The organism is Paenibacillus sp. Paensp111, from assembly GCF_059492195.1.
Window position 1 is genome coordinate 222672 of sequence record NZ_CP168527.1, and the last position, 57671, is coordinate 280342.

Here is a 57671-nt window from a genome sequence, read left to right on the forward strand (position 1 = left end):
ATGTACCTCTTGGCAGAAGGCCAACCCGTCCGATTCAATGATTTGAAGAGACAGATCGGCGCGATTACATACAAGACTTTGAGTTCCCAGCTTAAAGAGCTGGAAGCGGACGGTATGGTGATCCGGACAGAGTATCCTCAGATTCCACCTAAAGTCGAGTACAGTCTTACAGACAAAGCGATGAGTCTTTTACCTGTACTGGAGGGGCTTTGCGAATGGGGAGAGAAAAATCGTAATATAACGAACTTTATTTAATCCCTTGAACAGCTAGCCATCCTTTAGCCGACTGCTCATAGACCTTAACCGTCGGGAACCCTGTTTCCATAAGCAACTGTTCCAATTCCTCTTTGGATTTATGAGATTTCATATGGTAGTTGATCTTGTAGAGTTCAGCAATAATACAAAAGGTGCCGCCGGGCTTGGTAACCCGGTAGACTTCTTGCACACTCCTCCCCAAGTCCTCCCAGAAATAATGGGTCTGGAAAGCGGTAATAAGCTCAAAATAGTGATCGGGAAAAGGAATATTCGTAACTGCCGCATGCCTCAATTGAACCTTACCGCTGTTCACATCCTTTTTATTTGAGTTTGCTGAATTTGATATGGCCTGTGCGGAGGAGTCTATGCCATATATTTTGCCTAGAGAGTTCATTTTGGATAGCAGCTGTAGGGTCTTTCCACCGCCGCACCCGATATCAAGCATAGTTGCAGCATCCTTAATGGCTAACTTCTCCAAAGCCCACATGTTCATTCCGTGATGAGCATAATTCATAATACCCAACATCCGTGCCCCAACCCATCCTTTCGGATTCTTGGCTTGTTCAATTAATCGATTGAGCATATTCAAACTCTAGACACCTCCGTAAAATGATTGCTCATTTTGCATGTGAGAACTCTTTAGGTAGTTACGATCTAGTTTATGACCGGTTCCCGCCAATACAGGTTCGCCGAATAATGAGCAAAAAACCGTAGTCTTCTGACTTACGGTTTCTTGAACAAGGTTCTATATTTATTAGCTTTATTGGTTGAATAAAGACACTAACGAGTAGTCGATGGGAGTAGGTGCCTTGACCTTGTTAATGACCAGGATCCCGTCGTACTGCTCCTTCGGAATGAACTTCATGGCGCCAGGTCTCACAATCTCGGAGGTCATTCCATCCTCTGCAGCCAGGATCGGTCTGAACATCCAGGAATTGTACTTATTTCTCTTCTTCTGAAGGGACAGATCCACGAACGCGTTCTTGTACCCGCTGCTCATGATGAGATTCTCCAGGCTCCCTTTTGGCATGGGATTAATGGTAAAAGGCTTGTTCGTTGTAATGGTACTGGCTGCACCCTGATTCATATAGAGTCCGACTACGTAAAGCCGGTCCTTCAGCTTCTGATGAAGCAGCTCTCCAATACTGGTGAAGCTGTTCACCCATTTACCATCCTCTTTCGCGAGGATCTGTGAGGTATTCTTGGCCAAATGATCATTGTGGGCCCACAGAATGACTTTTTTGCCGGGATAGACATTCTTCATCTGCCATTCCAGGTTATCCAGCATAAGCTTATCCCTGAATGAATAGCTGCCGGCGGTTCCTTCCTGCAGGGGCATGTTCAGGAAATTTATGCGATCTTTCAACGATCTGATCATGTAATCCACTTTGTGCGGGCTGTCCGGGTACAGCGAAGTTAGCGCCTGTCTATTCTTCTGAACAAAGGTCAAGAATACCTTATACTGCGGCTCATACTGCTCAACGACCTTCTTGATATCGCGGGTAAATGCCGGGCTACCGTCACTAACATCCCCATAGCTGTTCAGTACCTTGTAGAGGTCAGTGATCGCGGTCTGATCCAGCTTGGCAAAAGCTGCTGCTTTGTCCGTATCCAGTCTGCCGAGCGCTTCCGCCATCGTTTGCGTCAGATAGAAGCTGTTGAACTGCATATCAAACCCGGCAAGATAGAGAGGATGAGGTCCGTGTCCCTGCTCCTTAATGTATCTGAAGAGCTCAAGGGTCTCCTGGGAATGCCATATGGGAAAAAGGGAAGCCGCCATCATCGACTCCGGATTCAGCTTGTCGCGATTCTCATAGACGGCGGCGGCATCGCCCATCCCCGATTCAAATGCAATCACATCGTACCCGAGTTCTTCGTGAAGATACTTGATCAGCCGGGTCTTGGCACTGCTGTATTCGGCTACGCGGTGGAAATTCTCGCCTAGGCTGACAACAGTCTTGCCCTTAAGCAGCGGCTTTAAGAAGGCTAAATCCCGGTAATCCTCAGAAGTAAGCGACTTGAGCTCATAGGTATTTTGCTGGAACCACTGAGTCTGGCTCTTGGGCTGCGCAGCAAAGGTACTGCCGGGTGTGAGGAGCATCGCTCCCATAATGATAAGAGTAATAAGCTGTATTCGATATTTGCGCGGTAAAAAGTTCATGTAGACCTAACCTCCTAAATTTCCTGCCGATTGAAATAGACGAGTCCTGCCGCCAGGAACAGAATAAAGCTGCCCACCACGGTAATCATCAGGCTTTCAAAGGGAAGATTCATTCCCAGCGGGCCGGAAGCTGCCGTATTTGGGGGCATCATGGCCTGGATGGGCTGTGCCCAAGGGTAGTAGGGACGGATTTTGTCCGAATTCACAACCAGGATGTTAGGCACGGTAAAAATCACATTGACCACCAGCGGTGCCGCAAAGCTGACCCAGCGCAGCGACACGCCGAGCTGAAGCGCAGCCAGCGGCAGGCAGGCCACCCATCCGCCGATGATGCTCCGGGTGATCAGTGCCCAAGGGAAGGGCTCGGTTACACCGTGATATAGGGCGGCGCCTACGAAGCTGCCGAGGAACAGCAGCTGGGTTAAGATCAGCATGACCGCCACGATCAGGAACTTGGCGAAGAATACAGAGGTGCGTGATACCGGCAGGGCCAGTAGCGCTTTCCAGCCGCCGCCCACATGCTCATACCGGCATATGAACGAAGAGAATACACCGGTCAGAATCGGCAGGAACAGCAGAGAGTGGAACAGGCACATGGTGGACAGGAGCAGGGGATAGGCCGGCATATCCGGTTCAATCCGGGTCATAATTCCAACGAGCAGGGCCAGTGCGGGGCTGATCAGGGCCAGCAGCCACAGGTGAGACTTCGACATTTTGAGCCGTTCGGACGAGAGGACTCTAAGAAAGGTGTTCAATTAATTCACGTCCTTTCGGTTGAAATGAAGCAGGGCAAAGATCAGAATTAACAGCCCAAGCGCGAAGCCTGCGCCTAGGAAGGGCAGCTGATTGTCCGCTCGGTAGGCGAGCGCTGGCCAATTCAGCGGGAACCACTCAGATAGACTCCCTGTAAATAAGGAGCAGATCGCAAGCGCTAACCCGAGCGTAACCGGCAGAGCCTGATTCCTGTAAGTCAAGGATAGGTAGAGCTGCAGCGCAAGCAGCGGCAGGGAGCCGATGAATGGATAGAAACCGATCTTCGCAAGGTCTAACCCTGGCAGCGGGAAGCCAAATCCAAGGCATAAGCCGAGCACAGCAGTGAAGGCCGACAGCAGCAGGCAGGCGACCGCCATAAGAATAATGCTCAGCACGAATTTGGATATGAACACAGCTGTACGCGAGATAGGCAGGGCCAGCAGCTGCTTCCAGGAGCTGAGCTGGTGCTCGACTCCGGCCAGCATGGAGCTGACGAGGGTGCTTCCCATGAACAAAGCCAAAGGCACAAAAGCCATCATATTGGTGATCAGCCCTTCCCACAGATGTCCATGGTACTGCTTGATCAGGTAGTCATAACGCAGCCCGAAGTTCAGCGCCTGCATCACCACAAGCCCGATGGGAGCAATGAAGACCAGGAACCAGATTCCCTTGCCGCGAATCTTGAGGAAGTCCGACGATAAGGCGCGGCCGATCATAAGGACTTCACCTCCCCGATAACCTCCATGAAGATGTCCTCCAGCGACTTATTCTTCTCTTCCACCCGGTAGATCAGATGTCCATTCTCCACAAGCCGCTTGACGAGCCCGGCGACCTGATTATCGTTAATTCCGTCAAAATACAGCTTCCCGTCCTGCACCATCCCGGCAAGTCCGTTATCCTTGGCGAGCCAAAGCGCCGATTCCGGCTCGGACAGCGAGATGTTAATGCCCCCCGCGGCCTTCTGCCTCAGATTGGAGATGGTGTCCTGGAACACCATCCGCCCTTCGCGGATGATACCAACCGTACCCGCCATCTGCTCCACCTCGCCAAGTAGGTGGCTGGAGACGAGGACGGTGATGCCGTGCTCCTGGGGCATCCGCTTGATCAGCTCCCGGATTTCATGGATCCCGGACGGGTCCAGCCCGTTGGTAGGCTCATCCAGGATAAGCAGCTCCGGTGAACCCAGCAGAGCGGAGGCAATGCCGAGGCGCTGCTTCATGCCCAGGGAGTATCCTTTTACCGCACGCTTCGCTTCTTTGGTCAGAGAGACAATCTCGAGAACCTCATCAATACGGGATTTGGGTACATTCAGAATACGGCGGATCGCCTCCAGATTCTCCATAGCGGTCAGATGACCGTAGTAGGACGGATATTCCACAAGAGAGCCAACCCGGCGCAAAATATTAATTTTGTCCTTCTGGAGATCCTTCCCGAGAATTTCAACCGTTCCTTTCGTAGGACGGATAAGCCCAAGCAGCATGCGGATGGTTGTCGTCTTGCCGGCTCCGTTGGGGCCGAGGAACCCGTAAATTTCACCTTTTTTAATTTCAAGATTCAGACCGTCTACGGCGGCGCGCCCACGGTAGCTTTTCGTTAACCCATTCGTTCTAATCACATAATTATTCATCTCTAACTTCACCTCGTTAACCAGCATAGTCCTGCCAGTTTAAATGCCGGTCCTGCCGAAGTTTAAAATTAGGTTAAAAATAACAAAACCAGAACGCGATTCCCACGTCCTGGTTGCAGATCAGCCTATATATTACGGATTCAATGGCCTTATTCTCATAAGGGTGCCTTGGCCATTGCTCTCAATCTCGAGCCCTAGCGCCATTTCCTTGAGCAGCAGCTGAACGATGGACAGCCCAAGCCCCGCGCCTTTGCCACTGCTGTCAGCCTGCATGCCGGGACCCCGATCCGTGATGACCAGAGTCGGACATCCGCGGTACAGCTCGGTATCCAGGCCGATGTAACCGCCTGCACCCGCATGGCGGACGATGTTCTGGAAGAGGTTATCCAGCACCCGGCGGAAAGCCTGCTCATCCACATTCCAGATCAGCGGGTCCCCCTCCAGATTGATGTCCGGGGAAAGCCCTTCCTTCTCCCATAGCGGATACCAGGCTGCCGCACTCTCCCTGACAATCCGAAGCACATCCTGCGGCTTCCGGTGAATGGCGTATTTGCCGCTGGTCAGAAGGTTATAGGAGAGCAGATGGTCGATCAGGTGGTCCAGGTCGCTCATCTTGTCCTGCATTAAGGACAGGGATTGCTTCCCTTGATCGGTAAGCTGCTCCTTCTTCAGCGAGAACAGATGGCTGCCGATGACGGTGAGCGGGGTCCTCAGGTCGTGGGACAAGTTGCTGATCAGACGCTTGCGCAGCCGTTCCTCTTCCTGCTCTCTCCGCCGGCTCTCGCCAAGCTGGTCGATCATGTGATTGAACGACTGCTCGAGCAGACCAATCTCATCGGCCCGGCCAGTATGGATCTTCCTCGGCAGCCCGTCTTCACCCGGCGCATGCATAGCCGATTCGAGGGTAAGCAGCCGCCGCCGGATTCCCCGGAAGAACAGGTACGACACTCCTGCGAAGAAGGCGAACAGAAGGAGCAGCGTGATGGCGAACAGGCTGAGATTGGAAGTTGTTATCTGATTCTGGACAAAATATTTCTCGGGGATCTCAATGACCATGAAGCCCTGCTTCATCCCCGGCCTGTCGCCGATAAAAGCCACAACGGCGAACAGATCCCTGCTGCCTGTGTTTGCCTTCATGTACTGGACGGCGTCTTCACTGGACCATTTGGCAGGCTGGTGTCCCGGGGGCAGCTGAAGGCGCGTCAGCCCGCTATGGTCGACCCAGAAGACGGAGGCGAAGGGGTACTTCTGCTTGAACTTCTTCAGCTTCTGATCAATCTGTTCCGGGGAGGCATTTGCCAGCTGCTTGGCAGCGGTATGCCAGTTGTCGGTTAGATAGCCCCTATGTAAAAGCTGGTCGCCCCCATGGGCCTCCTTCTCTTGGGTTACAGCCAGATTGACCAGCCAGGAGGTAAGGAAGCTGATCGGGATCACAACCGGCACGAACAGGAGGGCCGCCAGGACAATGATCAAATACCGGGACAGCAGGGAACTCCGGAATTTGGGGAACCTTTGGAACCTCATGCCTTCACCCGGTAGCCGATCCCGCGGATCGTCTCGATGATCTGCGGAGCCGCGGGGTCCAGCTCGATCTTCTCCCTGAGATAACGGATATGCACCATCAGCGTCTTATCCCCATCCAGATAGGACTCTCCCCATACGGCTTCGTAGATTTGCTCTTTGGTCATCACCTGGCCCAGATGCCGAATCAAGTACATGAAGATCTGGAACTGCTTGCCGGTAAGGATAATCTCGCTGCCCGTCTCCTTGCTCTCCAGCCGATTCTCCCGCTCGAATACCCGCAGATGTCCAATTTCGAGAGGCTTCCCGCTCAGGGAGCCGCTTCGGCGCACCAAGACTTCAATTCGCGCCGCAAGCTCATCCGGGTGAAAGGGCTTGGTCAGATAGTCATCGGCGAACTGCAGACCCTGCAGCTTGTCATCGATGGAAGAACGAGCCGACAGCATAAGGATCGGCAGGTCGGGGTTGCTTTTCTTCACACGCTGTCCAACGGTGAACCCGTCGAGACCCGGCAGCATGACGTCTAGAATAACCAGATGGCAGTCAGCTGCCGCTTCGACTGCACCTTCGCCGCTCTTAAGCCACAGCACTTCGTACCCCCTGTCCTTCAAATCCTTGCTTACCCAGCTTCCAATCTCCGTATCATCTTCTATATAAAGTATATGAATTGCCACGTTCAGTTTCCTTTCCGGCCGTGCCCTAATTTTGAGTGCATTATACCATGAACTACCAAACTGCAAGAAATAGAACGGTCACGTGAGTTGAGATCATCCTAGATGGGGGCGGTAAAATGACATTTTGGAGTGCGGTAGGGAACTATGTGGGTGGTGATGGACTTCCGGCAGCAATGTAACAATTTTCTCTTCGCTTGTGACTTTAATCACAATAGGCACCCTCCGGGCGTGGTACTTTTAACTTGAGAAAAGTTCTCACCCACGGAACACCAAGAGGCGGTGACGATCGCCCCTGGTTTTCCCCCATCATGGAGGTTATTGCTATGAACAGCAAATCTGTTAACTTTCAATCGACTTTATATGATCTGTGCACAGCAGATCCCGAGATTATAGACATCATGGTTGCCTTGGGCTTCGGTCATATCGCCAAGCCTGGGATGCTGCAAAGTGCAGGAAGGTTCATGACCATCCCCAAAGGAGCAGCAATGCGCAAGATCCCGCTTGAGGAGATCGTGAAGGCTTTCGAGGATAGAGGATACGAAGTTATAGCTTAGATAAATGAACTTTAAGAATTACCTAGAGGCAAGAGTGTGAAATGATTCTGAAGAAGCGAAGCGTTCGCCTTTGTTACCGGATTTCTACCTTATAAATTTGATCAAGAAAACTGGGAACAACAGCGATCGTAAGAACATTTCATACGGCTGCCTAACATGTAAATCAAATAGTCCAACTTTTATAGATATGAACGAGGAGGAGAATCATCATGAGCGAGCTGATCAACAATCGGGAGACACAAATTGCAGGTCAATCCGAACGCCAGAATATGCTTAAAGAGATTATCAAGGAGCTGCACCAAGGGAAGAGCGTAGATGAGGTTAAGGCCCGGTTCGCTGAGGCCGTAGGGGACGTAACCGTGGAGGAAATCTCGGCCATGGAGCACTCTCTGATGGAAGAGGAGGGCATTCCTGTAACCGAGGTTCAGCGGCTGTGCTCGGTGCATACCGCTATTTTCAAAGGCTCTATAGAAGAGATCCACCGCTCCTCTAAGCCGGAGGAACAGCCGGGACATCCAGTGCACACCTTCAAATTGGAGAACCGGGAGATTGAACGACTGGTGAACTTCAAGCTTCAGCTGCACACGGATCGTTACCGCAAAGAAGCGAGTCCTGAAATCACGCTCAAGCTACTCGAAGACCTCAGCCTGCTGCTAGACCTCGATAAGCATTACAGCCGGAAGGAGAATCTGCTCTTCCCTTACTTAGAGAAATACGGGATCTTTGGACCGACCAAAGTGATGTGGGGTGTAGATGACGGCATCCGCCTTATGATCAAAGAGACAAAGGCGATGCTGAGTGCAAATAGAGAGGAACCTGTGAATGTCCAGATTGTGGAGAGTCTGGAGCGGATTATTTCGGAAGTAAATGAAATGATTTTTAAAGAAGAGAATATCCTGCTGCCGATGGCTCTGGAGAAGCTGACCGAGGACGAGTGGGTGAAGATCGCCCGCGAGAGTGAGCAGATCGGATTCTGCCTGACGGCTCCCGACCAGGAATGGAAGCCGGAGCGTGCAGCCGAGCCTGGTGAGGCCGTGGAGGAGGAAGGAGCTGGTACGCGGGACGGATTCGTCCGCTTTGAGACAGGAATCCTGTCGGTGGAACAGCTGGAGGCTGTGATGAACCATCTCCCTGTGGATCTTACCTTTATCGATGAGAATGATGTGGTTCGTTATTTCTCCCACGGCAAGGAGCGGATCTTCGCCCGGACCAAGGCCGTCATCGGCCGTACCGTTCAGAACTGTCACCCGCCGCAAAGCGTACATGTGGTTAACGAGCTGCTGGCCGACTTCAAGGCCGGACGCAAGGACGCGGAGGATTTCTGGATTCCGGTCAAAGACAAGTTTGTCTACATCCGCTATTTTGCCGTAAGAAGTGAGAGCGGGCAGTATCTGGGCACACTTGAATTCACACAGAATATTGCACCGATTCGGGCGCTTGAAGGACAGAAACGGATTCTGTCATAAACTTGTAAGATATCTGGATGAATTGAACTTTTGAGTTCAGTCCATCTAACTGCATAATGGCGAACGAGCGCTCTGTGTATCCCCCGGGAGAAGGAGCGCTTTTGTCATACTCTTGACGGGGGAAAAAAGGGCCGCCCTACCTTGCAGCATTTACCGTAAAAGCCTTGCTGACAAGGGGTTTGGGAAACTCCCCCTTCTCTTGACCGATGGGAAGGGTTCGCTTATAGTGGGTACGTAGGAGCAAACTATTTTAAAGAGAAAAAGGTGGCTTGTAAAATGTCTGAACAAATCTACATTGGTGTCGATCTGGGCGGAACAGCAATTAAAGTCGGCATCTGTAATGAGGAAGGCCAGCTTCTTCATACCTATGAAGGACCGACAGAAGTTGAGAAAGGCGCGGACGCCGTAGTTAACAATATTGAACGGTATGTACGTCTTATTCTCGAACAGTCGCCGTACGACTGGGACCAGCTGGCGGGTGTTGGCGCAGGGGTTGCCGGCTTTACGAATGTCCGTGACGGGATCATTATTCTGGCACCAAATATAGGTTTGAAGGATGTTCATATCCGCAGCATTCTGGAGCAGCGGCTAGGCAAGCCTGTCCGTATAGATAACGATGCCAACGTGGCTGCGCTTGGGGAAGCCTGGGCCGGCGCTGGCAAAGGGGTAGGGAACTGTGTCTGCTACACGCTCGGTACAGGCGTTGGCGGCGGTATTATCATTAATGGAGCGATATATCAAGGCTTCTCAGGCATGGCTGGTGAGCTGGGCCATATGGCTGTAGTGCCTGACTTGGAAGCGATTCAGTGCGGCTGCGGCAAGATCGGCTGCCTGGAGACCGTATCCTCGGCTACCGGTGTCATCCGCATGGCGAAGGATGCTGTAGAGCGCGGTGACCGCACATCTCTAGCTCAAGTGGAGAACATTATGGCTAAGGATGTCTTCGATGCAGCCAAGGCCGGCGACGAAGCGGCCATTCGCATCGTAAGCCGTGCCGCCTTCTACCTGGGCAAGTCCTTGGCTCAAGTGAGCGCGGTGCTTAACCCGCAGCGCTTTATCATTGGCGGAGGCGTGTCCAAGGCAGGCGATATTCTGTTCAACGAAGTGCGCAGCGTATACGCCAAGTTAACACCGGAGCCTCTTCAAGAGGGTGTCGACATCGTACCGGCTATTCTTGGCAATGATGCGGGCATGATTGGAGCGGCAGGTCTGTTCTTGCACTAGATCCTTTGTTTAAAGACTTAATATATGGATTGAACTAAAGGCTGCGTGAATGATTGCCAGGCACAACAAGCGGCCTGTCTGGATTCAACGTTCACTTCTTTAGCTCATTCCACACATATAGAGAAGATTGTGAGGGAGGGAAATCAGATGACGGACAAGGAACAAACCTCGGTTGCGAATTTGATCATTATTACAGGCATGTCGGGTGCGGGGAAGTCGCTCGCTGTACGCAGCTTGGAGGACCTCGGTTTTTTCTGTGTAGATAACTTACCTCCGGTGCTTATTCCTAAATTTGCCGAACTTATTGAACAGTCTAACGGGAAAATAGCCAAGGTTGCGCTCGTCATTGATTTACGGGGACGCGAGTTCTTCACGGCATTATCAGAGTCTCTTAATTATATCAAAGATCATTTTACAATTAAGTGTGAAATCCTGTTCCTTGACGCCACCGATTCCGTACTGGTACAGCGTTACAAGGAAAGCCGCCGAAGGCACCCGCTGGCTCCGGAAGGGATGCCGCTGGATGGCATCAGGCTGGAGCGCAAGATGCTGGAAGAGCTTAAGACCTCGGCTACTCAGGTGATTGATACCAGTAACATGAAGCCGTCTGTTCTTAAAGACAAGATTATAGCAGGATTCTCTCATCTGGAGAGCAGCAATTTATCTGTGAATATTACTTCATTTGGATTTAAATACGGAATTCCGATCGACGCGGATTTGGTGTTCGATGTACGTTTTCTTCCAAATCCCCACTATATTGAGCAGCTTCGCCCACACACCGGGCAGGATAGCGACGTATATGAATATGTAATGAAGTGGCCTGAGACGCAGTCCTTTCTGACCAAGCTGCTGGATATGCTTCATTTCCTGCTGCCGCAGTACCATAAGGAAGGGAAGAGCCAGGTGATTATCGGCATTGGCTGTACAGGCGGCAAACACCGCTCTGTGGCGATATCCGAATATTTGGGCCGTATGCTCGGTACGAGTGAAACGGAGACGGTCCGCGTCAGCCACCGGGATTCCGATCGAGATCGGCATTAAGAGGTGAAGTGAGAAGTGAAAGATCGGTCTACTAGTGAAAGAGTGCCGCGAATCGTGGTGATGGGTGGGGGAACCGGCCTGTCGGTCATGCTTCGCGGCCTGAAAGAGAAGCCTCTAGATATAACAGCGATTGTGACCGTAGCCGATGACGGAGGCAGCTCAGGTATACTGAGAAGCGAGCTTCAGATGCCGCCTCCGGGAGACATCCGGAACGTGCTGACCGCACTTGCCGACGTAGAGCCGCTGTTATACGATATGCTCAATTATCGTTTTACGACAGGCTCGGGACTAGCCGGGCACAGCCTCGGGAATTTAATTCTCGCGGCGATGACCGACATTTCGGGCGACTTTGTAACGGCTGTTCGCGAACTCAGCCGTGTATTTGCAGTTCGGGGACGGGTGCTGCCCGCCGCACAGCATGCGGTTATTCTTCATGCTGAGATGGAGGATGGCACCATCGTCACCGGGGAATCGAAGATTCCCGAGGCTGGCGGGAAGATCAAGCGGATTTTCCTAGAGCCCGAAGAAGTTGAGCCGCTTCCGGAAGCGGTGGAGGCCATTCTTGAAGCGGATGCGATTCTGATTGGTCCCGGCAGTCTGTATACAAGTATTATTCCTAACCTGCTCGTTCCGAAGCTGGCTGAAGCCATTCTGGCCAACAACGAAGCGATTAAGATCTTTGTCTGCAACGTGATGACCCAGCCCGGGGAGACAGATGGTTATGCCGTCAGTGACCACCTTGAGGCTGTATATGAACATGTAGGGCATCATTTATTCGATTATGTCATTGTGAATGACGGCGAGATTCCTGAACAGGTTCAGGATTTCTATGCAGAGAAAGGGGCCAAACCCGTTAAGGTCGACTGGGATGTCGTAACGGGCCGAGGCTACAAAATGATTGCGGACACCCTGGTGTTGTTCCGCAGATATTTGCGCCATGATGCTGACAAGCTCAGCCATCATATTTACCAGCTGGTGCAAAACTGGAGTATACGAAAGAGGTGAGTCCCTTGTCCTTTGCGGCACAAACCAAAAAAGAACTGACCATGATCGAAGCCGAGCCTTGCTGCGAGCAGGCCGAATTATCCGCGTTAATCCGGATGAACGGTTCCGTCTCGGTGTCGAACAAAAAAGTTATTTTGGATATTTCCACCGAAAACGCCGCGATAGCAAGACGGATTTATTCTTTGATCAAAAAATATTTCGACGTCCATACGGAGCTGCTCGTACGTAAGAAGATGCGTCTGAAGAAGAACAATGTGTACATTGTGCGGATTCCCACACGTGTGCAGGAGATTCTGAACAGCCTTAAGATCGTATCGGAAGGGTTCATTTTCACCCCGGGGATTAATCCGGAGCTGACCCGGAAAAACTGTTGTAAGCGGGCATACCTGAGAGGAGCCTTCATGGCTGGAGGGTCGGTCAACAATCCCGAAGGATCTTCCTATCATCTGGAGATTGCCTCCATGTATGAAGAGCACTGTCAGGCGCTGGTGGATCTGGCCAACCAGTTCCACCTGAATGCACGCTGTATTGAGCGCAAGAAGGGCTTTATTTTCTACATCAAAGAAGGCGAGAAGATTATCGAACTCCTCAGCATTATCGGGGCGCATCAGGCCTTGTTCAAGTTCGAGGATGTGCGAATTATGCGCGACATGCGCAATTCCGTTAATCGGATCGTCAATTGCGAAACGGCGAATCTCAATAAAACGATAGGCGCAGCCATTCGGCAGATCGATAATATCAAGCTGCTCCAGAGAGAAATTGGTCTGGAATCGCTGCCGGATAAGCTAAGGGAAGTGGCCGAGATTCGGCTGGCCCATCCGGATATGAACCTGAAGGAAGTCGGCGAGATGCTGAAAGGCACGGTCAGCAAGTCAGGCGTGAACCACCGTCTGCGCAAAATTGACGAGCTCGCCGAAAAAATTCGGGGAGTCTGAACGGGTACACCTAGTGTGAGACCTAGCGCCTATGGTATACTGATTAAAATATATTTCCAAATGGAATGAACCTGAGAGCTAAGGTTCGGAATCTAGTTCAATCCAAAATCAAAAATGTGCAGAAACCTGCATGTTGATTATGTATAGGGGGTAAGGATTCATGGTCAAACATCCGGTAACCGTCCGTTTGAAAACGGGTCTTCACGCCAGACCTGCAGCGCTTTTTGTACAAGAAGCGAATAAATACTCGTCTGAACTGTTCGTGGAGAAGGATGACAAGAAAGTTAATGCGAAGAGCATCATGGGAATCATGAGCCTTGCCATCAGCACTGGAACGGAGATTTATATCAGCGCCGAGGGTGCGGATGCCGAGCAGGCTGCAAACGCTTTAGTAAGTCTGGTCAGCAAGGAAGAGCTTGAGAACCAATAATTTGTCTTAAGGACAAGCATAGGGAGAGGGTAATCGGCCGGTTATGGCGGATCGCCTTCTCTTTTTTGCGTAGAATAAAAATATATTTCGGATTGTCCTTAACCTGCTGCAACCTTAGGAACCTTGGTTCCGTTTAGTAGTTAAATTTAACCAATTTATATGAACTGGACTATATGTCCGCAAAAAAAACTATTGGAGGCGGGTTAAACATGAAAATTTGGGTCAAATCGCTTGGTTCCGTGCTGATCGCGGGCACGCTGCTTGCTGGGGGAACGGCTGCGGGAAGTTTGTTAAGTGATGCTCCGCACGCTTATGCGGATGAAACCGTGCAGCGCAATGTGATTAACGTGGTTGGAAATGGAGAGATCTCGATCAAGCCGGATATTGCCTATCTCACGATTGGGGTAGAATCCCAGGCGGCGACTGCGCAGGCAGCCCAGAAGGCTACTGCCGCCCAAATTGCCAAGTTGACCAACCTTCTGAAGAATACCTGGAAGATTGACGCTGCGGACATCCAGACGGCCAGCTTCTATGTCCAGCCGAACTATACTTACAATGACAAGGAAGGCCAGAAGGTCAAGAGCTACAATGCATCCCACGCTCTGCAGATCAAATACCGCCAGCTTGACAAGGTAGGCCAACTGCTCGATGATGCTTCCAAGAACGGGGCTAACCGCATTGACAATGTCCGGTTCACCGTAGAGGACCCGGATCAGTATCAGGAGCAGGTGATCAACAAGGCGCTTGCGAATGCGGAACTGAAGGCGGGCATTATTGCCAAGGGTGTAAAGCGCCAGCTCGGTATTGTCCTTAGTGTCAGCCAAGGAGCCGTGAACGCGCCAGTATTTGAGCAGAACTACGGGCTTATGGATAAAGCAGCAGCCAGTGGATCGGCTGGAAGCTCGGTAGAGCCTGGAGAGATTAAGGTAACTACTTCACTAGGTGTACAATACGAGCTTAAATAGAATTTGTTGTTGAAAAGGACGCTTTTCTCCGGATGTGGAGAAAGGCGTTTTTTTGTCACAGCTGATGCCTTGTTCCGGCTTTAAACCCTATAAAGTTATTGTACTGGGTGGTAAAACAAGGTATATTGAATATGCAAAAAATGATAGATTTATAGGAGCCGTCCCTTGGGATATGGCTTTTTTTTCAGATTGTAGAAGCTATTAAGTGATGACCGATACATAAATACAGATGACCAAGGAGTTGATGCACATGATTGAACTTGTAGAAGTCCAGAAGAATTTTGCCGGGCAGATGGTTGTGCATCCGCTGAACCTGACGATTAAGGAGGGTGAATTCCTGACTTTACTCGGGCCCAGCGGCTGTGGGAAGACGACGATCCTGCGCATGATTGCAGGGTTTGAACAGCCTACGGAAGGACGGATTGTTCTGGATGGTGCAGATTTGACCGCACTTCCGCCGAACCGCCGGGACCTCAACCTCGTATTCCAGCACTATGCCCTGTTCCCTCACATGACCGTAGAGGATAACATTGCCTTTGGGCTGAAGATGAAAAAGCTACCGCAGGCCGGGATCAAGCAGCGGATTGAAGAAGCGGTAGCGATGACCCAGCTTACTCCGCTGGTTAAGCGTTATCCGCACCAGTTGTCTGGAGGCCAGCAGCAGCGGGTTGCCATCGCGCGGGCGATTGCGAACAAGCCCAAGGTGCTGCTGCTGGATGAGCCGCTGGGAGCGCTTGATCTTCAGCTGCGCAAGAATCTCCAATCCGAGCTGAAGCAGCTTCAGCGGAGCCTGGGCATTACCTTCGTATACGTCACACACGATCAGGAAGAGGCGATGATGCTCTCTGACCGGATCGTCATTATGAATAACGGGCATGTAGAACAGATCGGAACTCCAAGGGAGATTTATGCCACGCCTGCTACCTTGTTTGCCGCAACCTTCGTAGGAGAGAACAACATCTTCTCTCAAGATGGGCGGCTGTTCGCCGTTCGCCCGGAGAAGTTAAGGGCAACCCGGGATACCGATGCAGCGAAGCGGACAGGGGTTGTTCAGGATGTGCTGTATCTGGGCAGCATTCACAAGCTTGTGGTCCAGCTGGATGGCGAACCGATGACCGTGACGATCGCGCTGGACTTCACCGATGAGCGTCCTTGGGAGATCGGTGAGAGGCTTGGGGTGAACTGGGGTTCTCAGGACGAGGTGAACATCGGCGCATGAAGAAGTCCGGCTTTGCTTTAGTTCCTGTAATGCTGTGGTTAAGCCTCTTTCTGGTTATTCCTATGCTCATTGTGGTCGGCATTTCTTTTATGCAGCGGGATACCGACGGCAATCTGATCTACACCTTCTCCTTGGACGCCTACAAAATATTTTTCGATTCACTCTACCTCGGGATCTATTGGGACACGATTGTGTTATCCGTAGTTACCACCATCATTTGCCTGCTGCTCAGTTATCCCCTGGCTTATTATATTGCCAGATCCGGGCCGAGAAGGCAGACCTGGGGACTTGCGCTGATCACCATTCCCTTCTGGATTAACTTCCTGATTCGGACGTATGCCTGGGTACTCCTGCTGCGGACGCAGGGCGTTGTGAACAGCTTATTCATGAATCTCGGGTGGATTTCGGAGCCTATGCAGATGCTGTATACCAAAGGGGCTGTTCTGCTGGGGATGGTCTATACTTTTATTCCTTTCATGGTGCTGCCCATTTATGTGGCTATTGAACAGATGGACCGGCGCTTGCTGGAGGCAGCGAGTGATCTGGGCGCATCGCCTTGGCGGTCCTTCTGGCATATTACCCTGCCGCAGACGAAGTCAGGAATTACAACAGGCGCAGTGCTGGTCTATGTCTCGACGACAGGGATGTTTGTTGTGACGGATATTCTCGGTGGTGCCAAGTCATCCATGATCAGCAACATTATTCAGACCCAGTTCCTGGGGGCGCGCAATTTGCCGTTCGGGGCCGCGTTATCCGTCATTTTTGTCATAACATCATTGATTCTAATAGCACTCTTCAATAAAGCCATGACCTCCAAGGTTGAGAGAGTAAAGGAGGGACGGGTATGAGAACCAAGCGGAGCCCGTGGCTGGGACTACACTCCTTGCTGATGATTATTTTCATCTATGTGCCTATCTTGTTCATCATTCTGTTCTCCTTCAACGATTCCCGCTTGTCTGCAGAGTGGCGCGGCTTCACGCTGGACTGGTACGTATCGCTATTCGATAATGACCATGTCATGGACGCCTTGGAGAACAGCTTGATCGTGGCCGTGATATCTACCCTTGCGGCTACACTGCTTGGAACATTAGCAGCGATTGCTGTTCGGAAAGTAACCCGGAGGCTAAAGCTCAGCATGAATGGGTTAATGTATTTACCTATCGTGATTCCCGATATCGTAATGGGTCTGTCCCTGCTGGTCCTATTCCGACTTCTCGGCGTCGAAACCGGCAAGACCACGATTATTATTGCTCATATTACTTTCAGTATGTCGTATGTATATGTGGTTGTGTCGTCGCGGCTGGCCGGAATGGGCAAGCAGCTGGAAGAGGCGGCGCAGGACCTTGGAGCAAGTCCATGGCAGACATTCCGCCACGTGACTTTGCCTCAGATTACACCGGGCATTATCTCCGGGGCATTGATCGCTTTTACGATGTCGCTGGATGATTTCATGGTCAGCTTCTTCGTATCCGGACCAAGCTCGACGACGCTGCCTATTTATATATATGGCCAGGTCAAGAGAGGTATTTCCCCGGAAATTAACGCACTGTGTACGATGTTAATTTTGGTAAGTGTAACACTGATCTTCCTCGCCCAGTATATGCTGAACAGAGGTAAAGGGCAGAAGAAGCAGAAGATGCTGCCATTCTAAATGAATTGCGAAGTGAACGAGAGAGGAGATTATGAATTGAATAAAAAATTGAAGCTGGTAACCTTGCTCCTGACCGCAATGCTTGTCGTTTTATCGCTGTCTGGGTGCGGATCCAAGAAAGAGACGCTGAATATCTACAGCTGGGCCGATAACTTCGACCCACAGGTGCTCAAAGACTTCGAAGATAAATATAATGTGAAGATTAACTATGATAACTTTGCCAATAATGAAGACCTGCTGGCCAAGATCAAGGCGGGCGGAGGCGGGTATGACCTGATTCAGCCGTCCGATTACATGGTTGCGACCATGATTAAGGAAAATCTCCTTGCATCGCTGAACATGGCGAATATCCCGAATTTTGCGAACCTTACTGAGACGCTGAAGAACCCTCCTTTTGATCCGGGTAACAAGTATTCCATCGCTTATATGTCGGGGGTAACCGGTATTGCTTACAACAAGAAATACGTGAAGGAGCCGATCACCAGCTGGGCGGATCTATGGAATCCCAAATATAAAGGGAAAGTGCTTCTGCTGGATGACAATCGTGAAGTGATCGGAATGTCGCTGAAAAAGAACGGCTGGTCCAACAGCTCTACTGACGAGACTCAGATTAAGACCGCAGTAGATGACCTGAAGAAGCTGCTGCCAAGCGTGCTTGCCTTCGATACCGACACCATCAAGCAGAAGATGATCCAGGAAGAAGGCTGGATCGCAACCATGTGGTCCGGGGATGCTTCCTTTGTAGCAAAGGAGAATAAGGATATCGCCTATGTGGTTCCTAAGGAAGGTGGCACCATCTTCGCGGATAACTATGCGATTCCCAAGGACTCCAAGAATCAGGAGCTGGCTGAGAAGTTCATCAACTATATGATGGATCCGAAGGTCAGTGCGAAGAACTACGAGTCTATCGGCTATAGTGATCCGAACACGAAGGCTATGGAGTTCCACAGCCAGGAATACCGCAATGATAAAATGATCAACCTGTCCGAGGATGAAATGAAGCGTACCGAATGGCTGAAGGATGTAGGAGATACCCTTCAGGTGTATGACCGTTACTGGACAGAGCTCAAGAGCGGCCGTGAATAGATAAGCAGGATTTCTTTAAACGGCATTAATGGCGTCATGGATGATTTCATATCCGTGGCGCCATTTCTCGTCTTCGTCCACAACAGCCTTCTTCAAATGGCTTGACCTCTGGCCTCTCGTCTTATTCTTTTCCAGCAGCATAAGCGATTTAAGCGTTATTGATGATGTTGGCAGGTGATTAGGTAGGATGGCGTCCTAAAAGTCATTCTACAAGTAAGTCACACTGGCCAGGTTAGTTGCTCCATTCTTACTTTCTGGCACATAAAGAAGCTTCGCTTTATGCAGAATGTGTTGAAGCTACTTCCATTTTAACAAGCGAGGTTTCTTTTGTTTAAATTGAAGGGCAAACCCAAACGGAGCAGGTCGAATGATTCTGGAGAAGCGCCAGCGTCCGCCTTTGTTTGGGGATTCCCACCTTATCAGACTCCATTCAAGGAATCCCCGAACAACAGCGGTCGGAAGAACATTCGAATGCGCAGTGCACAGTTTACCTATATAGTTTTTTTCATCTCCGCTAATGTAACCGAAGGACACCTCCCCGTTGCCCGATTCCCCCCTGGTACATAAGATGAACCATATCTATGGGAGGGGATTCGGGTGAGTTATATATATACGGCGGTAGGGGATTCCTTGACGACGGGTTTTGGAGCTTTTCCGGGACACGGCTTTGTTCCGACCTACCGAAGAATAGCGGAGAACCGTCTCAGAGCACCTATCGAGGTACACAATCTGGGCGTGAATGGACTGGATTCCGAGGGACTTGAACAGCGGCTGCGTTATCACTCGATCTACCGGCAGTCGATTAGGGAAGCGGATCTAATCACGCTGTCGATTGGAGGCAATGATCTGATTCATGCGGCCAAAGAGATTCGGAGGTATCCTGCCGCGGAGGCCCAAATCCTGAATCAGTCTCTAGCCGCCTGCAAGTCCCATTTCGGAAGTATTGTGCGTTCGATCTACGACATCAAGGGGAGCAGCCGGAGCCCTTATATTGTAAGAGTAGTGGGTCTCTATAACCCTTTTCCTCAGGTGAGAGAAGCGAACTCATGGGTATATTCATTTAACCGCTATGCGGCCCAATATTCGAACGGGATATATGGATTCGCTGATATCTTTCCGGCTTTTGCCGAGCGTGGACGCGAACTCCTCTCCATCGATCAGGTTCATCCCAATGGGCGGGGCTACCGGGTGATCGCGGAACAGCTGAACCGATTGGGGTACGGCTTGCTGTAGCGAGACGGGAATAACAGCTTGTAAGGTATCCGATCCCGGGTATAGGGTGGAAGATGCCTTTCTTTGCTGTGTGATTTTAAGAAAGTGCTTGAAAAATTACATACTGTTTAAGGAAATGTTACAGGGTGCTCTGGAAAGAAAAGAAAGTGTAATGGGCACTGTTACCTTCTGGCTACCAAGTTTATCTATAATTAGAAAAGTGATGTCCGATATTTGATATGGCTGACTGGCGTGTAGATCAATTGTTTATCTTATATAATTCTGAAAGGAGCATTAATATGAATCGTAGTACGAAATGGAGTGCCGGACTCCTGGCGGGAGCCCTCTTGATAGGAGGAGCTACGCTTCCTGCTGGAACCGGATATGCGGCAAGTACCAGCGTGGTAGCCAAGAAGGCTGAAGCCGCGCAGATACAGGTGGGTTTGAAATGGAAGGGCACTTTGTCATCACAGCATGGAATTCTTAGCGGCGGTCGTGTATACGTTCCGGTAACCTTCCTTCGTGACGTCGTTGGACTGAAGCTTTCCTATGATGCGGCTGCGCATATCTACAGCCTGGGAGACGGATACCGGAAGCTGAATCTCGCGGTCTCCGAATATGGAGTTGATCCGAACGTTAACGGATACTATCTAAGCGAAGGGTACAGCGGTAAAATGATCAAGGGCCATATCTATGTCCCGTATAAATTGCTTAATGATTACCTCGGGTACCAATCGAACTGGGACGCCAAAGCGAAGCAGCTGTCTATGGGCCCACGCACAGAGAATGCGATCACAATTAAGAATGTTAGCCTGAACAAGACCTTTAAGGGAGCTTCAACCAAGCTGATCTATCCGCAGGTTAGCGGCCTGGCTGACGAGGCGGCTCAGAAATCGATCAATGCGGCTCTTCAAGCCTCGATGGACCGTTTCGTAGCCCAAGCAGAAAAGGACCTAAAGGATCGTTCCGCCCAAGACCGCGAGTATGAGTACGACAGCACTTATGTAGTTACTTTTAACGAAAAAGGTGTTCTGAGCCTGGTTCTGGCTCAAAGCTCTTATACCGGCGGGGCGCATGGCTTCACCTTAACGGAAGGCCACACGTTCTCACTGAAAGACGGTAAGGAGCTGGGACTTAGTGACTTGCTCTCAAGCAATCCTGGCTACAAGAAGCAGCTGAATGCGGATCTAGCTAAGAAGCTGAAGGCGAATCCGGGTTATCTCGGCGGGTTCAACGGTCTGACTTCAGACCGGAATTTCTATGTGAAGCCGAACACCCTGACGATTTACTTCCTGCCTTATGAATATACCGCCTATGCGGCCGGCACGATTGAATATGATTACGGGTTCGATCAACTGCTGCCTAAGGGAGCAAGTCCTTTTAAATAATTGGTATGCAATTAAAAAGCCCCTGCTTCGCTAATCTGCGAAGCAGGGGCCTGTTTATTTCAGAAGTCTTAGACGCCTTGAGGGCCAGTCTTCTCGATAACCTTATCGACAATACCGTAATCCTTGGCTTCAGCGGCGGTCATGAAGTAGTCGCGGTCTGTATCCTTCTCGATACGTTCCAGCGGCTGTCCTGTGCGCTCAGCCAGGATTTTGTTCAGGGAATCACGCATCTTCAGAATGCGGCGGGCACGGATCTCAATATCCGTTGCTTGACCTTCAGCTCCGCCCAGCGGCTGGTGAATCATAATTTCACTGTTAGGGAGCGCGAAGCGCTTGCCTTTCTCTCCTGCATTCAGCAGGAAGGCACCCATGGAAGCCGCCATACCTACACAGATCGTAGATACATCGGATTTGATGAATTGCATGGTATCATAAATGGCCATACCGGCAGTAATCGATCCGCCTGGGCTGTTGATGTATAGATGAATATCTTTACCAGGGTCTTCAGCATCCAGGAATAGCATCTGTGCAATAATGGAGTTGGCAACCACATCATTTACCTGTGTACCGAGGAAAATAATACGGTCTTTAAGAAGTCTCGAGTAAATGTCATAAGCACGCTCACCGCGATTGCTTTGTTCGACAACCATAGGAATATAACTCATTAGAAAACCCTCCTTAAATGTTTGTGGTGATACCATAATCAGAAACATGATTTCCGTCCTTTACATCATTGACCAAAATCCTGAAGTCAAATCAAAGGAGGACAGGCTATCTTGACTTATGTAAGAAAGATGTCCGGGGAAACGTTTCTTCCTTATGAATGGAACTAATAAGTACAGACTTACTGGGAAAGCAGCAGGCCGCTGTTAGTTCTATCCATAATAACCACATCATAAACAATTTCAAACATAAAGTCAAAGAAAGTCAAACTAATTATAAAAAAAAGGCCCACTTTAGAGCGGCTTTGGTTAAAGCTATATTAGGTGCTGGCAAGAATGGCGCGCCCGCGAGGAATTGAACCTCGATCTCAGGCTTCGGAGGCCTACGTCATATCCATTGGACCACGGGCGCAAATTCAGAGTAGCAAAAATGATTATATGTTATCCCATGTTAAATTGCAAGCTTAACTTAAGATAACAAAGGCTTATTATAATAGAACTTGGCGTCCCGTATGGTGATACCTATGCTTTCAGAGGCGAGCACATAGATTTTTGTATAAAGAGGACAAGCATAGTAAATTATACGTTAGTCAGACTTGCAACCTGAGGTAGAATTAGGTAGAATGTAAGTGGGACTTAAAAAGTTATCCCGGGACGTTTTAAGGCCAACAGAGTTTTGATGAAGATGAGATAGATGAAAGTCAAGCAGGAGTGAAAGCATGCGAAATATATTGGAAATCCAAAAGCAGCTTTTGCCTGATCTCATGGATATTCTCAAGAAAAGATATACCATTCTTCATCAGATCAAGCTTGCTGGAGTGATTGGGCGCAGAACCTTGGCGGCATCTTTGGATATGACCGAACGCGTGCTGCGTGCCGAGACAGACCTTTTGAAAGCACAAGGGCTGATTGAGATTGAGAATATGGGTATGACCATCAGTGAAGCGGGCATACGCCTCCTCGAGCTTTTGGAGCCACTTGTCAAAGAGCTGCTTGGTCTGGCTGCGTTGGAGGAGAGAATCCGCAAGGGCTACGGACTCCGCAAAGTTATTGTTGTGCCGGGAGATTGGGACGTATCTTCAGATACCAAGCAGGAGCTTGGGCGTGCCGGGGCTAAAGCGCTCCTTAGCGTAATGGAAGAGAGAGATGTCGTTGCCGTCACAGGCGGAACCACACTCGCTTCGATCGCGGAGAAGCTGACCATGCCCGTGAATGCGCCGCTTAAGGACAGCTGGTTCGTACCCGCACGGGGAGGACTCGGCGAAAGCCTGGAGATTCAGGCCAATACCATCGCTTCCGGAATGGCGAAGCGTGTGGGTGCCGGTTACAGGCTGCTCCATGTACCTGATCTGCTTGGTGAAGAAGCTTATCACTCTCTTGTAAATGATCCGAATACCCAAGAAATTGTAACCTTGATTCGCAAAGCGAGGATTGTCGTTCATGGCATCGGAGATGCTATGGAAATGGCGCATCGGCGCAAGCTAGACCCCGCTATGCTCCAGGAGCTTAGGAATGAGGGAGCGCTAGCGGAATCATTCGGCTACTATTTCGATCAAGAAGGCAAGGTTGTACACAAAATGCTGACGCTTGGACTCAGACTCGAAGATATCACTTCTACTGAAGTGGTGATCGGAGTCGCCGGCGGCAGGAGCAAAGCGAAGGCAATCCATGCCGTGCTTCGGTTCGGTCATGAGGATATTCTGGTGACAGACGAAGCAGCAGCGAGTGAGATTGTGACTATGCTGGAGCTGGAGAACAGGGCCTGATACTTAGTAACGAAGACTAATATGTGTTACTCATGGCGGTTAATTACCGTCTTGAATAAATAAAAAACGAAATTTTGGGAGGAACTATTCAATGAGTGTAAAAGTTGGTATTAATGGATTTGGTCGTATCGGACGTCTTGCTTTCCGTCGTATTCAGAACGTGGAAGGTATTGAAGTAGTTGCTATCAATGACCTTACAGATGCTAAAATGTTGGCTCATTTGTTGAAATATGATACAACTCAAGGCAGATTCAACGGCGATGTTGAAGTTCATGACGGCTTCTTCAAAGTTAACGGCAAAGAAGTTAAAGTTCTTGCTAACCGTAACCCTGAAGAATTGCCATGGGGCGAGCTTGGCGTTGATATCGTTCTTGAATGTACTGGTTTCTTCACTTCTAAAGAGAAAGCAGAACTTCACCTTAAAGGCGGCGCTAAGAAAGTAGTTATCTCCGCTCCAGCTACAGGCGACATGAAGACTATCGTATACAACGTTAACCACGAAACTCTTGATGGTTCCGAAACTGTAATTTCCGGTGCATCTTGCACAACGAACTGCTTGGCTCCAATGGCTAAAACTTTGAACGACAAGTTCGGTATCGTTGAAGGCTTGATGACTACAATCCACGCTTACACTGGCGACCAAAACACTTTGGATGCTCCACACGCGAAAGGTGACTTCAGACGCGCTCGTGCAGCTGCTGAGAACATCATCCCTAACACAACTGGTGCTGCTAAAGCTATCGGTCTGGTTATTCCTGATCTGCAAGGTAAACTTGATGGTGCAGCTCAACGTGTTCCAGTTGCAACTGGATCTTTGACTGAGCTTGTAACTGTTCTTGACAAAAAAGTAACTGTAGACGAAGTTAACGCAGCTATGAAAGCCGCTTCCGATCCAGAAACTTATGGCTACACTGAAGATGAAATCGTATCTTCCGATATCGTAGGTATCACTTTCGGTTCCCTGTTCGATGCTACACAGACTAAAGTTATGACTGTTGGCGACAAGCAGCTCGTTAAAACTGTTGCTTGGTATGACAACGAAATGTCCTACACAGCTCAATTGGTTCGTACTTTGGAGTTCTTTGCCAAGAAAGCTCAATAATATCCGCACAACTCAAATGTAATTCCAAAGAGGAGCAACCTGAACCAAAGGACTCCTCTTTGGTTCATGCTAATTTACTCCATACTTATTTCGGACTTTAGATAAATATATAGAGATTAACACCTGCTTAAGAGACACATATACCCAGTGATTGAGTGGATATCCAGCTAAGAACATTTAGGAGGAACATGGAGATGACCAAGAAAAGTGTACGTGACGTAGAAGTAACCGGAAAACGCGTGTTTGTGCGTGTGGATTTCAACGTGCCGCTTGAAAACGGCAAAATCACAGACGATACCCGTATCCGGGAGACTCTTCCAACCATTAAGTACCTGATTGAGAATGGAGCTAAAGTGATTCTGGCGAGCCACCTGGGCCGTCCGAAGGGTGAATTCGTAGATTCCCTTCGCCTTACTCCTGCTGCAGAGCGTTTGTCCGAGCTGCTCGGCAAACCAGTAGCAAAAGCTGATGAAGCTGTAGGTGAAGCCGTTAAAGCCAAAGTGGATGCTTTGAATAATGGCGATGTGCTTGTACTTGAGAACGTTCGTTTTTACCCTGGCGAAGAAAAGAACGATCCAGAACTGGCCAAACAGTTCGCTGAGCTGGCTGATCTGTTCGTGAACGATGCATTTGGCGCAGCACACCGTGCTCATGCTTCTACTGAAGGTATCGCTCATCTTATTCCAGCAGTATCCGGTCTTCTGATGGAGAAGGAATTGTCTGTACTGAGCAAAGCCCTTTCGAACCCAGAGCGTCCTTTCACAGCCATCATCGGTGGATCCAAGGTTAAGGACAAGATCGATGTCATTGATAACCTTCTTAACATTGCAGACAACGTATTGATCGGTGGCGGATTGACCTACACCTTCTTCAAGGCGCAAGGCTATGAAATCGGTCAATCTCTATTGGATAAAGACAAGCTTGATGTAGCTCTTGGCTTCATTGAGAAAGCGAAGAAGCTTGGCAAGAACTTCATGCTTCCTGTGGACATTGTGATCTCTGATGACTTCAGCGCAGATGCGAACACAGACATCGTTAGCATTGATCAAATTCCTGCTGATTGGGAAGGCATTGACATTGGACCGAAGACACGCGAGCTTTATGCTGACGTGATCAAGAAATCCAAGCTGGTTGTATGGAACGGACCTATGGGCGTGTTCGAAATCGAGCCATTCTCCCATGGTACGCGTGAAGTAGCTGAAGCATGTGCGGCTACAGAAGGCTACACTATCATTGGTGGCGGTGATTCCGCAGCAGCAGCTGAGAAGTTCCACCTGGCTGACAAAATGGATCATATCTCTACAGGCGGCGGCGCTTCCCTTGAGTTCATGGAAGGTAAGAAGCTTCCAGGCGTCGAAGCATTGAACGATAAGTAATTAGTAATACCACATGGAATGAACTAAGTAACGAGTTCAATCCGTACAACAAAGGAGTGAGCCTTTTGAGAACACCGATTATTGCAGGGAACTGGAAAATGTTCAAAACCGTTTCCGAAGCAAAAACTTTCTTCGAAGACATCAAAGGTAAAGCAGAAGTAGAAGGTGTGGAAAGTGTGATCTGCGCACCTTTCACCAACCTTCCGGCATTGGTGGAAGCCGCTAAAGGGACTTCAATCAAGATTGGCGCCCAGAATCTTCATTTCGAAGATGAAGGAGCCTTCACTGGCGAGATCAGCGGAGGAATGCTGAAAGAGCTTGGCGTGGATTATGTAATTATCGGTCATTCCGAGCGCCGCGCTTATTTCGGTGAAACCGACGAGATCGTGAACAAGAAAGTCCATGCTGCATTCAAACACGGCATTACTCCGATCCCTTGTGTGGGTGAGAAGCTTGAAGAACGTGAAGCAGGACAGACTAAAGATGTTGTGAAAGTGCAGACTGAAGCAGCTCTTAAAGGTCTTAGTGCAGAGCAAGCCGCAGAAGTAGTTATTGCATACGAGCCAATCTGGGCTATCGGAACAGGTAAATCCTCTACTTCCCAAGATGCGAATGAGGTTACTTCTTACATTCGTTCTATCGTTGCGGATCTGTATGATGAGTCTGTGGCATCCAAAGTACGTATTCAATACGGCGGCAGCGTGAAGCCTGAGAACGTGAAGGAATATCTTGGACAAAGTGATATCGACGGAGCGCTTGTGGGCGGTGCAAGCTTGCAGCCTGCTTCTTATATCGCACTTGTCGAGGGGGCAAAGTAAGATGTCAGCACCCAGACCTGTAGCACTGATCATCATGGACGGATTCGGTCTTCGCGGCACAGATGAAGGCAACGCGGTTGCACAGGCGAACAAACCGAATTATGACAGATACCTTAAGATGTACCCCAATACCACGCTGACCGCTTGCGGTGAGGCTGTGGGTCTTCCTGCAGGACAAATGGGGAACTCTGAAGTAGGTCATCTCAACATCGGTGCAGGCCGGATCGTATATCAGGATCTGACCCGTATCGACAAGTCGATCCGTGAAGGTGATTTCTTTACGAATAAGACCTTGGTTGAAGCTGTACAATACGCGAAGACGAACGGCAAGAAGCTTCACTTGTACGGTTTGTTGTCCGACGGCGGCGTACACAGCCATATTGACCATTTGTTTGCTATGCTGGATCTTGCGAAGAAGGAAGATCTGCATGAAGTATATATCCATGCGTTCCTGGATGGCCGCGACGTGGCTCCAGACAGCGCAAAGGGATTCCTGCAGAAGTTGGTCGCCAAGATCGAGGAAGTGGGCGTAGGTAAGATCGCTACGGTTCAAGGCCGCTATTATGCCATGGACCGTGACAAACGCTGGGAGCGGGTAGAGAAGTCTTACCGCGCTATCGTGTATGGCGATGGTCCTAAGTACACCGATCCGATTCAAGCGGTAACTGAATCTTATGAGAAGTCCGTGTTTGACGAATTCGTTGAACCTACTGTTATTGTAGATGGCGCTGGTAACCCGGTAGGACTTGTAGAATCCGGAGACTCCGTAGTCTTCCTGAACTTCCGTCCTGACCGTGCAATTCAGCTGTCCCAGGTGTTCACGAACTTGGACTTCCAAGGCTTTGACCGTGGACCTAACTTCCCGATCGGCCTGCACTTTGTATGTCTGACCCTATTCAGTGAAACGGTTGGCGGATATGTTGCCTATGAACCGAAGAACCTGGATAATACGTTGGGCGAAGTACTAGTACAGCAAGGCAAGACTCAGCTACGTATTGCTGAGACGGAGAAGTACCCGCACGTAACCTTCTTCTTCAGCGGCGGCCGAGATGTCCAGCTTGAGGGCGAGACTCGCGTACTGATCAATTCCCCTAAGGTTGCTACTTATGACCTGAAGCCGGAAATGAGTGCCTATGAAGTGGCAGAAGCTGCGGTGAAGGAGATCGAATCAGATAAGCATGATGCGATTATTCTGAATTTTGCCAATCCGGACATGGTGGGTCACTCCGGTATGCTTGAGCCGACAATCAAGGCGGTTGAAGTTACGGATGAGTGTGTAGGCAAAGTCGTTGATGCCGTACTGGCCAAAGGCGGGGTCACTATAATTATTGCTGACCACGGCAACGCGGATATGGTATATGATGAGAATGGACGTCCATTCACTGCGCACACCACGAACCCGGTTCCGTTCATCGTAACCTCGGAAGATGTGATTCTGCGTGAAAGCGGCATTCTTGCCGATGTAGCTCCAACGATTCTGGACTTGATGGGTCTTCCACAGCCTGCGGAAATGACCGGTCAATCCATGATTGCCAGCCGTAAGACCAAATAATATTTGATAAAACAAAGGAGACTTTAACATGACAATTATTTCTGACGTATATGCACGCGAAGTCCTTGACTCCCGCGGTAACCCGACGGTAGAAGTTGAAGTATATCTTGAATCCGGCGCTATCGGCCGTGCGATCGTACCTTCCGGTGCATCCACAGGTGCCCACGAAGCTGTAGAGCTTCGCGATGGTGACAAATCCCGTTACCTGGGTAAAGGCGTTCTGAAAGCTGTTGAGAACGTGAACGAGATCATCGCTCCAGAAGTAATCGGTATGGACGCTTTGGATCAACTCGGTATCGACAAATTGATGATCAGCCTTGATGGTACTGAGAACAAAGGTAAGCTTGGTGCGAATGCAATCCTGGCTGTATCTATGGCTGTTGCCCGCGCTGCTGCTGATGCTCTTGATCTGCCGCTGTATGTATACCTTGGCGGATTCAACGCGAAACAGCTTCCAGTTCCTATGATGAACATCGTTAACGGTGGTGCGCATGCGGACAACAACGTTGACGTACAAGAGTTCATGGTTCTTCCAGTAGGCGCTCCTACTTTCAAAGAAGCTCTTCGTACAGGTGCTGAAATCTTCCACAGCCTGAAGTCTGTCCTTGGCAGCAAAGGCCTGAGCACAGCTGTTGGTGACGAAGGCGGATTCGCTCCTAACTTCTCTTCCAACGAAGAAGCATTGTCCACAATTATCGAAGCGATTGAAAAAGCTGGTTACAAACCAGGTGTTGACGTATTCCTGGGTATGGACGTAGCTTCCACTGAGTTCTTCAAGAACGGTAAATATGAGCTTGAAGGCGAAGGCAAATCCTACACTTCCGCTGAGTTCGTAGACCTTCTTGCTTCTTGGGTTGATAAATACCCAATCATCACTATCGAAGATGGCTGCTCTGAAGATGACTGGGAAGGTTGGAAACTTCTTACCCAGAAGCTGGGAGACAAAATCCAATTGGTTGGTGACGACTTGTTCGTAACTAACACTGAGCGTCTTGCTAAAGGTATCGAAGAGAACATTGGTAACTCCATCCTGATCAAAGTGAACCAAATCGGTACTTTGACAGAAACTTTCGACGCTATCGAGCTTGCAAAACGTAATGGCTACACAGCTGTAATCTCCCACCGTTCCGGTGAGTCCGAAGACAGCACAATCGCGGATATCGCAGTAGCTACCAATGCTGGCCAAATCAAAACAGGTGCGCCTTCCCGTACTGACCGTATTGCGAAGTACAACCAATTGCTTCGCATTGAAGACCAATTGGGCGAGCTTGCTCAATACAACGGCTTGAAATCTTTCTACAACTTGAAAAATAAATAAGAAGCAAGATTACCTTTTGCTTCTGAATATTACAAAAGACCTCAGGGCCGACTTCGGCTGACTGAGGTCTTTTGTCTATATAATCCTGTACACTTATGTAATGGCGCATGCTGTTAATTGGTTGAGTATCTTGAATTCCTGGATAAGCTCTCGCTGTCTGCTCTTAGACAGCTGGTGCGATCGGACCCCTTGTACTGCACCCTCAAGAGCATAGAGCATATGAAGGCAGGCTGAGCTGTCCTGCTCGTGAATACGAGCGTAAGCTTCCCGGCTGCCTAGTTCTATAAGCTGAAGCGGAGTCTTGATGCCGCTGGCGATTAGCTTGGCTTCAAGAACTTGACCGATATTGGGCAGATCAGATAGCTTGGACAGAGCCATGGACTCTGTTCGTGGAATAGCTTTAAAGTTACTCATCAAATCACCTCCTGTAATGCACTAACAATTTCCATTTTATTATAGTGGAATACCGAGGGGAGGGGGGTGACTTGATTCACAGCAATCCAGGGTCAAATAAGCAGACAGATACCGAGGAGGAGAGATTATGAAGCATAGATTTCAGCTGAATGGGATATGGAATGGTGGACGTAATAGTGAAGGTACGATTGAAGCAGGGAACCTGCAGACTGCGATTTCCATACCTGAGGGCATGGGCGGACCGGGAGTGGGAACCAACCCGGACGAAATGCTGCTGGGCGCAGCGGCCACTTGTTATCTGATCACTCTGGCTGCCATGCTGGAACGGGCAGGGATTGAGACGGAGAGCCTCACCCAAGCCTCTGAAGGCATTGTGGATGTCACGAACAATATATTCACCTATGAGAAGATCATTCACAGGCCCCGAATCGTTCTCAAGGCAGGCAGCGGGGAGAGGGAGTTAGAGAAGGCTCGCAGGCTGGCTGAGGCAGCCGAAGGCTCCTGCATGATCTCGCGGGCGGTAGCAGGAAATGTTGAGCTTGCAACGGAGCCGGATATACGGGTAGCAGCTGATTAAGGAGAAGGCTTGCTGCTGATCTGTGGTTGATCTCAGGAACCAGCTATGGTACACTATAAATGCTGTTTATGTGTACATATTAATCATTTCTCATAGATGGTGATCACGCTTAGGAGGTGGATTGAATGGATATCTTTTTGAAAGTGCTGCTCATTATATTTTCCATCGGTTTGATTACAGTTGTTCTTTTGCAAAAGGGAAAGAGCGCGGGTCTTTCCGGTGCCATCTCCGGGGGCGCTGAGCACCTTTTCGGTAAAGCAAAGGCACGCGGTATGGAGCTCGTCCTGGAACGTCTGACTGTGGTTATGGCTGCCGGATTCTTCATTTTGTCGGTTGTCGTTGCCGTTGTTCTTAAGTAGGAACAGCTCGAATAATTTAGCCATGACAAGGCTCTCGTTTTCTTTAACGGAAACGGGGGCCTTTTTGTGTATATCTGCAGGTTCAGGGTAATCTAACAGTATATTCGTCCTCTTCAGCGAGGAGGAATGAGGGTTTTTGCGGGAAACGGATGCAGTCGGTTGATTTCGTGTATACTAGGGTATATACAAGAAGGGTAATTTAGGAAGATTACGACAGCTTGTGTACAAGCCATCCCGAGGTGAAACGATGATAACGGAATCAGATTTACTAAATTTTATGCGGGAGACCGCCTATAAACCCATGACCTATCAGGAACTGGAGAAGCACTTCGGTATAGAGAGTGCTGCAGATTTCAAGGAGTTCCTCAAGCTTCTGAACCAGCTCGAGGGAGAAGGGAAGATCCTCCTGACGGAGACCAACCGCTATGGTGTACCGGAGCGGATGAGTCTGCTGCGCGGCCGTCTTCAAGTGCATGCCAAAGGGTTTGCTTTTCTGATTCCCGAGAACCGGGAGCACCCCGATGTATATATTCATGCCAATGATCTGAAGAGCGCGATGAACGGAGATATCGTTCTTGGCCGGGTAACGTCCAAGAGCATTGGAGGCGGCAAGCTTGAGGGTGAGGTTGTCCGTATTGTTCAGCGTGCGGTAACCCAAGTCGTTGGTGTGTTCCAGAATAATGAGGTATATGGCTTTGTTATTGCGGATGATAAGCGGATTAATAAAGATATTTTCATTCCGAAAGGCTCATTTAACGGAGCAGCGGACGGAGAGAAGGTTGTAGTCCGCATTGTTCGTTATCCGGAAGGACGCTCGGCGGCCGAAGGTGAGATTATTGAAATACTGGGTCATAAGGATGACCCCGGCGTGGATATTCTGTCGATTATCCGCAAGCATCAGCTGCCGGAGACCTTCCCTGAAGAAGTGCTGGCCGAGGCGCTGGACGCTCCGGATGTCATCGAAGAGGATGAGATTCGGGGGCAGAACCGCCGTGATCTGCGCGATAAGATTATTGTGACGATTGACGGGGAAGATGCGAAGGATCTGGATGATGCGGTGAATGTGGAGAAGCTGCCTAACGGACATTTCCGGTTAGGGGTTCATATCGCGGATGTAGGCTATTATGTGAGAGAGAACTCCAAGCTGGATCAGGAAGCCTATAATCGGGGCTGCAGTGTCTATTTGGTAGACCGAGTGATCCCGATGCTTCCGCACCGGCTGTCTAACGGTATATGCAGCTTGAACCCGAAGGTGGACCGGTTCACCCTGTCGTGTGAAATGGAATTCAACGAGCAGATGAAGGTCATCAAGCATGATATCTTCACCAGTGTGATTCGCACGAAAGAGCGGATGACCTATACGAATGTACGTAAAATTTTGCAAAATGAAGACCCTGAGGTTACAGAACGCTACAGCGATCTGGTGCAGACCTTCAAGGACATGCAGGAGCTGGCGCTGAGACTTCGCGGGAACCGGCTCCGGCGCGGAGCTGTGGACTTCGACTTTGAGGAGTCGAAAGTTATCGTAGATGAGAATGGGAAAGCGGTGGACATCGTCAAGCGGGAACGCTCGATCGCGGAGCAGATTATTGAGGAATTCATGCTTGCTGCAAATGAGACGGTTGCTGAGCATTTCCACTGGCTGAAGGTCCCTTTCCTCTACCGGATTCATGAGGACCCGGATCAGGAGAAGCTGCAGAACTTTATGGGGTTCATTGCGAACTTCGGTTACTCGGTTAAAGGTAAAGGCAATACGGTTCACCCGCGTGCCCTGCAGACTCTTCTGGAGGACATTAAGGGAACGAAGGAACAGACGGTCATCAGTACGATGATGCTCCGCTCTATGAAGCAGGCGAAGTATGACTCCGAGAGCACCGGGCACTTTGGTCTGGCTGCCGAGTTCTACTCCCACTTCACTTCTCCAATCCGACGGTACCCTGACCTTGTGATCCACCGGATTATCCGGGAAGTGGTAGAGGGCGGCGGAGCCCTTACCCAGGCGCGCCAGGAGTATCTGGCCAGCCGGATGCAGGACATTGCGCAGCAGTCCTCAGAACGGGAGCGGGTCGCTGTTGAAGCCGAGCGGGATACCGAAGCGCTGAAGAAGGCAGAGTTCATGCTGGATAAGGTGGGCGAAGAGTTCCCGGGTATAATCAGCAGTGTGACCAGCTTCGGGATGTTCATTGAACTGGAGAACACCGTAGAAGGCCTGATTCGTCTTAGCGCGATGACGGATGACTACTATAACTTCCACGAACAGCATATGGCGCTGATCGGGGAACGCACCTCGAAGATCTACCGCATCGGCGATGAGGTGAAGATCCGCGTTGTGCGGGTCAACATGGACGACCATACCATCGACTTCGAGATGGTCGACATGAAGCCGCGCCGCGAAGGCGGCAGACCTCGCGGCGAGGGCTTTGGCGGTGGCCGCGGCGGCAAGGCCGGCGGCAGGGATGACCGCGACGGCGGCTTCGGCGGCCGCGGAGGTAAGGGCCGCGGCAAGGATAAGAGCCGCGGCGGCACCGGTGGCTCCGGCGAAGGCCTTGGAGCCGGTGCTGGCGGCACTGCGGCGCGCGGCAAGCGCCGCGGCGGGGATGCGGCTTCCGCGCAAGGCGGGAAGCCGGGCAAGAACGGCGCGTCCGGCGTACGGACGGACGCGAATGCCGCTCCTGCCCGGAGCTTCAGCTTCGGCTCCGGCAAGGGCGGCTACAGCGGCGGCTCGTCTGCGGGAGCGACGGGCCAAGGCGGCTCGCGGCGGAAGCATACGACCGCGAGCGGGATCTTCACCCCCGGCGGCAGTGAGGCCGGGGGCGAGGGCGGCACACCTAAGCGCAAGAAGCGCAAGGGTGGCGGCAAGAAGAACGGCAGAAGCAAAGGCGATGCGAACAATGCGACAGCCGCTTTTGTAAGGAAGAAGAAGTAAGAAGTTAGCTTGTTTTAACCGTCAGGGTGCTTGTCCAGCTCTGGCGGTTTTGTTATTTTATGACTAGATGCCGAGTGCGGGTACTTTTTACTGTTAGGGCAGCATCAACTCAAGTGTAGAGAAGGGAAGGGTAAGTATGAACAATCTAACAAAAATGAAAATATCCAAGCCTGCTCAGGAGGTGTTTGAAACCTTCGTTGACCCTTCAAAGATCGGGAACTTCTGGTTCTCCTCCAGTTCTGAAGGGTGGGAGCAAGGCAGGGCGATCACTTTGAGATATGATGAGTATGATGCTCAGGTGGATATTGTGGTGAAGGAGATCGAGTTGAATCGAAAGATTGTGTTTAATTGGGGTGCCAATGGGGAAGGGCGCCCGGTAACGATTATCCTGAATCCAACTGAACATGATGAGTGTATTATTGAAATCATTGAAGAAGGTTTTGACGTTAGTGATCCAGATGTGATCCCTCAAATGTTAGACAATAAAGAAGGCTGGGTCTATATGCTGACTTGCTTGAAGGGATATTTGGAATACGGTGTTAATTTGAGAGCGGCGTTGGTGAAATAAGTAAAGTACTCTGTGGAATTCTGCACTGGAACATGGCGGCTTGATTTTGGCGGAGCGGATTTGGTACAATGATTTAACATGTATGTACTCTGCAAGAGAGCAGGCTTGTGTTTTGCAGGAGCATTAAGGGATTCTGAGTACGTTTGAAGGAGTGAGAACATGGGTAAGAAAAGTGACGGGAAGGTTCTGGCCCAGAACAAGAAAGCTTCCCATGACTACTTCATCGAAGATACGTTTGAAGCAGGCATGGTGCTGACGGGAACGGAGATCAAATCCATCCGAAATGCCCGTGTCAACATTGGAGATGCTTTCGCCACCATTCGGAATGGCGAGATTCATATCCACAACATGCACATTAGTCCATTTGAGCAGGGCAACCGGAGCAATCCAACAGACCCGACGCGGACACGCAAGCTGCTGATGCACAAAGCCCAGATTCATAAGCTGCTAGGTCTATCCAAGCAGGAAGGCTTCTCGATCGTGCCGCTGAAGATCTATATCCGCAACGGTTACGCGAAGCTGCTGATCGGTCTTGGTAAAGGTAAGAAGCAGTACGACAAGCGCGACACTGCGGCCAAGAAGGATGCTCAGCGCGATATCCAGCGTGCTCTTCGCGAGAGACAGAAAGTGGCTCGCTAGGAGCCTACGTACAGATGTCCGGGCTTTAGTACTGAAACAAATGATTTAAAAAGTTATGACTAAGAAGTTAATGTACCACGATCGTTTCTGGTATTCTCTGTAGATCAGAATGGATTACGTTAGTTAGGACGTGGTTCCAGCAATACGATCGGGGATAATTAGCACCTTAGCAGGTGGATGAATTACCGAGAATTGACTCGGATTGGTGAAGCTGCTTGCTTTTCCAACAAGTCCATAAGCACTTCATCAGTGAGTTATGCTATACTAATTCATGTAACACAGGATTACAGCACTTGTGCTTGCTAATCCGTTAATCCATTTGGATTGAGCTTAAGGCTGCATTAGCAGGACTTGTTCATTCCAAGCAAACCCTTTTCTTATTGAGGGGGCGTTTATGGATTCGACGGGGGTAGATCGAGCATGGGTAGCGGGTAGTGGGGACGCGTCCGCTTCATCAACGCTAAAGCCAATTAAACGGCAAACAAACAACTAACTACGCTGTAGCAGCTTAATAACCTGCTCACGTGCTCCTCTCCTGCATCGCCCATGTGCCGGATGTAGGGGCTAACTCTTAGTGGGATACGCTGTCACATCTCCGCCTGGGGTGTGCTGAAGAAGACAATCAGGCTGACCCAACGTATAGCCGGTTACGGGGCGATACTCGGGTGACATCAAAACTGTGACTACACCCGTAGAAGCTTATGTGGCGTTGCCTTCGGACAGGGGTTCGACTCCCCTCGCCTCCATATGATCTTAAAAAAAGACACCGTTGAGGTGTCTTTTTTGTATCTATGAGGCTTTAGGAGGGGGCGAACCCCAGCTTTTGACGTAATAACAAGATGCCCCGCTAGCGCGGAACGTTCATCTTGAATCTTGGTAATCAAGCGGACATTCATTCGACATTAGGGGAACGGGGCTAGGAAGCTAACGCTTCATTCGTAATCTTTTCGATATCGATTGGAGATCTAGAGCCTTCGCTGACTAAGTCGGGCAAGATATTTCGGAGAAAATACTCCACGCAATGAAGCTTGATTTGTTTTATTTTGATTAGGGCATTTCGGTACATGACGATAAATTCTTTTTCCGTATTCCCGCGCTGCAGTTCTGCGAAGGCTTCGTAGATTTGATCCATTTTATCGGCGACTTCTAATATTCTTCCTTCCACCGAATCATCTTTGCCTTCGCGCAGTTGTCTGCGGAAGATGATCTTGAGTTCCTCAGGAATATGCTCTTCGATGAAGTGTTCGACCATACCTTCTTCTACTTTTTGCAGCATGGCTCGGAGTTCTAGCGAAGAGTGCTTAACGGGCGTTTTAATATCCCCTATAAAGATTTCGCCGTAATCATGACTGCTTGTAATTTCATATAGCTTTTTCCAATTCACGGTGACTCCGTTGCTTTCTTCAATATCGGCTAACGTCTTCGCGTATTGGATGACCTTCCAAGAATGAGCCGAAACGCTATGCTCCTGAAATTTGAATTTACCCGGGCAGCGAATGATTCTCTCTAAATCAGTTAAGGATTGAAAATACGTATGGATACCCATGCGGTGGATTCCTTTCTTCGAAAAAGAGATGATTTGTTGTGCTACATTCAGTATAAATTTGATTTGTTAAAAGGCGATTAACTCAAACAGGGAAGTTGTCCAGGAATCCGAATGGCTTTAAGCAATAATTCCTATTTCTTTCAAAAATAAGACGAGAGCCGCTATGCTAATTTTGTCCACCATCATGACTGCCGAATCTTGTTCGTGCAGCTCCTTCCCTTCACACACAAAAACAAAGTATAAGCAATGGAAACAAAGGCCAATATAAATCCATCTGTTATACAAGGAGTTCGGTACATGACGTATGGGGAAATACTATTTCGTACGGCAATGTCTTTCATTGCTCTGCTTGTCTTGACGCGTCTGCTTGGTAAAAAACAGGTCGGCCATCTAACGTTTTTCAACTATGTTACAGGGATCACCTTTGGCTCCACTACTGCCGAGATTATCGTCAACAGAGAAATCACGCTGCTGCAGGGAATATCCAGCTTGGTCTTATGGTCGCTCATGGCGTTCATCCTTGCATGGATCGGATTGCGCTCAGTCAGATCGCGTGAGTTCCTCGATGGCCAGCCTACGATTCTCGTCAAACAAGGACAAATTCTGGAAGGGGCATTGGCTAAGCAGCATCTCAACATCGACGACTTGAGCATGCTGCTTCGGAACAAGGATGTCTTCTCACCGGAAGAAGTTGAATTTGCAATCCTGGAACCTGACGGTAGGCTCAGCGTGTTGAAGAAAGAAGAACTACTGCCTGCAACAAAAAAAGATATCCATGCAGCTACTACTCCCGTTCACAAAATCCCAACTGAGCTTATCGTTGATGGCACAATCGTAGAGAAGAATCTTGCGAAAATGGATGTCTCCGTTGTCTGGCTGGGCCAACAATTAAAGAAGGCGGGCATTCATTCTATAGATCAAGTGTTCTACGCAGAGCTCCAATTAGACGGAACTCTGTATATTGACAAGTATAAGGATTCGATCCAATAAAATAGACTCCGATTGACCTTGTAGTTACTATTTTAGTTCAATAAAACCTTCTACAGTGGTACTCTCATATTCGTCCTCTAAGCCGCAGGCCATCCTTGGTCTTCGGCTATTTATAAATGTCCGAAAATACCGATATATACTATATATACATATGGCTCGAAAATTCTGTAACCGAGGTGTAAGACATCATGAAACTATTCGCAAAGAAAGATAAGGAAGCTTCGCCAAAGAAGGCAGTCTCCATTAAGGAGGAAGCACAGGGGCTTCAAGCGCAGGTGAAAATAGATATTCAAAGAGATCGCAACTTGAAGCAGCAGCTGGAGATCATCGGTCTCACGCTAGAGGATCTGGCAATCGCCAAGGCGATCCAGCCGCATATTGTACAGAATATAGATAAAATATACACTCCTGTCTACAACCTTCCTTTTCAGGGCATCAAGAAAGTGGTTGATATGGCGGCTATAGGTATCGACCTAAAGGGCGGTCATCAGCATTTAGCCAGCCTGTTCGGTGGAGTTATCGATGACAGGTATGCCGAAATCAGGTACGGACTGAGTAAGTTTTATTTAAAGTCTGGGGTTGAGGTAAGATGGTACCTTTGTGCGCTCCAGGCGATTGCCGACAACGTATTGGATGTCCTGTCTGAGGTGTATAAGGGCGACTATGGAAGCTATGTTCTTGCCTCCAAGGTGACCGGAAAAGTCTTCAATCTGGAACATCAGCTGAGCCTATCCTCTCTGCAGGAGTTGCAAAACGAAGCTATTGCGGCCAAGGAAATTCAAGCGAAGCAAAGCGTTAAGTCATCGATCGGTGAGATTACTGAGGAATTGGCGGCGATGTCAGAAGAAGTGGGGGCTTCTGTAACGGATACGGTAGTTCGTTCGGAGATGATTATGGCTGACCTAAGCGAAGGCCTGCAGTCCTCCATAATGACCTCGGAAGTGTCTGAGACCGGAAGAGAGCAGCTAGGTAAAGTCATTGACCAAATGTTCTCTTTGAATGAGAGCGTCAGCCACATCAGCACCAGCATAGGTTCGCTGGAGAAGAATTCACGGGAAATCGGGGATATCATGGCTGTGATTACCTCGATTGCAGGACAGACTAATCTCCTGGCTTTGAATGCGGCGATCGAGGCGGCAAGAGCCGGAGAGCATGGCCGGGGATTCTCCGTTGTAGCCTCTGAGGTCAGGAAATTAGCCGAGCAGACGAGTCTTTACTCCAGCCATATTGCCGAGCTGGTTCTATCAACTACCCAGCAAATTGAAAATGTAGTCGGACAAATCAATGAGATCCACTCCAAAACCGAGTTCGCTAATCAAAATGTGCAGGAGACGGCAAAGAGCTTTGACGCGATCCTATCCGCAAGCCTTGCCAGCAAAGAGCAAAATGAAAGAAGCAACAAGGAAATGAGCAGCTTCACGCTCACCTTGAAAGAGATCGGCGAAGCCGACATGAAGGTCGCGCAGCTGGCGGACGAATTGAATCGGACTATGCAGGAATATTAATTAACAACACACGTACAAGCAGCAACCGTTTCTCGGTAATCAGCCGGGGAACGGTTGTTTAGTCTAATTTCATTGTGTAAAAGTAGGCTCGGCCAGTGAATTAACTTATACCATATTTAGTAAATAATGATTGACACAACGAACATTTATCCTCCAGAATACAGACAGAGAACCGCCCTGTTAAGGGGCTTTTTGCGTGATGATATATCATAGAAAAGGAGAGAGCGTATGCATAATGACCTGTTCACGATCGGGCCGCTCACGATTCACGGTTACGGCTTGATGATTGCACTGGGGATCGCCGCGGCATATTCAGTTGCCGTCTATCGCGCCAAGCGCCAGCATCTGGAAGGCGATCATATCGCATCGCTGGTCATCTGGTGCCTGGTCGGCGGAATAGCAGGAGCCAAGATATTGTATTGGATGACTCAACTAAGCAGCATCGCCAAAGACCCGGCAATATTGCTGAACTTCACCGATGGCTTCGTCGTATATGGAGGTATTATCGGGGGCATCCTGGCGGGATATTTGTACTGCCGCAAGGCCAAGCTTCCTTTCATGCAGTACTTCGATCTGATCATTCCCTCGGTGGCGCTTGCACAGGGATTCGGGCGAATTGGATGTTTTTTGGCGGGCTGCTGTTATGGCCGGGAGACATCCGGTTGGTTCGGGGTCGTATTCCCGGAAAACTCATTTGCCCCAGGCGGTGTTCCCTTGATTCCAACTCAATTGATTTCAAGCGGGCTGGATTTCCTGCTCTTCTTCGCATTGGTGCTTTTCTCCAGAGTGAAAAAGGTTCACGGGCAGGTCGCGGCGTTGTATCTGCTTTTGTACAGTGCAGGCAGATTTGTGCTTGAATTCTACAGAGGGGATATCATACGCGGCAATGTGGGCGTGTTATCCACGTCCCAATTTATAGCCATGATCCTATTTGCGATCAGTATCGGGATGGTGTTGGTCTCTTTAAAGAGACAGAAGCCGGAGGCATTCTAGGCGTTCTCTAGAGGCTGATTGAAGAGTTGAAGCCAACCTGGCGATCATAGAGGTTGGCATTTTTCAACCCTAATGTGAGGTAATGTCCATATGGGTATTAAGTTCAGAGGTTCAGCTGGCAGGGTCTAGACGGACTTCGCGATTTTATCCAAGACATCAAGTCCCGAACCAAATTTGCACATGGCATCACAATGGCAGCGGAGCTCGGAGAAAAGGATATAGGAGATTGCAAGATTCGTTCCTTGTTTAAAGGCAGGCCGAAGCAATTGGGCACGAATTTCCTTTTCCCGCTTGTTTGGAGCGACAAGATAAAAACAGATTTTATTAGGGTGGGTAACGGACAGCGAAAGGTCATGAAGACGAAGTATACCCGAATAAATGGATGTACTCTTCTCGACTTCAAAGGCGCTTACAATATTACCGGACGAATCCAGCCAAAGAACATCGATCAGTGCGATAGTCTGAGCGGTTGGCTGGGGAATTTCGGGTAATCGGAGATGAGGGACGGAATATTCCCCAAGCTTTTTCCCCTTCCACTCCCGTGTATGGTCGTTCTGGGCAATCCAGACCTGATAACCAAGTGAGGTACCCAGCCGGGCTAGTTCAGCCTGCATTTCGGTATGTTCGCTGCTTTCTGCAGAGTCCTCTTCAATTTCCTTGTGCCGTTTCAAGTTGCTTTTATTCTGGCTGGTTATGATATCCTGCAGCACTTTCTCCGCATTTTCCTCCACCACATAACGTCCTGAACCCACTTCGAAGAGAAGGCCGGCAATGGCGCCTAAGTCTTTGGAGAATAGGGAACGATTCTCGTTATTCACTTCGATCATCTTCTCCCGCATGTCCAGATAGGCCATCCAAGAGCCAAGCTTGATCTTCTGATTGAACAGGAGATTAAAGCCATTAACGATGGCGGTGTTAAAAGGGGGAAAGAGGGTCGGATGCAGAAAATATAGGATATTGGCTGCTGCGGGGCCAAGGCCCTTAATTTGAAGCCGGTCCAACTTAATAATTTCTTCGAGGACCTGGTCTTCTTGCTGCGAATGAAGACAAGCTTGCAGGAAACGGCCGAAGGCCAGCTGATTCTCGTCGTTCTCATAAATATCGGGGATCCGCAGCTTGGGTTTCCAGTAAAAAGCATGGGCGGCTCCGTAAAAGATTTGTTTTTGCTCTGAAATTGCGGTCACTACGGTCTCCAACACAGAACCCTTAAAGTCATTGCCAAAGGTACGGGATTGAATGGCCTGAATGACATCTTGTAGACCTGTCTTGATGGTGCGAAATGCCTTTAACCGCTCTTCATTATGTAAGAACCAGATTTGATATACCGATTCAGGGTCGTTACGATACTGGTATGCCAGACTTTGAATAGTTGCGCTCATAGGGGCCTCCGTCAGTTATATTCGTTCCTGAAGATTAAGACTGGATAAGACTGGAACTGTATTAGTATTTAAGGCGATTATACAACATGACGTAATTTAACTATGTGTAATTTCAAACACATCTACAGAATAACGGGTACATTAAATAATCAATTGATTATATAACCAGATCATTATATAGTTATCAATGGGAAAGGAGGGATGGAATGACCATTGAAATTGGCAAAATGGCTGACATCCTGAAGCTGCTGGGAGACCGGACCAGACTGACGATTATGGCCCTGCTTAATGAGAAAGAGCTGTGTGTATGTGAAATCGTTGATTTTCTTAATACAAGTCAGCCTAATATTAGCCAGCACATGCGGAAGTTGAAGGATGGAGGACTGGTGAAAGAGACAAAGAAAGGCCAGTGGGTATACTATTCTCTGAGTGTCGGAGATAAGCCTTACGTCAATGAGATTCTCAGGCATGTGCCTTCCCAGAAGAAGATGGTTGAAGAACAGACCATCTGTGAAGATAATCATTGCTGCAATTGATACATACAGGAGGTTCCTATGATTTACGCTGCTGTACTAATATTTTTGATTACTCTGGTGTTCGTAATTTGGCAGCCGAGAGGGCTTAACATTGGATGGTCAGCGCTTGGCGGGGCTGTGCTCGCCCTGATCTGCGGGGTAGTGACTTTCACAGATGTAGCGGATGTAACCCGGATTGTGTGGAATGCGACGCTCACTTTTGTTGCCATTATTCTTATTTCGCTTATCTTGGAGGAGATCGGATTCTTCGAATGGGCAGCTCTGCATATGGCGCGGGCGGCCAAGGGGAATGGGATAAGAATGTTCATTTATGTTATTCTTCTGGGTGCGTTGGTCTCCGCCTTATTTGCCAATGACGGGGCGGCCCTGATTTTGACACCCATTGTGCTGGCCATGGTTCGGGTGCTTAAATTCGATACCCGGATGGTCCTGCCTTTCATTATGGCATGCGGATTTATTGCAGATACGACCTCGCTGCCTTTCGTGGTGAGCAACCTGGTCAACATCGTGTCGGCAGATTACTTCAATATTGGGTTTATTGAGTATACAGCCCGCATGTTTGTGCCCAATCTATTCTCGCTCGCGGCAAGTATTCTAGTGCTCTATCTCGTGTTTCGTAAAAGTATCCCTAGAGCCTACCCTGTCGATGAGCTTAGGCAGCCTCATGAAGCCATAAAGGACATGCGGATGTTCAAACTCTCCTGGGTGATCCTGGGCGTACTCTTGGCTGCCTACTTCTTAAGTGAGTTCATTGCTGTACCGGTATCTGTGTTTGCCGGGATCGCTGCGATCGTCTTTATTTTGGCAGCTAGGAGAAGTGCGGCAGTTGAACTCAGGGCGGTGATCAAGGGCGCACCGTGGAATGTGGTCATCTTCTCGATCGGAATGTATGTTGTGGTGTACGGCCTGCGTAATGTGGGGTTGACAGACCGGCTAGGTACCCTTATTGAGTGGATTGCCGGCCAAGGCCTGTATGCGTCCACTATCGGGATGGGTTACTTGGCCGCCATCCTATCCTCCATCATGAATAATATGCCAACGGTAATGATCGATGCTTTAGCGATCAAGGGAACACAGACGGAGGGTGCAATTCGGGAAGCGCTCGTATACGCCAACGTGATTGGGTCAGATCTCGGACCTAAAATCACCCCGATCGGTTCCCTGGCCACCTTGTTATGGCTCCATGTTTTGTCGGGTAAAGGGGTTAAAATCACCTGGGGATACTACCTCAAAATCGGGTTCATCCTGACAATTCCTACCCTGTTCATCGCACTGACCGGGCTGTACTTGTGGCTGCGGTTAATTTCTTAAATATAACTTGAAAAGAGGTTATTCTCATGGATAAAAAGTTAATCTATTTTTTATGTACAGGCAATTCCTGCCGCAGTCAGATTGCTGACGGTTTCTTGAGTACGCTGGGCAGCGATCGTTATGAAGTAAAAAGTGCGGGCCTTGAAGCCCATGGATTGAACCCACGGGCTGTACAAGTCATGAAGGAAGCAGGCGTAGATATCAGCAGCAATACGTCTAATGTAATTGACCCTGAGCTTCTGAATCGTGCAGACTATGTAATTACGCTGTGCGGCCATGCTGATGAGCACTGTCCTGTGATTTCTAATCGGGACGTAACCAAATGGCACTGGGGATTCGACGACCCGGCTAAGGCTACAGGTACGGAGGAAGAGATTATGAGTCAGTTCCGCCGTGTTCGTGACGATATTAAGGGACGGATTGAACAGTTTCTAGTGGAAGGCAAATAAGCTTCCCCTGATAAATAATGAACTAGGCCTGCTCCTTGAGAGCAGGCCTTTTCTCTGACAAGATACGAGGGGGTAAGGACAGTTAAGGCTTAGTCGCCTTGATCACTGCGGATACGATATAGTTGTCAATATGGGCACCGGGAACCCAGTCTTTGATAAAAGACTTCGATTCATCCTTGGGCTCTATGACCACGTCCGTGAAACCACTGTTCTTTAGCATAGCCCCAAGTTCCTCTATCGAGGAAGCGCCAGACACACATCCAGAATACAGATGTTCAATATCATTCTTAATATCAGCCGGGAGTTCCGTAGTGGTTACAATATCGGATACAGCCAGACGCCCGCCCTTCTTCAGGACGCGGAAAGCCTCATGGAACACTTGCTGCTTGTCGGGGGACAAGTTAATTACACAGTTAGAGATGATGACGTCTACCGCAGCATCTGGAACGGGAAGGTGCTCGATTTCTCCCAGACGGAAGTCCGTATTGCTGAAATGACCCTTAGCGGCATTGCTGCGTGCCCGGCTGACCATTTCTGGTGTCATATCAACTCCAATGACCTTACCCGAGCTGCCCACTTGTCTTGAGGCCAGGAAGCAGTCGAAGCCTCCGCCGCTGCCGAGATCCAGCACCACCTCTCCAGGCTGAAGAGAAGCAATGGCTTGTGGATTACCGCAGCCTAAGCCCAGGTTGGCACCTTCGGGAACCATGTTCAGCTCTTCACTGGAATAGCCCAGACGGGATGAGATCGCGTTGAAATCTGTTGGCGAAGCACAGCAGCTGTCTGAAGTACCGCATGATGACGATTGCACCTCGCTTACTGCAATTTGCTGATATCTACTCCGAACATTTTGGCGGATTTGGTCATTTGATAGGTTATTCATCTACATCGCTCCTTAATATGTAAATTAGTTAGGCAGTCCTTGATTAACAGCAAGCAGCACAGCAAGGTGAGGTCTCTGTTACTGTACGTCGCTTCAACCGTTCGAAAGAACGGGAGAGGAGGGTATTATGGGATTTCGGGGTACTCCAAGCTAGCCGAGCTGATTGTTAACTCCATTTGTCTTTGTCTCATGTGATATTCGGTGAGATACACGTGTTCATACATAGCAGGTTCTCCTTCAAAATGATTTAGTTATTGCAAAAAACGCCGCAGTTTACGGACTACAAATTTTGCGTCTTGACCAACTCCTCTCAATGTTGCAGAAGCCAAGGAGCGTTGACCTTCTAGGCCCACATAATAAACCCCAGGAACGGCTGTACTCACTCCGGCGAGCTGTAGTGGAGCTCCATGAGTGTCAAGCGCGCCTAATCCGAATAGATAAGAAAGGTTAGGCCGGTAACCTGTAGCGTAAATGACGTTATTTACGGGTTCTAAAGTTCCGTCTGCCCAAATCACTCCGTCCTCATAAAAAGAGCTGAACCTCGCTTTTTGACTCAGGCTGCCTGAATCCAAATGTTCCTTATACCCGCCCAAGTCGATAACCGAGCTTGATCTAGGTGCTGATTTTCCTAGTCGCCAGAAAGGAAAGGTGTCTATACCGGTTAACCTGAGCCAAAAATGCAAGTCTTGTCCCCATGGTCTTTGTTTTATCAGCTTTACAGGTTGCAAAACAGCTAAAGTGGTGTGGCTTACGCCGCTTAATTCGATTCCAATCTGTACGGCTGAGTTGCCTCGGCCTACTACGATATTCCTTTGGCCGGCAAACGAATTAGGCGTACGATATTTAGAAGAGTGGAGGACGTTCCCCAAGAAGGCTTCATGGCCCGGTATATCGGGCTGATATGGGCTGTGAAAGGAACCGGCCGCATTTATGATCGTTCTGGCCGAGTACTCAGTCCCGGCTTCCGTTATGACGGTGAAGAAATTCCCCTTAAGTATGTCTGTGACGCGTTCACGGGTCTGTATGGGCAAGCTGAAATGGACCGCATAATCTTGTAAATACTTAATCACCTCCTCCTTAAGTGGATAACGACTGGGGTGTCCAGGGAAGGGCAATCCAGGCAAAGTAGAATACCGCGCTGGAGAGAATAATCTTAGGCTGTCGTAATATTCAGGCCAGGAACCGCCAACTTGATCATTTGCCTCCAGAATTAGATAGTTAAGACCTTTCCTTTGCAAGTGATAGCCCGAGGCCAGACCCGCCTGCCCGCCACCAATAACAAGCGTATCAAGTACAACAGCCATAAAGCCCCTCCATAATATTATTTGTAAAATGCAAGTATTTATCAAAAAAGAAGTTACCCTAAGGGCAACGTACAGCAATTCTTTGATTTAGCCATAGCATCATTCAGCAGCTTGATGGAGCGAAGTACCGTTTCTTTCTCAAAATCGTTCATATGGGAGAATATTTCGTCCAGATAGTCCTTCATCTGTTGATCAATCAGCGTGGCCACAAATTTCCCCTCTGTTGTTAAGGAGAGAATATGAATCCTGCGGTCGGCTGAACTAGGCGACTTATTGACTAGCTTCATCTTGATCAAAGACTGAATCTGCCGGCTGAAGGTAGTGATATCGGTGCCCAAGACCTCAGCAATCTGCTGGATCGATGGCTCATGTTGACGATCAATCTCATACAGAATGTGGCTTTGTACTAAAGATATATCACAACCACCCGCACTGCAGCAGTTCTTATTCAGTAAGCCGAATCGGCGAGTCATAGTCTGAAACAGCTCGCGAACATTTTCCATGGTAACTCACCTCTTGGTTTAGTTATATAACAATAACTTGTAAAATGCAAGTAATTATTTCTGTGATTGCTATGCTAGATCATAATTTTTATTTCAGCATCGCATCAGCATGCAATCTAAAGGCAAGAGTCACTTCCTATAAAGCCGGTAATGCTTAGGGGAGAGCCCCTTCAGCTTCTTGAACACTTTGGAGAAGAGAAGAGGATCACTATAGCCGACCGAGCGAGAAATATCACCTATGGAGAGCTCGATATTTCCCATCATTTCGCAAGCCTTGTTGATTCTATAGCGAACCAAATACTCTTGGATGCTTGTATTCATCTGCTGCTTGAATAACGAGCACAAATAACTGCGATTCAGTCCTATAAAATGGGCAATATCCTCCACAGTAATTTTCTGAGCATAGTTCATTTCGATAAAATCCGTCACCTTCTCAACGTAGATCTCCGCCCGGCTTTCCTTCTCACTAGGGGGAGCGGCCGGGCCGAATTCCACAATGAGCGATAACATTAAGTACAAGAGTCCCGTCAATCTGGCTTCCTGCGCTTGAGCTTTGAGGTAATTCTTCGATTCTATCATCAATTGCAGGTACTGATCGATCATATCGTCTTTTTCATAGTGGAGAATCGGGGAGGTCTGAGTCAGTCCTGCCTGCTTGAGGAGCGGCTCAGCCCGTGCTCCATGAAAGCCAAACCAGCAATAAGACCAGGGATTGACGGCATCAGCTTGATAGTAGGTAACGGTATGAGGGCATATTAGGAACCCCTGTCCCTTTCCTAGATGAAATCTCTTCCCGCCCACCTCGAAGGTTCCTTCCCCATCTAATATATAATGCAGCAGATAATGCTCCCTCACGGCCGGTCCGAAGAAATGTCCGGGTATACACTCCTCCATACCAAACTGTGTTAGATACAGCTCGGAGTGGTGCTTGGTGCGCGGCAAATATTCTATCACTGCGGATCTTCCCCTCGTTCGTTAAGTATCTAGCACTTTGACATGTTTTGATAGTACCATGCCATGTACTAAATACGCTAAGTATAATATATTTCTTCTTAATAACACGAGCGCTATATATAAGGGTGATCAAGCTTTAACCCATATTAAGAGAACTAGAGTTAAGCCAGCATACAGCGTCGTGGAAGAAGCATTTTAAGAGAGGATGTATATTCATGGGCGTAATGGTTCAAGAGCAAACCGGGCTGTTCCATCTGCAGTCGGCCGGAATGAGTTATATGATTCAGATCGTGGATGGGTATCCTCTGCATATCTATTGGGGAGGCAGGCTAAGACACCGGGATTCCATGGCTGATCTGCTGATTCATACCCCGGCGAACGCTGGACTCGATCGGCTGCCCCAGGAATATCCGCAGTACGGGAGCGGAGACTTCCGCAATCCGGCGTATCAAGCGGAGCTTGAGGATGGAACACGTGTTACGGAGCTGAAATATGAGGGATACCGGATTATAAAAGGAAAGCCATCCTTATCCGGGCTTCCGGCTGTATATACCGAGGATGAGTCCGAGGCGGATACCCTGGAACTGGAACTGCAGGATGCCTATTCAGGCCTGAAGGTCGTTCTTAGCTATACGGTTTATGCGGATCGTAATGTGATCACCCGCTCAGCCCGTCTGAGTAATGCGGGGGACAAGAGCCTTCGGCTTCGCCGTGCTCTAAGTGCCAGTGTGGACTTCGCGGGCAAGGCTGATCTGGAGATGATCTATCTGCCCGGAGCATGGGCCCGGGAGGCTAACCTGGTCCGAAGACCGATCCATCAGGGTGAAACCCGGATCGATAGCAAAAGAGGCATGAGCAGCCATCAATTCAACCCTTTTGCGGCATTGGTTACTCCGGAGACAACTGAGAACCATGGGGAGGCATATGGCTTCAGCCTCGTGTACAGCGGCAGCTTTGAAGCCGGGGCGGAGGTGGACTCTTTCGGTTCCACACGGTTTAGTATGGGCCTTAACTCTTTTGACTTTGCTTGGCTGCTCAGTCCGGGAAAGAGCTTCCAGACGCCGGAGGCCGTCATGGTCTACTCCGGTCAGGGACTCGGGGACATGTCACGGACGTATCACCGCTTGTACCGGACGCGGCTGTGCCGGGGAAAATACCGGGACGAAGAACGGCCTATCCTGGTCAATAACTGGGAAGCCACTTATTTTGATTTTAATGCAGACAAGCTGGTCTCGATCGCGGAAGAGGGCGCGAGACTTGGGATTGAGCTGTTCGTTCTGGATGACGGCTGGTTCGGCAAAAGGGACTCCGACAACTCCTCCCTTGGGGATTGGTACGAGGATCGCCGGAAGCTGCCGGGCGGGCTGGCGGATGTCGCGCAGCGCGTGAACGAGCAGGGCCTGAAGTTCGGTCTCTGGTTCGAGCCCGAGATGATCTCGCCGGACAGCGAGCTGTACCGGAAGTATCCGGACTGGTGCCTCCATGTTCCGGGAAGAAGACGCAGTGAAGCCAGATGGCAGCTGGTGCTCGATTACACCCGTAAGGAAGTGCGTGATTACATCTATGACTCGCTGGCTGCTATTTTTACGAGTGTGCCCGTCTCCTATGTGAAATGGGACATGAACCGCGCCCTGACGGAGATCGGTTCCGCGGCTCTGCCGCCGGAGCGCCAAGCCGAGACGGCCCATCGCTATGTTCTCGGATTGTATGAACTGCTGGAGCGCATCACTACGGCATTCCCGCATATTCTGTTCGAGAGCTGCTCCAGCGGCGGCGGGCGCTTCGATCCCGGCATGCTGCACTATATGCCGCAGACCTGGACAAGCGATAATACGGATGCAGTAGAGCGGCTGAAGATTCAGTACGGCACGAGCCTGGTGTATCCAATCAGCGCCATCGGGGCGCATGTGTCGGCTGTGCCGAACCATCAGGTTGGACGGATGACTCCGCTTGAGTTCCGGGGAGATGTCGCCATGTCCGGGAACTTCGGCTATGAGCTGGATCTGACGAAATTCACCGATGAGGAGAAGGTGATCGTGGGGCGCCAAGTCTCGGCTTATAAGGAGATCCGCGGCTTGGTTCAGAAGGGAGACTTGTACCGGCTTAAAAGTCCGTTCGGAGGGAACGAGACGGCCTGGATGATCGTCTCGGGAGACCAACAAGAGGCTATCGTCTATTATTTCCAAGTGATGGCCGTACCGAACCCGCCTAAGCGAAGCTTGCGTCTTGACGGACTTAATCCGGAACTTGAATATGAGGTTCAGCCCGGACATAACGGAGAGACGTCCATCCACGGAGGAGACCGGCTGATGCAGCTAGGCCTGCCCCTTGTCTACGAGCAGGAGGACTATCAAAGCGGTTGGTTCAGGCTTCGGGCCGTAAGGAGCTAAAGTGCAAAGAAGTCCAGGAACAGCCAGTTCCTGAACATCCAATTGATTGAGTTAATTACGCTAAGCCCCTTTTTAATCAAAAGGGGCTTTTTCGCGTAGCTGCTGAATTGAGGGGCAGTACAGTTCGCCGCCCGAGGCGAAAGAAAGGTCATCTCCAATCCGTCCAGCTGCTAATGCTGGGTGGGGAAAGTGATGGTGACCGATGTGCCGACGTTGACGGTGCTGGTGACCGAGAAGGTGCCGCCGTGGCTTTGGATAATGCGGCGGCTGACCATAAGCCCGAGTCCGGTGCCTTTTTCTTTCGTGGTATAAAACGGCTCGCCGAGCCTTGCCAGCCGGTCCTTCGAGATCCCGCACCCCGTATCGCGAATCACAATCTCGATTGCATCAGGGTCTAATCTGCGGACGCTGACTTCAATGATGCCTCCGCTTGCGGTCGCTTCGAGCGCATTTTTAATAAAGTTGATGAGCACTTGCTTGATTTGGTTCTGGTCACATACGAGCAGCGGCAACTCGTCGTCCATCGAAACTTTGACTTCGATGCTTTTCAAGATCGCCTGCGTACTGAGTAAAATGACGGTTTGCTGGATCAATTGCCCTATATCCTTCGGTATACGCTTCGAAATTTGCGGTTTAGCGAGCACAAGCAGCTCCGATAAAATATCTTCGATCCGGCTCATTTCTTCCGAAATAATTTCGAGATACTCCTGCTTGGTTGGCTTCCCGGACTTCATGAGCTGCAAAAATCCTTTGATCGCGGCGAGCGGATTGCGGATTTCATGTGCGATCCCGGCAGCAAGCTGGCCCGAAACGGACAACTTCTCCGAGTTGATCAGCAGATTCTGCGTCTTTTTCCGCTCTGTGATATCACGTATGACCGTGTAAATGGCAGCTTCTCCTTTAAAAACGGTCGGCATCGATTTCGATTCGACATTGATGATTGACCCGTCCGCACGAATCAGCTTATGCTCAATCAACTCGACGGTTTGGCCGCCGGCCACCTCAAGCAGCCTCGCTTCGATCAAATCCCGATACTTCGGGGCGATGTATTGGATGAAAGGTTTTTGCATGACCTCAGACTTATCGTTGCAGCCGATCAGTGCTCTACCGGCTTCATTAATAAACAGCCATTGCTGCCCGCGGGTAATGATGACCATATCCGGAGAGTCTTCGACAATCCGCCGGTATCCTTCTTCTGCTGCAAGCCGCTCTGTAATATCGCGGGCGATTGCAAGAAATTGGACGATTTCTCCCTGTTCATCGCAGATCGCTCGTATTTTGTTCTCCATATATACGATATGACCGTCTTTATGCATGTTCGGGGCAGTTACGAGCACCTCAAGCGTGTCTTGGAAGGGAGAGGAATTTTCAAATTCCCGTACTTCGTTTTGCTCCCATTGATTGCCGCCGTAATGACCAATCACTTCTTCAGGTTTGTACCCGAGTACTCTTGTAATCGCAGGCGATGTGTACTGGACAATCCCGTACTTGTCGGTAATTGTAATAATATCTTGAGAGTTCTCCGAAATCAGGTGATACAAATTCTCTACCCGCGCCAGCTGTTCGCTTTTTAACTTATCGTCCGTAACGTCCTTCACGATACAGAACAACGATTCGACCTTGCCGCCGCATGTAATCGGAACAAACGTTACATTAACGCACAGCGTACGCCCGTCTTTGTGAAGATAAGACATTTCGAAACTGAGCTGCTCCCCTCGTAATGCCAATTCAAGCTGCTGTTGGATTGAAGGGTAGTTGTGCATCTGGATCGCGTGAGGATTAGCGAGAAGCTCGTCCGCTGTATATCCGGTTAATTTCTCGCATGCCGGACTGATATAGACGAGCCCGTTCGATTGAGAGTATAAGAGGACGAGTTCGGGATGGTTCTCTAAAATCGAATGGAATCGTTCTTCATATTCCCGCAACTGCTGCTCCAGCCGTCTCTGTTCCGGGATTTCGTGTATCTCAACGAGAAAATGCTGCATGACGCTGTCTGCCATAGTGATATGCAGCTGCGTCCATATCATACGGCCGTCTTTGCGGATGAACGCCTGCTCCGAGCGCTGCGGCTGCTGAACGTCTTGTTTGATTTGCCCAAGCAGCTCGCTGGTTGCGGCCTCTTCGCCGTATCGCATAACTTCATGAAAAGATAGCCGCAGCAGGTCATGCTCCGCATAACCGAGCATCCCGCAAAACGATTCGTTAACCATTAAAAAAGCGCCCTCATTGGAAACGACCGCCAGACCGGCCCCGGCATGTCGGAACCAATGGGCGAATAGGATATCCCTCTGTATCTTTGAGTCTACGGACATAACGTTCGTGACCCCTCCTCACTTAAGCTTCATCTTGAGGCCCATCGTCACTTCGGAACAGCAATCGTCGATTCTCTGGTGGCTATACGATGTGGGATCACGATGCACTGCAGCCCAACTGAATATAAGCCGAGATCGACTGAACAGAGGGGGAGACGTAAGTTCCGAAGGACGATGTCAATAAATCTAATTATGCAAGATCATCTGGAATAAGGCAGCCGGGCTCGTCCATCTGGCTCATGACACAAGAGAGCGCTACCATATCAACGATCGCGATCAGAGCCGTTGGCTGCTTGGACAAGTTCTATGAAAAATGAAGTGGAGCGCGGCATCGTACGCCGGCGATATCTGTAAACGTAGTCGACATAAGATGAACTAGAGCGAACGCTAGATTAAAGTGGTTCTATTGAGAGTGAAGTCACAGGCTGCTACTTAAGCAAACGATTGCATCTCACTGCCGAACGAACCTGAAAGAGGAAGTTGCTTAGACTTTTTTTTTATAGTATCCCATTTCAAAAAAATAGGCAATCTTTACAATTTTCAGGAGGGAGGCAGGTGCCCAGAATGGATAAGCTTGTTCAGTTTAACTGATGATTTATTATCTGAATTTAGAAACAGGCACTTCTCCTATTCAAGGAAAGTGCCTGTTTATTTGCGGTAATCCAGCTACCTCCGTAGAACTTTTTGGCACGCTCCATGTCATCTACATGAATTTCAAAGTGAACTATTCTACCCACGCTGCCACTCCGCGGAATATCTTGTGAATCATATCATTCTTCTGTCTATGATACGCGTTTCCTCTTTGGCATTCTACCTTTCAAAGAATAATGAGAGTGAGAGAATGATCAGAGAAATGGCCCATATTCTTACAGATTAATGGTTCTATAATAAGTTCCTGAGATCGTTAACATAACAGAAAGAATTGAAACAACAATTAAAATCTATTCAATTCTATGTGATGGACTCTGTACAATCACCACCATTAGTTTTTACTCAGTACGATCGACACATCGCCCTCAGCCGCCTTCCACTCCACAGCAGCTCCGAGAGCTTGTGATAGAAATCTCAGCGGTACGTAGGTCTTACCATCCACATAGATTGGTGCCGCGCTCATCAACGATTGCTTTCCATCTATGGTTGCCGTCTTACTGTACACGGTCAGCCAAAGGGTCCGCTCGCCCCGTGAAGCGTGGATTTGGCCATTGTTGTAATCCACCTTGGCACCGAAAGCCTCGAATAGCTCCCTCATCGGTACAAGCAGCGATCCGTCACGCAGTATAGGTGCGGATGTGAGCGGTAGGTTGGCACCGTTCCAGCTGACAGTCAGCTCATGCTGCACAGGCAGCACCTTGGGGGATCCGTTAAGGGGACTAAAGTTCATAGTCAATTTCGTTTTGCCCCATTGCCATACCTTGCCGCTTTTATCCATGGCCAAGCCGCTGTTGATCGAACGGGCCACAGCTTTCACGATATGGCTCAGTCCCTTTAGCTTAATGGAAGAGCTGGTATTGTCGGAGTTCCAGGAAGTAGTTGCCCACACCTGCCCCTTTGAATCGGTCACGAGACTGTCCAATTGCGACTCGTACCCTGCATCAATGGAACGGAAGGCAGAGTTGTGTGCGATCTGCTGCAGATTGCCGCCATTAAAACCATACCAAAGGCTTCCATCACCCGCGAGTACGAACACGGCACCACGATTTGCAGACATCGCGTTCTCGGATATAGATACCACTTTGCGGTTACCTGGAAGTCGGTAGCTATTCGCCCCAGAATGTACATTATCCCCGTAATAAAACTGCTCAATAAGACCATTCTTGCGGGCGAAGGCAAGATCTGTATTGATATCAGCATCAACGATGTCATGGGTAATCAGGATAGGCTGATCCAGCAGCGGATCCCGGGCCCGGTAATCAGAGCACATATCTTGGACAAGCTTTGAGTTCGCCGCGATGGCCACCTGGCAGCTCTGTCCCCAAGCCCACAGATTGCCGGTGTTATCCAGTGCAAGGCTGCCGGCATTGCTGCTCGAAATCTTGCGAATACTTGACAAGCCCTGCACCTGGTAGCTGGTAGAGGAGCCTGGTTTCCATTCCCATACAGTTCCGTCCCGCTTTAGCAGCAGCTTGGGGGTTATCTTCACAGCACCTGGGACGCTTGGTCCGCGTGTGGCTGGCTCGTTGCCGTGCCAATACCAGACTGTTCCATTCCTGTCCAGCGCAAGCCCGGTTCCATCTCCCTCAGCCGTAAAGTCAATGTCCACAATTCCGCTGAGTGCCCTTCCTTCACCGGGTGCGGGACTGGCGGCATAAGCGGCGGATGCTGATGAAGCTAGTAACATCAAGCTTAGTGACAGATAAGCTAAAAATTTCCTCACAAAAATTGAACCTCCTCTAAGTAGTAGTATCTATATAGACTTCCACATGTGGTAAAAGTTTCAATTTTTTTTGCCGATTTTCCCGATACCAAGAGGGTGTAGACACTTTTCATGGGGATCTAGTTATAATGATAAGACTGGAAGCGATCCGGAAGGGAATGAATCATCATGAAAGTCATTGTTATCGGTGCCGGAATTGCCGGCGCATCTACGGCATATCACCTGGCGAAGTTAGGAGCGGATGTGCTCATTATCGACCGGCAGGAACAAGGGCAGGCTACGGATGCGGCCGCAGGGATTATCTGCCCATGGTTGTCCCAGAGGCGGAATCAGGCTTGGTACCAGCTGGCGAAGGCCGGTGCCCGTTATTACCCGGCTCTAATTGAAGAGCTTGAACGAGAAGGGGAGACGGAGACCGGCTATGCCAGGGTAGGTGCTCTTAACATACATATGGATCCGGAGAAAATCGGCAAAATGGAAGAACGTGCATATCAGCGCCTGGAAGACGCACCGGAGATCGGTGAGATTACCCGGTTGGATGAGCATGCAACCCGCGAGCGGTTCCCCCTGCTCGTGGAAGGGTACGCTTCCCTTCACATTAGCGGGGCCGCCCGGGTCGACGGGCGGGCGCTACGTGATGCTTTGCTCCGAGCTGCTGTGAGGAATGGAGCTGAGCTAATATATGAGGACGCTAAGATTGAATATCATGCTGGCCGTGTAACGGGCGTAATATGCGGGGCAACCAGCTACCCGGCTGAGAAGGTTATCGTGTGCGCGGGAGCATGGGCGGGGCAGGTGCTGAAGCCTTTGGGTGTTGATTTTCAGGTGAGATATCAAAAGGCCCAGATCATGCATCTGCAGCTCCCAGACGAGAAGCTGAATACAGGTGAATGGCCGGTAGTAATGCCACCTTCGGATCAATATCTGCTTGCCTTTGAGCAGCAGAAGATTGTGGTGGGAGCTACGCATGAGAATGATATTGAAGGCTATGATACGCGGGTAACCCCAGGCGGTATGCATGAAATCATCAGCAAATGCCTTGCCTGGGCACCGGGACTGGCAGAGAGTACCTTTCAGGAGGTAAGAGTGGGATTTCGTCCATTTACAGCCGACTTCCTGCCGGTAATTGGAGCGGTTCCGGGCTGGGAGGGGCTTTTGGCGGTCAACGGACTTGGCGCCTCTGGATTAACAATGGGCCCGTTCATCGGTAGCCAGATGGCCAAGTTAGCGCTGGGCATGCAGCCTGACATTGATCTGACCGATTATGATGTCAGCAAGGCTGTTCAGAACAACACAAGGCAGTGAATAATCCGACGTTATTCGAACAACTGCCCCAATAGAGAACCCGGCCGATGGGGGCCGGGTTTTCTTTTGCTGCAAGAGGAGCGTAACGGCCGCATAGCTTAGGTTAAACAGCCCTGCGAAAAGCTAACAAAAACAGCTCGGTGTGCCCGGGCTAGGAGGCTCCTCGGTTTTTTCCTGACTGCCCGAATGCTCCTCCTCAAAAGCAAGCAGGGAATGGGTGGCGTGGCTCAGTACCGCCCCGGCCCGGGTCGAGGTCGCTACCAGTACGGCTTCAAACATTTCTTCCCGTGTCCCGCCAAGCGATTTGAATTTCTGGGTGTGGACATCAATGCAATAAGGACAGCCTGTCACGTGTGCAACGGCGAGTGCAATGAGCTCTTTAGTCTTAAGGGGAAGGGTGTGGAGCTCATGATATACTTCCTTTTCGAATGCGAAGAAGGACTCAGCAGCCTGTGGAGCAAGCCGAATGAGCTCGGGCACCTTCTTGAGGTTGGAGCTGTCGTAATAATTCGTACGTTGATCACCTGGGTTCTTCATACAAGTTCACCTCTAAATTGAATTTGTATTTAGCTTAGCAGTCTCCCAGCACATCAACCGTGACAAAGTCACATTGAATCGTTATGTATGTATGAGCTCAAGCAATAGATTGCGGTCCAGAACTTGGATACAGCCTCTGCGGGCTGCAATGATATGGTTACGGGCAAGGTCCTTCAGGGAACGGCTGATCACCTCTCTGGCTGTCCCGAGTTCAACAGCTAGCTGCTCGTGGGTGATTTGCAGAGTCATCTGGTTGTCAGTATCCATCTGCTTCAGCAGGAATTCCGCGATGCGATACGGGATCGATTGGAAGGCAATACTCTCTACAAGCTGAGTGACAGATGTAATTCTTTCGATAATCTGCTGGAAAATATGCTGCTTGAGCGGCAGATATAGGTCCATCCATTTCCTGAACAAGGGGATGGGTATTAATAGAACCTCGGTGTCCACTTCAATAGAAACCGAGGCCTCATAAGGGGTCTCTCCTAAAATACTGGCCATCATAAGCACACAGCTTTGTCCATTCTGCACACGGTAAAGGGTGACTTCTCTCCCTTGCGGGGTGATTTTATAGATACGGACAGTTCCTTGCAGAATGAACATAGCATGCTGCAGGACATGGCCTTCTCGTATGAAATGCGGGGTAGCCCGAGTAACCGTCCGGATCTCGGCCTCCGCCCAATCTTTTTCAGGGATCAGGGACAGACAGGGGAGCAGAGAGGAGATTCGCTTCATATCGGCTTGGAGCATTTTTGCAGCCTCCTTATACTAGGTTCTAGAATCATTTTCAAGCTAAGCGAAAGTGTTACAGTTCGTCCGCAATACCGAGCAGAGCTATGCCAACCATGACGATCATCACCATGGCATACTGCTGCTTGCTCAGTCGTTCCCCCAGAAAGATGCGGGACAGGAGGACCGAGAAAATGCTGTACGAAGCAATCAGAGGCGCGGCAATAATGGCATTGCTGGACATGGCGAACACATAGAAGAACTGCCCGGTTGTCTCTAATATGGCAGCATAACCCTTCACACGTTCTTTGAACAAATTGAACGGCTGTTTCTTAATGAACTTGAGGTATGTAAATGCTAACACGGCACATATGAAAAAAGTGAATTCATAAGCAATCAGCGCAGCGTCCTCACTGATTAAATGAAG

General features: G+C 49.6%; 54 protein-coding genes, 1 tRNA gene, 1 other RNA gene and 1 pseudogene (2 of these 57 cut by a window edge). 35 read left to right on the forward strand and 22 right to left on the reverse strand.

Annotation, left to right across the window (positions count from 1 at the left end):
* A protein-coding gene (locus tag ACEN86_RS01205) for a winged helix-turn-helix transcriptional regulator (protein WP_495632578.1) crosses the window boundary here: on the forward strand, window positions 1-255 show its 3' portion. Its footprint begins 99 nt before the window's first position; the window shows 255 of its 354 coding nt (coding positions 100-354); its start codon lies off the left edge, out of view; it ends in the stop codon at window positions 253-255.
* On the opposite strand, the gene ACEN86_RS01210 is transcribed toward ACEN86_RS01205, so the two are convergent.
* The 7 genes from ACEN86_RS01210 to ACEN86_RS01240 form a co-directional block, all read right to left on the reverse strand.
* Window positions 248-844, reverse strand: coding sequence for a class I SAM-dependent methyltransferase (locus ACEN86_RS01210; RefSeq protein WP_495632579.1), 597 nt, complete (start codon window positions 842-844; stop codon window positions 248-250). The two genes, ACEN86_RS01205 and ACEN86_RS01210, sit on opposite strands and share 8 nt — an antisense overlap.
* Before the next feature lie 171 nt (window positions 845-1015).
* Window positions 1016-2416: an erythromycin esterase family protein gene (locus ACEN86_RS01215; RefSeq protein WP_495632580.1), complete on the reverse strand. Its 1401-nt coding sequence runs from the start codon at window positions 2414-2416 to the stop codon at window positions 1016-1018.
* A 14-nt stretch (window positions 2417-2430) separates the two neighbouring features.
* Entirely contained in the window at window positions 2431-3171 is a 741-nt protein-coding gene (locus ACEN86_RS01220) for an ABC transporter permease (protein ID WP_495632581.1), read from the reverse strand.
* Window positions 3172-3885: an ABC transporter permease gene (locus tag ACEN86_RS01225; protein WP_495632582.1), complete on the reverse strand. Its 714-nt coding sequence runs from the start codon at window positions 3883-3885 to the stop codon at window positions 3172-3174.
* Window positions 3882-4796: an ABC transporter ATP-binding protein gene (locus tag ACEN86_RS01230; RefSeq protein WP_495632583.1), complete on the reverse strand. Its 915-nt coding sequence runs from the start codon at window positions 4794-4796 to the stop codon at window positions 3882-3884. Before ACEN86_RS01230 ends, ACEN86_RS01225 begins: the two co-directional genes overlap by 4 nt.
* A 132-nt stretch (window positions 4797-4928) precedes the next feature.
* Window positions 4929-6320: a HAMP domain-containing sensor histidine kinase gene (locus ACEN86_RS01235; protein WP_495632584.1), complete on the reverse strand. Its 1392-nt coding sequence runs from the start codon at window positions 6318-6320 to the stop codon at window positions 4929-4931.
* Complete coding sequence (locus tag ACEN86_RS01240; protein WP_495632585.1) at window positions 6317-6991, reverse strand: response regulator transcription factor; 675 nt, start codon at window positions 6989-6991, stop codon at window positions 6317-6319. Before ACEN86_RS01240 ends, ACEN86_RS01235 begins: the two co-directional genes overlap by 4 nt.
* 323 nt (window positions 6992-7314) lie before the next feature.
* Here ACEN86_RS01240 and ACEN86_RS01245 point away from each other — a divergent pair, with 323 nt between their 5' ends.
* From ACEN86_RS01245 to ACEN86_RS01310, 14 genes are all read left to right on the forward strand, one after another.
* Window positions 7315-7545 (forward strand): DUF1858 domain-containing protein, encoded by a 231-nt coding sequence (locus tag ACEN86_RS01245; RefSeq protein ID WP_127199312.1) that lies wholly within the window; start codon window positions 7315-7317, stop codon window positions 7543-7545.
* Between the two features lie 209 nt (window positions 7546-7754).
* Window positions 7755-9011, forward strand: coding sequence for a DUF438 domain-containing protein (locus ACEN86_RS01250; protein WP_495632586.1), 1257 nt, complete (start codon window positions 7755-7757; stop codon window positions 9009-9011).
* Window positions 9012-9287: 276 nt separating this feature from the next.
* Window positions 9288-10235 carry an ROK family glucokinase gene (locus ACEN86_RS01255; RefSeq protein WP_127199310.1) on the forward strand — a complete coding sequence of 316 codons (948 nt, stop codon included), beginning with the start codon at window positions 9288-9290 and terminating at the stop codon, window positions 10233-10235.
* Window positions 10236-10382: 147 nt separating this feature from the next.
* Window positions 10383-11276: an RNase adapter RapZ gene (gene rapZ, locus ACEN86_RS01260; RefSeq protein ID WP_127199309.1), complete on the forward strand. Its 894-nt coding sequence runs from the start codon at window positions 10383-10385 to the stop codon at window positions 11274-11276.
* A 60-nt stretch (window positions 11277-11336) separates the two neighbouring features.
* A complete protein-coding gene (locus ACEN86_RS01265) occupies window positions 11337-12281 on the forward strand; it encodes a gluconeogenesis factor YvcK family protein (protein WP_495634181.1) in 945 nt (314 codons plus the stop codon).
* Window positions 12282-12286: 5 nt separating this feature from the next.
* Window positions 12287-13216: a DNA-binding protein WhiA gene (gene whiA, locus ACEN86_RS01270; RefSeq protein WP_495632587.1), complete on the forward strand. Its 930-nt coding sequence runs from the start codon at window positions 12287-12289 to the stop codon at window positions 13214-13216.
* A gap of 160 nt (window positions 13217-13376) precedes the next feature.
* Window positions 13377-13646, forward strand: a complete 270-nt coding sequence (locus ACEN86_RS01275; RefSeq protein WP_068612994.1) for an HPr family phosphocarrier protein — start codon at window positions 13377-13379, stop codon at window positions 13644-13646.
* 209 nt (window positions 13647-13855) lie between these two features.
* A complete protein-coding gene (locus ACEN86_RS01280) occupies window positions 13856-14611 on the forward strand; it encodes an SIMPL domain-containing protein (protein WP_495632588.1) in 756 nt (251 codons plus the stop codon).
* Between the two features lie 244 nt (window positions 14612-14855).
* Complete coding sequence (locus tag ACEN86_RS01285; protein ID WP_495632589.1) at window positions 14856-15830, forward strand: ABC transporter ATP-binding protein; 975 nt, start codon at window positions 14856-14858, stop codon at window positions 15828-15830.
* Window positions 15827-16678: an ABC transporter permease gene (locus tag ACEN86_RS01290; RefSeq protein WP_495632590.1), complete on the forward strand. Its 852-nt coding sequence runs from the start codon at window positions 15827-15829 to the stop codon at window positions 16676-16678. The genes ACEN86_RS01285 and ACEN86_RS01290 overlap by 4 nt, the downstream gene beginning before the upstream one ends.
* On the forward strand, window positions 16675-17481 hold the full coding sequence (locus ACEN86_RS01295) for an ABC transporter permease (protein WP_495632591.1): 807 nt from the start codon (window positions 16675-16677) through the stop codon (window positions 17479-17481). The genes ACEN86_RS01290 and ACEN86_RS01295 overlap by 4 nt, the downstream gene beginning before the upstream one ends.
* Before the next feature lie 78 nt (window positions 17482-17559).
* On the forward strand, window positions 17560-18567 hold the full coding sequence (locus ACEN86_RS01300) for a polyamine ABC transporter substrate-binding protein (protein WP_495634182.1): 1008 nt from the start codon (window positions 17560-17562) through the stop codon (window positions 18565-18567).
* 597 nt (window positions 18568-19164) lie between these two features.
* Complete coding sequence (locus ACEN86_RS01305; protein WP_495632592.1) at window positions 19165-19800, forward strand: GDSL-type esterase/lipase family protein; 636 nt, start codon at window positions 19165-19167, stop codon at window positions 19798-19800.
* Between the two features lie 278 nt (window positions 19801-20078).
* Window positions 20079-21167, forward strand: a complete 1089-nt coding sequence (locus ACEN86_RS01310) for a PdaC/SigV domain-containing protein (RefSeq protein WP_495632593.1) — start codon at window positions 20079-20081, stop codon at window positions 21165-21167.
* A gap of 68 nt (window positions 21168-21235) precedes the next feature.
* Here the strand turns inward: ACEN86_RS01310 and clpP are convergent, their stop codons facing one another.
* Together clpP and ACEN86_RS01320 are read right to left on the reverse strand one after the other, a co-directional pair.
* Window positions 21236-21832, reverse strand: a complete 597-nt coding sequence (gene clpP / locus ACEN86_RS01315; RefSeq protein WP_127199301.1) for an ATP-dependent Clp endopeptidase proteolytic subunit ClpP — start codon at window positions 21830-21832, stop codon at window positions 21236-21238.
* 334 nt (window positions 21833-22166) lie between these two features.
* Window positions 22167-22241: transfer RNA gene (locus ACEN86_RS01320), tRNA-Arg, on the reverse strand.
* A gap of 307 nt (window positions 22242-22548) precedes the next feature.
* Here ACEN86_RS01320 and ACEN86_RS01325 point away from each other — a divergent pair.
* From ACEN86_RS01325 to eno, 6 genes are all read left to right on the forward strand, one after another.
* On the forward strand, window positions 22549-23595 hold the full coding sequence (locus ACEN86_RS01325) for a sugar-binding transcriptional regulator (protein WP_495632594.1): 1047 nt from the start codon (window positions 22549-22551) through the stop codon (window positions 23593-23595).
* A 91-nt stretch (window positions 23596-23686) separates the two neighbouring features.
* On the forward strand, window positions 23687-24697 hold the full coding sequence (gap, locus tag ACEN86_RS01330) for a type I glyceraldehyde-3-phosphate dehydrogenase (protein ID WP_495632595.1): 1011 nt from the start codon (window positions 23687-23689) through the stop codon (window positions 24695-24697).
* A 194-nt stretch (window positions 24698-24891) separates the two neighbouring features.
* Window positions 24892-26073 carry a phosphoglycerate kinase gene (locus ACEN86_RS01335; RefSeq protein WP_495632596.1) on the forward strand — a complete coding sequence of 394 codons (1182 nt, stop codon included), beginning with the start codon at window positions 24892-24894 and terminating at the stop codon, window positions 26071-26073.
* Window positions 26074-26138: 65 nt separating this feature from the next.
* Window positions 26139-26891 (forward strand): triose-phosphate isomerase, encoded by a 753-nt coding sequence (gene tpiA, locus ACEN86_RS01340; protein ID WP_495632597.1) that lies wholly within the window; start codon window positions 26139-26141, stop codon window positions 26889-26891.
* A 1-nt stretch (window position 26892) separates the two neighbouring features.
* Window positions 26893-28443, forward strand: coding sequence for a 2,3-bisphosphoglycerate-independent phosphoglycerate mutase (gpmI, locus tag ACEN86_RS01345; RefSeq protein ID WP_495632598.1), 1551 nt, complete (start codon window positions 26893-26895; stop codon window positions 28441-28443).
* 28 nt (window positions 28444-28471) lie between these two features.
* A complete protein-coding gene (gene eno, locus ACEN86_RS01350; RefSeq protein WP_495632599.1) occupies window positions 28472-29761 on the forward strand; it encodes a phosphopyruvate hydratase in 1290 nt (429 codons plus the stop codon).
* Between the two features lie 93 nt (window positions 29762-29854).
* Here eno and ACEN86_RS01355 read toward each other — a convergent pair whose 3' ends face one another.
* Window positions 29855-30133, reverse strand: a complete 279-nt coding sequence (locus ACEN86_RS01355; RefSeq protein ID WP_495634183.1) for a TfoX/Sxy family protein — start codon at window positions 30131-30133, stop codon at window positions 29855-29857.
* Window positions 30134-30302: 169 nt separating this feature from the next.
* Here ACEN86_RS01355 and ACEN86_RS01360 point away from each other — a divergent pair, with 169 nt between their 5' ends.
* The 6 genes from ACEN86_RS01360 (at window position 30303) to ssrA (ending at window position 35993) form a co-directional block, all read left to right on the forward strand.
* The gene (locus ACEN86_RS01360) at window positions 30303-30752 is read left to right on the forward strand and encodes an OsmC family protein (protein ID WP_495632600.1); all 450 of its coding nucleotides are present in this window, start codon (window positions 30303-30305) and stop codon (window positions 30750-30752) included.
* Window positions 30753-30877: 125 nt separating this feature from the next.
* Complete coding sequence (gene secG / locus ACEN86_RS01365) at window positions 30878-31111, forward strand: preprotein translocase subunit SecG (protein ID WP_127199293.1); 234 nt, start codon at window positions 30878-30880, stop codon at window positions 31109-31111.
* Window positions 31112-31358: 247 nt separating this feature from the next.
* Entirely contained in the window at window positions 31359-34037 is a 2679-nt protein-coding gene (gene rnr, locus ACEN86_RS01370) for a ribonuclease R (protein WP_495632601.1), read from the forward strand.
* A gap of 136 nt (window positions 34038-34173) precedes the next feature.
* Window positions 34174-34605, forward strand: coding sequence for an SRPBCC family protein (locus ACEN86_RS01375; protein WP_495632602.1), 432 nt, complete (start codon window positions 34174-34176; stop codon window positions 34603-34605).
* A 159-nt stretch (window positions 34606-34764) separates the two neighbouring features.
* Window positions 34765-35244: an SsrA-binding protein SmpB gene (smpB, locus tag ACEN86_RS01380; protein WP_127199290.1), complete on the forward strand. Its 480-nt coding sequence runs from the start codon at window positions 34765-34767 to the stop codon at window positions 35242-35244.
* A gap of 384 nt (window positions 35245-35628) precedes the next feature.
* Window positions 35629-35993, forward strand: a transfer-messenger RNA (tmRNA) gene (gene ssrA, locus ACEN86_RS01385).
* A 167-nt stretch (window positions 35994-36160) separates the two neighbouring features.
* Here the strand turns inward: ssrA and ACEN86_RS01390 are convergent.
* A complete protein-coding gene (locus ACEN86_RS01390; RefSeq protein WP_495632603.1) occupies window positions 36161-36790 on the reverse strand; it encodes a YfbR-like 5'-deoxynucleotidase in 630 nt (209 codons plus the stop codon).
* A 297-nt stretch (window positions 36791-37087) separates the two neighbouring features.
* On the opposite strand from ACEN86_RS01390, the gene ACEN86_RS01395 reads away from it, so the two are divergent.
* From ACEN86_RS01395 to ACEN86_RS01405, 3 genes are all read left to right on the forward strand, one after another.
* Window positions 37088-37780 carry a YetF domain-containing protein gene (locus ACEN86_RS01395; RefSeq protein ID WP_495632604.1) on the forward strand — a complete coding sequence of 231 codons (693 nt, stop codon included), beginning with the start codon at window positions 37088-37090 and terminating at the stop codon, window positions 37778-37780.
* 188 nt (window positions 37781-37968) lie between these two features.
* Window positions 37969-39285, forward strand: coding sequence for a methyl-accepting chemotaxis protein (locus tag ACEN86_RS01400; RefSeq protein WP_495632605.1), 1317 nt, complete (start codon window positions 37969-37971; stop codon window positions 39283-39285).
* Window positions 39286-39513: 228 nt separating this feature from the next.
* A complete protein-coding gene (locus tag ACEN86_RS01405; protein WP_495632606.1) occupies window positions 39514-40278 on the forward strand; it encodes a prolipoprotein diacylglyceryl transferase in 765 nt (254 codons plus the stop codon).
* Window positions 40279-40403: 125 nt separating this feature from the next.
* On the opposite strand, the gene ACEN86_RS01410 is transcribed toward ACEN86_RS01405, so the two are convergent.
* Entirely contained in the window at window positions 40404-41657 is a 1254-nt protein-coding gene (locus tag ACEN86_RS01410; RefSeq protein ID WP_495632607.1) for a type II restriction enzyme NmeDI-related protein, read from the reverse strand.
* Window positions 41658-41863: 206 nt separating this feature from the next.
* Here ACEN86_RS01410 and ACEN86_RS01415 point away from each other — a divergent pair, with 206 nt between their 5' ends.
* The 3 genes from ACEN86_RS01415 to arsC are packed head-to-tail and all read left to right on the forward strand — an operon-like array spanning window position 41864 to window position 43953.
* A complete protein-coding gene (locus ACEN86_RS01415; protein WP_495632608.1) occupies window positions 41864-42193 on the forward strand; it encodes an ArsR/SmtB family transcription factor in 330 nt (109 codons plus the stop codon).
* Window positions 42194-42211: 18 nt separating this feature from the next.
* Entirely contained in the window at window positions 42212-43504 is a 1293-nt protein-coding gene (locus tag ACEN86_RS01420; protein ID WP_495632609.1) for an arsenic transporter, read from the forward strand.
* Between the two features lie 26 nt (window positions 43505-43530).
* Entirely contained in the window at window positions 43531-43953 is a 423-nt protein-coding gene (gene arsC / locus ACEN86_RS01425; protein WP_495632610.1) for an arsenate reductase (thioredoxin), read from the forward strand.
* 82 nt (window positions 43954-44035) lie between these two features.
* Here the strand turns inward: arsC and ACEN86_RS01430 are convergent, their stop codons facing one another.
* The 4 genes from ACEN86_RS01430 to ACEN86_RS01445 all read right to left on the reverse strand — a co-directional run bounded on the left by ACEN86_RS01430 (window position 44036) and on the right by ACEN86_RS01445 (window position 47597).
* The gene (locus ACEN86_RS01430; protein WP_495632611.1) at window positions 44036-44836 is read right to left on the reverse strand and encodes an arsenite methyltransferase; all 801 of its coding nucleotides are present in this window, start codon (window positions 44834-44836) and stop codon (window positions 44036-44038) included.
* Between the two features lie 251 nt (window positions 44837-45087).
* Complete coding sequence (locus ACEN86_RS01435) at window positions 45088-46140, reverse strand: flavin-containing monooxygenase (RefSeq protein WP_495632612.1); 1053 nt, start codon at window positions 46138-46140, stop codon at window positions 45088-45090.
* A 53-nt stretch (window positions 46141-46193) separates the two neighbouring features.
* A complete protein-coding gene (locus tag ACEN86_RS01440) occupies window positions 46194-46643 on the reverse strand; it encodes a MarR family winged helix-turn-helix transcriptional regulator (protein ID WP_495632613.1) in 450 nt (149 codons plus the stop codon).
* A 129-nt stretch (window positions 46644-46772) separates the two neighbouring features.
* Entirely contained in the window at window positions 46773-47597 is an 825-nt protein-coding gene (locus tag ACEN86_RS01445) for an AraC family transcriptional regulator (RefSeq protein ID WP_495632614.1), read from the reverse strand.
* A 215-nt stretch (window positions 47598-47812) separates the two neighbouring features.
* Between ACEN86_RS01445 and ACEN86_RS01450 the strand changes: the two genes are divergently transcribed.
* The gene (locus ACEN86_RS01450; protein ID WP_495632615.1) at window positions 47813-49987 is read left to right on the forward strand and encodes an alpha-galactosidase; all 2175 of its coding nucleotides are present in this window, start codon (window positions 47813-47815) and stop codon (window positions 49985-49987) included.
* Window positions 49988-50157: 170 nt separating this feature from the next.
* Here the strand turns inward: ACEN86_RS01450 and ACEN86_RS01455 are convergent, their stop codons facing one another.
* The 3 genes and pseudogenes from ACEN86_RS01455 to ACEN86_RS01465 all read right to left on the reverse strand — a co-directional run bounded on the left by ACEN86_RS01455 (window position 50158) and on the right by ACEN86_RS01465 (window position 54673).
* Window positions 50158-52299, reverse strand: a complete 2142-nt coding sequence (locus tag ACEN86_RS01455; protein ID WP_495632616.1) for a PAS domain-containing protein — start codon at window positions 52297-52299, stop codon at window positions 50158-50160.
* A gap of 671 nt (window positions 52300-52970) precedes the next feature.
* Window positions 52971-53036: pseudogene (locus tag ACEN86_RS01460) on the reverse strand (VOC family protein); the annotation flags it as partial.
* 245 nt (window positions 53037-53281) lie between these two features.
* On the reverse strand, window positions 53282-54673 hold the full coding sequence (locus tag ACEN86_RS01465; RefSeq protein WP_495632617.1) for a stalk domain-containing protein: 1392 nt from the start codon (window positions 54671-54673) through the stop codon (window positions 53282-53284).
* A 165-nt stretch (window positions 54674-54838) separates the two neighbouring features.
* On the opposite strand from ACEN86_RS01465, the gene ACEN86_RS01470 reads away from it, so the two are divergent.
* Window positions 54839-55978: an NAD(P)/FAD-dependent oxidoreductase gene (locus ACEN86_RS01470; protein ID WP_495634184.1), complete on the forward strand. Its 1140-nt coding sequence runs from the start codon at window positions 54839-54841 to the stop codon at window positions 55976-55978.
* A 123-nt stretch (window positions 55979-56101) separates the two neighbouring features.
* Here ACEN86_RS01470 and ACEN86_RS01475 read toward each other — a convergent pair whose 3' ends face one another.
* The 3 genes from ACEN86_RS01475 to ACEN86_RS01485 all read right to left on the reverse strand — a co-directional run.
* Window positions 56102-56515: a carboxymuconolactone decarboxylase family protein gene (locus ACEN86_RS01475; RefSeq protein WP_495632618.1), complete on the reverse strand. Its 414-nt coding sequence runs from the start codon at window positions 56513-56515 to the stop codon at window positions 56102-56104.
* Window positions 56516-56596: 81 nt separating this feature from the next.
* Window positions 56597-57265 (reverse strand): Crp/Fnr family transcriptional regulator, encoded by a 669-nt coding sequence (locus ACEN86_RS01480; RefSeq protein WP_495632619.1) that lies wholly within the window; start codon window positions 57263-57265, stop codon window positions 56597-56599.
* 55 nt (window positions 57266-57320) lie between these two features.
* A protein-coding gene (locus ACEN86_RS01485) for an EamA family transporter (RefSeq protein ID WP_495632620.1) crosses the window boundary here: on the reverse strand, window positions 57321-57671 show its final stretch. It continues 558 nt past the right edge of the window; the window shows 351 of its 909 coding nt (coding positions 559-909); the start codon falls outside the window, past its right edge — the gene reads right to left on this strand; the stop codon is at window positions 57321-57323.

What these genes read in the sequence shown, in the direction of transcription:
- ACEN86_RS01215 (WP_495632580.1), bottom strand. Translation starts at nt 2,416, where the DNA reads ATGAACTTTTTACCGCGCAAATATCGAATACAGCTTATTACTCTTATC.
- ACEN86_RS01225 (WP_495632582.1), bottom strand. Translation starts at nt 3,885, where the DNA reads ATGATCGGCCGCGCCTTATCGTCGGACTTCCTCAAGATTCGCGGCAAG.
- ACEN86_RS01230 (WP_495632583.1), bottom strand. Translation starts at nt 4,796, where the DNA reads ATGAATAATTATGTGATTAGAACGAATGGGTTAACGAAAAGCTACCGT.
- ACEN86_RS01235 (WP_495632584.1), bottom strand. Translation starts at nt 6,320, where the DNA reads ATGAGGTTCCAAAGGTTCCCCAAATTCCGGAGTTCCCTGCTGTCCCGG.
- ACEN86_RS01245 (WP_127199312.1), top strand. Translation starts at nt 7,315, where the DNA reads ATGAACAGCAAATCTGTTAACTTTCAATCGACTTTATATGATCTGTGC.
- ACEN86_RS01250 (WP_495632586.1), top strand. Translation starts at nt 7,755, where the DNA reads ATGAGCGAGCTGATCAACAATCGGGAGACACAAATTGCAGGTCAATCC.
- ACEN86_RS01255 (WP_127199310.1), top strand. Translation starts at nt 9,288, where the DNA reads ATGTCTGAACAAATCTACATTGGTGTCGATCTGGGCGGAACAGCAATT.
- rapZ (WP_127199309.1), top strand. Translation starts at nt 10,383, where the DNA reads ATGACGGACAAGGAACAAACCTCGGTTGCGAATTTGATCATTATTACA.
- ACEN86_RS01265 (WP_495634181.1), top strand. Translation starts at nt 11,337, where the DNA reads ATGGGTGGGGGAACCGGCCTGTCGGTCATGCTTCGCGGCCTGAAAGAG.
- ACEN86_RS01275 (WP_068612994.1), top strand. Translation starts at nt 13,377, where the DNA reads ATGGTCAAACATCCGGTAACCGTCCGTTTGAAAACGGGTCTTCACGCC.
- ACEN86_RS01280 (WP_495632588.1), top strand. Translation starts at nt 13,856, where the DNA reads ATGAAAATTTGGGTCAAATCGCTTGGTTCCGTGCTGATCGCGGGCACG.
- ACEN86_RS01285 (WP_495632589.1), top strand. Translation starts at nt 14,856, where the DNA reads ATGCACATGATTGAACTTGTAGAAGTCCAGAAGAATTTTGCCGGGCAG.
- ACEN86_RS01290 (WP_495632590.1), top strand. Translation starts at nt 15,827, where the DNA reads ATGAAGAAGTCCGGCTTTGCTTTAGTTCCTGTAATGCTGTGGTTAAGC.
- ACEN86_RS01295 (WP_495632591.1), top strand. Translation starts at nt 16,675, where the DNA reads ATGAGAACCAAGCGGAGCCCGTGGCTGGGACTACACTCCTTGCTGATG.
- ACEN86_RS01300 (WP_495634182.1), top strand. Translation starts at nt 17,560, where the DNA reads ATGCTTGTCGTTTTATCGCTGTCTGGGTGCGGATCCAAGAAAGAGACG.
- ACEN86_RS01310 (WP_495632593.1), top strand. Translation starts at nt 20,079, where the DNA reads ATGAATCGTAGTACGAAATGGAGTGCCGGACTCCTGGCGGGAGCCCTC.
- clpP (WP_127199301.1), bottom strand. Translation starts at nt 21,832, where the DNA reads ATGAGTTATATTCCTATGGTTGTCGAACAAAGCAATCGCGGTGAGCGT.
- ACEN86_RS01325 (WP_495632594.1), top strand. Translation starts at nt 22,549, where the DNA reads ATGCGAAATATATTGGAAATCCAAAAGCAGCTTTTGCCTGATCTCATG.
- gap (WP_495632595.1), top strand. Translation starts at nt 23,687, where the DNA reads ATGAGTGTAAAAGTTGGTATTAATGGATTTGGTCGTATCGGACGTCTT.
- ACEN86_RS01335 (WP_495632596.1), top strand. Translation starts at nt 24,892, where the DNA reads ATGACCAAGAAAAGTGTACGTGACGTAGAAGTAACCGGAAAACGCGTG.
- gpmI (WP_495632598.1), top strand. Translation starts at nt 26,893, where the DNA reads ATGTCAGCACCCAGACCTGTAGCACTGATCATCATGGACGGATTCGGT.
- eno (WP_495632599.1), top strand. Translation starts at nt 28,472, where the DNA reads ATGACAATTATTTCTGACGTATATGCACGCGAAGTCCTTGACTCCCGC.
- ACEN86_RS01360 (WP_495632600.1), top strand. Translation starts at nt 30,303, where the DNA reads ATGAAGCATAGATTTCAGCTGAATGGGATATGGAATGGTGGACGTAAT.
- secG (WP_127199293.1), top strand. Translation starts at nt 30,878, where the DNA reads ATGGATATCTTTTTGAAAGTGCTGCTCATTATATTTTCCATCGGTTTG.
- rnr (WP_495632601.1), top strand. Translation starts at nt 31,359, where the DNA reads ATGATAACGGAATCAGATTTACTAAATTTTATGCGGGAGACCGCCTAT.
- ACEN86_RS01375 (WP_495632602.1), top strand. Translation starts at nt 34,174, where the DNA reads ATGAACAATCTAACAAAAATGAAAATATCCAAGCCTGCTCAGGAGGTG.
- smpB (WP_127199290.1), top strand. Translation starts at nt 34,765, where the DNA reads ATGGGTAAGAAAAGTGACGGGAAGGTTCTGGCCCAGAACAAGAAAGCT.
- ACEN86_RS01390 (WP_495632603.1), bottom strand. Translation starts at nt 36,790, where the DNA reads ATGGGTATCCATACGTATTTTCAATCCTTAACTGATTTAGAGAGAATC.
- ACEN86_RS01395 (WP_495632604.1), top strand. Translation starts at nt 37,088, where the DNA reads ATGACGTATGGGGAAATACTATTTCGTACGGCAATGTCTTTCATTGCT.
- ACEN86_RS01400 (WP_495632605.1), top strand. Translation starts at nt 37,969, where the DNA reads ATGAAACTATTCGCAAAGAAAGATAAGGAAGCTTCGCCAAAGAAGGCA.
- ACEN86_RS01405 (WP_495632606.1), top strand. Translation starts at nt 39,514, where the DNA reads ATGCATAATGACCTGTTCACGATCGGGCCGCTCACGATTCACGGTTAC.
- ACEN86_RS01410 (WP_495632607.1), bottom strand. Translation starts at nt 41,657, where the DNA reads ATGAGCGCAACTATTCAAAGTCTGGCATACCAGTATCGTAACGACCCT.
- ACEN86_RS01415 (WP_495632608.1), top strand. Translation starts at nt 41,864, where the DNA reads ATGACCATTGAAATTGGCAAAATGGCTGACATCCTGAAGCTGCTGGGA.
- ACEN86_RS01420 (WP_495632609.1), top strand. Translation starts at nt 42,212, where the DNA reads ATGATTTACGCTGCTGTACTAATATTTTTGATTACTCTGGTGTTCGTA.
- arsC (WP_495632610.1), top strand. Translation starts at nt 43,531, where the DNA reads ATGGATAAAAAGTTAATCTATTTTTTATGTACAGGCAATTCCTGCCGC.
- ACEN86_RS01430 (WP_495632611.1), bottom strand. Translation starts at nt 44,836, where the DNA reads ATGAATAACCTATCAAATGACCAAATCCGCCAAAATGTTCGGAGTAGA.
- ACEN86_RS01435 (WP_495632612.1), bottom strand. Translation starts at nt 46,140, where the DNA reads ATGGCTGTTGTACTTGATACGCTTGTTATTGGTGGCGGGCAGGCGGGT.
- ACEN86_RS01440 (WP_495632613.1), bottom strand. Translation starts at nt 46,643, where the DNA reads ATGGAAAATGTTCGCGAGCTGTTTCAGACTATGACTCGCCGATTCGGC.
- ACEN86_RS01450 (WP_495632615.1), top strand. Translation starts at nt 47,813, where the DNA reads ATGGGCGTAATGGTTCAAGAGCAAACCGGGCTGTTCCATCTGCAGTCG.
- ACEN86_RS01455 (WP_495632616.1), bottom strand. Translation starts at nt 52,299, where the DNA reads ATGTCCGTAGACTCAAAGATACAGAGGGATATCCTATTCGCCCATTGG.
- ACEN86_RS01475 (WP_495632618.1), bottom strand. Translation starts at nt 56,515, where the DNA reads ATGAAGAACCCAGGTGATCAACGTACGAATTATTACGACAGCTCCAAC.
- ACEN86_RS01480 (WP_495632619.1), bottom strand. Translation starts at nt 57,265, where the DNA reads ATGCTCCAAGCCGATATGAAGCGAATCTCCTCTCTGCTCCCCTGTCTG.